The sequence below is a fragment of the Kocuria palustris genome (genome assembly GCF_007666205.1).
Classification (GTDB): Bacteria; Actinomycetota; Actinomycetes; order Actinomycetales; family Micrococcaceae; genus Kocuria; species Kocuria palustris_A.
Genome location: NZ_VDOR01000003.1, coordinates 1 through 57671, shown reverse-complemented (window position 1 = coordinate 57671; position 57671 = coordinate 1). Strand labels below are relative to the sequence as shown.

The 57671-nt window shown below is 72.0% G+C and carries 51 protein-coding genes and 1 tRNA gene (1 of these 52 running past the window's edge); 37 read left to right on the top strand and 15 right to left on the bottom strand.

Annotation, left to right across the window (positions count from 1 at the left end; translation table 11 throughout):
• The 8 genes from FSY66_RS04490 to FSY66_RS04455 form a co-directional block, all read left to right on the top strand.
• A protein-coding gene (locus FSY66_RS04490; RefSeq protein WP_144791686.1) for a glutamate-5-semialdehyde dehydrogenase crosses the window boundary here: on the top strand, positions 1-437 show its end. It extends 934 nt beyond the left edge of the window; 437 of the gene's 1371 nt are visible here — the last part of the coding sequence; its start codon lies beyond the left edge, outside the window; it ends in the stop codon at positions 435-437.
• Positions 438-522: 85 nt separating this feature from the next.
• A complete protein-coding gene (locus FSY66_RS04485; RefSeq protein WP_144791684.1) occupies positions 523-771 on the top strand; it encodes a hypothetical protein in 249 nt (82 codons plus the stop codon).
• 108 nt (positions 772-879) lie between these two features.
• Positions 880-1527: a nicotinate-nucleotide adenylyltransferase gene (gene nadD, locus FSY66_RS04480; protein ID WP_260853501.1), complete on the top strand. Its 648-nt coding sequence runs from the start codon at positions 880-882 to the stop codon at positions 1525-1527.
• A 54-nt stretch (positions 1528-1581) separates the two neighbouring features.
• On the top strand, positions 1582-2319 hold the full coding sequence (locus FSY66_RS04475) for a prolipoprotein diacylglyceryl transferase (protein WP_144791680.1): 738 nt from the start codon (positions 1582-1584) through the stop codon (positions 2317-2319).
• Positions 2320-2410: 91 nt separating this feature from the next.
• Complete coding sequence (rsfS, locus tag FSY66_RS04470; RefSeq protein ID WP_144791677.1) at positions 2411-2806, top strand: ribosome silencing factor; 396 nt, start codon at positions 2411-2413, stop codon at positions 2804-2806.
• Positions 2807-2965: 159 nt separating this feature from the next.
• Positions 2966-3038: transfer RNA gene (locus FSY66_RS04465), tRNA-Ala, on the top strand.
• 228 nt (positions 3039-3266) lie between these two features.
• Positions 3267-3647 carry an SDR family oxidoreductase gene (locus FSY66_RS04460; RefSeq protein WP_186304408.1) on the top strand — a complete coding sequence of 127 codons (381 nt, stop codon included), beginning with the start codon at positions 3267-3269 and terminating at the stop codon, positions 3645-3647.
• Positions 3648-3651: 4 nt separating this feature from the next.
• A complete protein-coding gene (locus FSY66_RS04455) occupies positions 3652-3846 on the top strand; it encodes a hypothetical protein (protein ID WP_144791673.1) in 195 nt (64 codons plus the stop codon).
• A 53-nt stretch (positions 3847-3899) separates the two neighbouring features.
• Here FSY66_RS04455 and FSY66_RS04450 read toward each other — a convergent pair whose 3' ends face one another.
• Together FSY66_RS04450 and FSY66_RS12810 are read right to left on the bottom strand one after the other, a co-directional pair.
• The gene (locus FSY66_RS04450; RefSeq protein WP_144791671.1) at positions 3900-4943 is read right to left on the bottom strand and encodes a zinc-binding dehydrogenase; all 1044 of its coding nucleotides are present in this window, start codon (positions 4941-4943) and stop codon (positions 3900-3902) included.
• Positions 4944-4971: 28 nt separating this feature from the next.
• Positions 4972-6213 (bottom strand): MFS transporter, encoded by a 1242-nt coding sequence (locus tag FSY66_RS12810; RefSeq protein ID WP_260853455.1) that lies wholly within the window; start codon positions 6211-6213, stop codon positions 4972-4974.
• 133 nt (positions 6214-6346) lie between these two features.
• On the opposite strand from FSY66_RS12810, the gene FSY66_RS04440 reads away from it, so the two are divergent.
• Positions 6347-7249: a helix-turn-helix domain-containing protein gene (locus FSY66_RS04440; protein ID WP_144791669.1), complete on the top strand. Its 903-nt coding sequence runs from the start codon at positions 6347-6349 to the stop codon at positions 7247-7249.
• Between the two features lie 57 nt (positions 7250-7306).
• Positions 7307-8107 carry an alpha/beta fold hydrolase gene (locus FSY66_RS04435; protein ID WP_144791667.1) on the top strand — a complete coding sequence of 267 codons (801 nt, stop codon included), beginning with the start codon at positions 7307-7309 and terminating at the stop codon, positions 8105-8107.
• A gap of 26 nt (positions 8108-8133) precedes the next feature.
• Here the strand turns inward: FSY66_RS04435 and FSY66_RS04430 are convergent, their stop codons facing one another.
• Positions 8134-8724, bottom strand: a complete 591-nt coding sequence (locus FSY66_RS04430) for an ABATE domain-containing protein (protein WP_144791665.1) — start codon at positions 8722-8724, stop codon at positions 8134-8136.
• Between the two features lie 95 nt (positions 8725-8819).
• Between FSY66_RS04430 and FSY66_RS04425 the strand changes: the two genes are divergently transcribed.
• Complete coding sequence (locus tag FSY66_RS04425; protein WP_144791663.1) at positions 8820-9887, top strand: LLM class flavin-dependent oxidoreductase; 1068 nt, start codon at positions 8820-8822, stop codon at positions 9885-9887.
• Here the strand turns inward: FSY66_RS04425 and FSY66_RS04420 are convergent.
• Positions 9866-10471, bottom strand: coding sequence for a sugar O-acetyltransferase (locus tag FSY66_RS04420; protein ID WP_144791661.1), 606 nt, complete (start codon positions 10469-10471; stop codon positions 9866-9868). The genes FSY66_RS04425 and FSY66_RS04420 overlap by 22 nt on opposite strands.
• A 141-nt stretch (positions 10472-10612) precedes the next feature.
• The gene (locus FSY66_RS04415) at positions 10613-11506 is read right to left on the bottom strand and encodes an EamA family transporter (RefSeq protein ID WP_222115509.1); all 894 of its coding nucleotides are present in this window, start codon (positions 11504-11506) and stop codon (positions 10613-10615) included.
• Between the two features lie 186 nt (positions 11507-11692).
• Between FSY66_RS04415 and FSY66_RS04410 the strand changes: the two genes are divergently transcribed.
• Positions 11693-12820 (top strand): glycerate kinase, encoded by a 1128-nt coding sequence (locus FSY66_RS04410; RefSeq protein ID WP_144791659.1) that lies wholly within the window; start codon positions 11693-11695, stop codon positions 12818-12820.
• Positions 12821-12894: 74 nt separating this feature from the next.
• Positions 12895-13956 carry an NADP-dependent oxidoreductase gene (locus tag FSY66_RS04405; RefSeq protein WP_144791657.1) on the top strand — a complete coding sequence of 354 codons (1062 nt, stop codon included), beginning with the start codon at positions 12895-12897 and terminating at the stop codon, positions 13954-13956.
• Positions 13957-14182: 226 nt separating this feature from the next.
• On the opposite strand, the gene ppk2 is transcribed toward FSY66_RS04405, so the two are convergent.
• Together ppk2 and FSY66_RS04395 are read right to left on the bottom strand one after the other, a co-directional pair.
• Positions 14183-15037, bottom strand: a complete 855-nt coding sequence (gene ppk2 / locus FSY66_RS04400) for a polyphosphate kinase 2 (RefSeq protein ID WP_144791655.1) — start codon at positions 15035-15037, stop codon at positions 14183-14185.
• 82 nt (positions 15038-15119) lie between these two features.
• Positions 15120-15653, bottom strand: coding sequence for a DUF3817 domain-containing protein (locus tag FSY66_RS04395; protein WP_144791653.1), 534 nt, complete (start codon positions 15651-15653; stop codon positions 15120-15122).
• 113 nt (positions 15654-15766) lie between these two features.
• Between FSY66_RS04395 and FSY66_RS04390 the strand changes: the two genes are divergently transcribed.
• The 6 genes from FSY66_RS04390 to nrdF all read left to right on the top strand — a co-directional run bounded on the left by FSY66_RS04390 (position 15767) and on the right by nrdF (position 23099).
• Positions 15767-16861 (top strand): App1 family protein, encoded by a 1095-nt coding sequence (locus FSY66_RS04390; protein WP_144791652.1) that lies wholly within the window; start codon positions 15767-15769, stop codon positions 16859-16861.
• A 124-nt stretch (positions 16862-16985) separates the two neighbouring features.
• On the top strand, positions 16986-18443 hold the full coding sequence (locus tag FSY66_RS04385; RefSeq protein ID WP_260853453.1) for an aldehyde dehydrogenase family protein: 1458 nt from the start codon (positions 16986-16988) through the stop codon (positions 18441-18443).
• A 550-nt stretch (positions 18444-18993) separates the two neighbouring features.
• Positions 18994-19230: a glutaredoxin-like protein NrdH gene (gene nrdH, locus FSY66_RS04380; protein WP_144791649.1), complete on the top strand. Its 237-nt coding sequence runs from the start codon at positions 18994-18996 to the stop codon at positions 19228-19230.
• 147 nt (positions 19231-19377) lie between these two features.
• Positions 19378-19878 (top strand): class Ib ribonucleoside-diphosphate reductase assembly flavoprotein NrdI, encoded by a 501-nt coding sequence (nrdI, locus tag FSY66_RS04375; protein ID WP_144791646.1) that lies wholly within the window; start codon positions 19378-19380, stop codon positions 19876-19878.
• A gap of 74 nt (positions 19879-19952) precedes the next feature.
• Complete coding sequence (gene nrdE, locus FSY66_RS04370) at positions 19953-22058, top strand: class 1b ribonucleoside-diphosphate reductase subunit alpha (RefSeq protein WP_222115512.1); 2106 nt, start codon at positions 19953-19955, stop codon at positions 22056-22058.
• Positions 22059-22121: 63 nt separating this feature from the next.
• The gene (nrdF, locus tag FSY66_RS04365) at positions 22122-23099 is read left to right on the top strand and encodes a class 1b ribonucleoside-diphosphate reductase subunit beta (RefSeq protein ID WP_144792147.1); all 978 of its coding nucleotides are present in this window, start codon (positions 22122-22124) and stop codon (positions 23097-23099) included.
• A gap of 86 nt (positions 23100-23185) precedes the next feature.
• Here nrdF and FSY66_RS04360 read toward each other — a convergent pair whose 3' ends face one another.
• The 5 genes from FSY66_RS04360 to FSY66_RS04340 all read right to left on the bottom strand — a co-directional run bounded on the left by FSY66_RS04360 (position 23186) and on the right by FSY66_RS04340 (position 30414).
• Positions 23186-24406, bottom strand: a complete 1221-nt coding sequence (locus FSY66_RS04360; protein ID WP_260853451.1) for a flavin-containing monooxygenase — start codon at positions 24404-24406, stop codon at positions 23186-23188.
• 61 nt (positions 24407-24467) lie between these two features.
• Positions 24468-26825 (bottom strand): AAA family ATPase, encoded by a 2358-nt coding sequence (locus tag FSY66_RS04355; RefSeq protein ID WP_144791642.1) that lies wholly within the window; start codon positions 26823-26825, stop codon positions 24468-24470.
• A gap of 12 nt (positions 26826-26837) precedes the next feature.
• Positions 26838-27149: a hypothetical protein gene (locus FSY66_RS04350; RefSeq protein ID WP_144791640.1), complete on the bottom strand. Its 312-nt coding sequence runs from the start codon at positions 27147-27149 to the stop codon at positions 26838-26840.
• A 276-nt stretch (positions 27150-27425) separates the two neighbouring features.
• A complete protein-coding gene (locus FSY66_RS04345) occupies positions 27426-28967 on the bottom strand; it encodes a hypothetical protein (RefSeq protein WP_260853449.1) in 1542 nt (513 codons plus the stop codon).
• A gap of 208 nt (positions 28968-29175) precedes the next feature.
• Positions 29176-30414: an MFS transporter gene (locus FSY66_RS04340; protein WP_144791638.1), complete on the bottom strand. Its 1239-nt coding sequence runs from the start codon at positions 30412-30414 to the stop codon at positions 29176-29178.
• Positions 30415-30744: 330 nt separating this feature from the next.
• On the opposite strand from FSY66_RS04340, the gene thrS reads away from it, so the two are divergent.
• The 14 genes from thrS to FSY66_RS04270 all read left to right on the top strand — a co-directional run bounded on the left by thrS (position 30745) and on the right by FSY66_RS04270 (position 48457).
• Positions 30745-32946 (top strand): threonine--tRNA ligase, encoded by a 2202-nt coding sequence (gene thrS / locus FSY66_RS04335; protein ID WP_260853448.1) that lies wholly within the window; start codon positions 30745-30747, stop codon positions 32944-32946.
• Entirely contained in the window at positions 32943-33575 is a 633-nt protein-coding gene (locus tag FSY66_RS04330) for an HIT family protein (protein ID WP_144791636.1), read from the top strand. The genes thrS and FSY66_RS04330 overlap by 4 nt, the downstream gene beginning before the upstream one ends.
• Positions 33576-33581: 6 nt before the next feature.
• Positions 33582-34796: a multidrug effflux MFS transporter gene (locus FSY66_RS04325; protein WP_222115511.1), complete on the top strand. Its 1215-nt coding sequence runs from the start codon at positions 33582-33584 to the stop codon at positions 34794-34796.
• A complete protein-coding gene (locus FSY66_RS04320; RefSeq protein ID WP_144791632.1) occupies positions 34793-36223 on the top strand; it encodes an FAD-binding oxidoreductase in 1431 nt (476 codons plus the stop codon). The genes FSY66_RS04325 and FSY66_RS04320 overlap by 4 nt, the downstream gene beginning before the upstream one ends.
• A gap of 1 nt (position 36224) precedes the next feature.
• On the top strand, positions 36225-37535 hold the full coding sequence (locus tag FSY66_RS04315) for a Mur ligase family protein (protein WP_144791630.1): 1311 nt from the start codon (positions 36225-36227) through the stop codon (positions 37533-37535).
• 12 nt (positions 37536-37547) lie between these two features.
• Positions 37548-38321, top strand: coding sequence for a type 1 glutamine amidotransferase (locus FSY66_RS04310; protein WP_144791628.1), 774 nt, complete (start codon positions 37548-37550; stop codon positions 38319-38321).
• Positions 38322-38498: 177 nt separating this feature from the next.
• Positions 38499-39260, top strand: a complete 762-nt coding sequence (locus FSY66_RS04305; RefSeq protein WP_144791626.1) for a YebC/PmpR family DNA-binding transcriptional regulator — start codon at positions 38499-38501, stop codon at positions 39258-39260.
• 56 nt (positions 39261-39316) lie between these two features.
• A complete protein-coding gene (gene ruvC / locus FSY66_RS04300) occupies positions 39317-39937 on the top strand; it encodes a crossover junction endodeoxyribonuclease RuvC (RefSeq protein WP_144792139.1) in 621 nt (206 codons plus the stop codon).
• 115 nt (positions 39938-40052) lie between these two features.
• Entirely contained in the window at positions 40053-40724 is a 672-nt protein-coding gene (gene ruvA / locus FSY66_RS04295; RefSeq protein ID WP_144791624.1) for a Holliday junction branch migration protein RuvA, read from the top strand.
• A gap of 2 nt (positions 40725-40726) precedes the next feature.
• Positions 40727-41827, top strand: a complete 1101-nt coding sequence (gene ruvB, locus FSY66_RS04290; protein WP_144791622.1) for a Holliday junction branch migration DNA helicase RuvB — start codon at positions 40727-40729, stop codon at positions 41825-41827.
• Positions 41828-41996: 169 nt separating this feature from the next.
• Complete coding sequence (locus tag FSY66_RS04285) at positions 41997-42443, top strand: preprotein translocase subunit YajC (protein ID WP_144791620.1); 447 nt, start codon at positions 41997-41999, stop codon at positions 42441-42443.
• Between the two features lie 135 nt (positions 42444-42578).
• Positions 42579-44732, top strand: coding sequence for a protein translocase subunit SecD (gene secD / locus FSY66_RS04280; protein ID WP_144791618.1), 2154 nt, complete (start codon positions 42579-42581; stop codon positions 44730-44732).
• Positions 44732-45814: a protein translocase subunit SecF gene (secF, locus tag FSY66_RS04275; RefSeq protein ID WP_144791616.1), complete on the top strand. Its 1083-nt coding sequence runs from the start codon at positions 44732-44734 to the stop codon at positions 45812-45814. The genes secD and secF overlap by 1 nt, the downstream gene beginning before the upstream one ends.
• A gap of 102 nt (positions 45815-45916) precedes the next feature.
• Positions 45917-48457, top strand: coding sequence for a RelA/SpoT family protein (locus tag FSY66_RS04270; protein WP_144791614.1), 2541 nt, complete (start codon positions 45917-45919; stop codon positions 48455-48457).
• A gap of 18 nt (positions 48458-48475) precedes the next feature.
• Here the strand turns inward: FSY66_RS04270 and FSY66_RS04265 are convergent, their stop codons facing one another.
• Both FSY66_RS04265 and FSY66_RS04260 read right to left on the bottom strand, forming a co-directional pair.
• On the bottom strand, positions 48476-49144 hold the full coding sequence (locus FSY66_RS04265) for a hypothetical protein (RefSeq protein ID WP_144791612.1): 669 nt from the start codon (positions 49142-49144) through the stop codon (positions 48476-48478).
• Positions 49145-49280: 136 nt separating this feature from the next.
• Positions 49281-51092 carry a DUF349 domain-containing protein gene (locus tag FSY66_RS04260; RefSeq protein ID WP_144791611.1) on the bottom strand — a complete coding sequence of 604 codons (1812 nt, stop codon included), beginning with the start codon at positions 51090-51092 and terminating at the stop codon, positions 49281-49283.
• A 333-nt stretch (positions 51093-51425) separates the two neighbouring features.
• Between FSY66_RS04260 and hisS the strand changes: the two genes are divergently transcribed.
• Positions 51426-52784, top strand: coding sequence for a histidine--tRNA ligase (gene hisS / locus FSY66_RS04255; protein ID WP_144791609.1), 1359 nt, complete (start codon positions 51426-51428; stop codon positions 52782-52784).
• On the opposite strand, the gene FSY66_RS04250 is transcribed toward hisS, so the two are convergent.
• Complete coding sequence (locus tag FSY66_RS04250; protein ID WP_144791607.1) at positions 52768-54123, bottom strand: APC family permease; 1356 nt, start codon at positions 54121-54123, stop codon at positions 52768-52770. The two genes, hisS and FSY66_RS04250, sit on opposite strands and share 17 nt — an antisense overlap.
• A 189-nt stretch (positions 54124-54312) precedes the next feature.
• On the opposite strand from FSY66_RS04250, the gene aspS reads away from it, so the two are divergent.
• From aspS to dtd, 3 genes are all read left to right on the top strand, one after another.
• Positions 54313-56148, top strand: coding sequence for an aspartate--tRNA ligase (gene aspS / locus FSY66_RS04245; protein ID WP_144792137.1), 1836 nt, complete (start codon positions 54313-54315; stop codon positions 56146-56148).
• 69 nt (positions 56149-56217) lie between these two features.
• The gene (locus FSY66_RS04240; protein ID WP_144791605.1) at positions 56218-57024 is read left to right on the top strand and encodes an alpha/beta hydrolase; all 807 of its coding nucleotides are present in this window, start codon (positions 56218-56220) and stop codon (positions 57022-57024) included.
• Between the two features lie 36 nt (positions 57025-57060).
• A complete protein-coding gene (gene dtd / locus FSY66_RS04235) occupies positions 57061-57537 on the top strand; it encodes a D-aminoacyl-tRNA deacylase (protein ID WP_144791603.1) in 477 nt (158 codons plus the stop codon).
• Positions 57538-57671 lie beyond the last annotated feature (134 nt).

Genomic DNA, 57671 nt, shown 5'->3' with positions numbered 1-57671 from the left:
CCGTGCTCGAGGCGCTGATCCGGGCAGGGGTGACCCTGCACGTCGACGACCGCGCCGCCGAGATGCTGCCCTCGGGCGCCGACCAGCCCCAGGCCACCGAGGAGGACTGGGGCACCGAGTACCTCGACATGCACATGGCCGTGAAGGTCGTCGACTCGCTCGACGAGGCGCTCGAGCACATCGAGCGCTACACGACCCGCCACACCGAGGCGATCGTGACGAACGACCTGGCGGCCTCGGAGAGGTTCATCGCCTCGATCGACGCCGCGGCGGTCATGGTCAACGCCTCCACGCGCTTCACCGACGGCGGCGAGCTGGGCCTCGGGGCGGAGATCGGCATCTCCACGCAGAAGATGCATGCCCGCGGCCCCATGGGCCTCGAGGAGCTCACGACCACCAAGTGGATCGTCCAGGGCGACGGGCACATCCGGCCCTGAGCCGCAGGACCGCCGGAGGCTCCCGGGCGGTTACCATGGGGGACGACCGGGAGCCCCGCCGCGCGGGGAGACAGAAGGGAAGACCATGCTGGAGACGTCCGTGCTCATCCAGGCCGCCGAGGGCGGCCACCACGTCGTGAACGAGCTGCCCGTGCCGGGCCCGCTGTTCGGCGTCGTGGCCTTCATCCTGTTCCTGCTGATGCTGCTCACGGCCCTGTCCTTCAGCCCGCGCAGCCAGTCCCCGGACACGACCGATCGCCACGTCGACCCCGCTGCTCTGCCGGCCGACGAGGCCCGCATGCTGGCCAACTACTCGGCCAAGCGCGATCACTGAGCCGGCAGCGGATCCCCGGCGCATCCGTTGACGGAGAACTCGCAGCTCGCCATCGTCGCCCGGCGGGAGTCCCCTGAGACAGCGGCTCCCCGCGCGGAGGAGCACGGGATCCCGGTGCCGCCGCGGCAGCCCGGTCGCACTCGGCTGGGCGTCATGGGCGGGACCTTCGATCCCATCCACAACGGCCACCTCGTCGCCGCCTCCGAGGTGGCCTCGGTCTTCGACCTGGACGAGGTCGTGTTCGTCCCCACCGGGCAGCCGTGGCAGAAGTCGGGCTCCGAGGTCTCCGACGCCGAGCACCGCTATCTGATGACGGTCGTGGCCACGGCGGCGAATCCGCGCTTCAGCGTCTCGCGCGTGGACATCGACCGGCACGGCCCCACGTACACCGTGGACACGCTGCGGGACCTGCACGAGCTGCGCCCGGACTCCGACCTCTTCTTCATCACCGGGGCCGACGTCCTCAGCGAGATCCTCTCCTGGCATGGCGCCGAGGACATCTGGGACCTGGCCCACTTCGTCGGCGTGACCCGTCCCGGGCACGAGCTCAGCGTCCCCGACGGGGCCGGCGACGTCGTCCTGCTCGAGGTCCCCGCCATGGCGATCTCCTCGACCGACTGCCGCACGCGGGTGCGCAGCGGCAAGCCCGTCTGGTACCTCGTGCCGGACGGCGTCGTGCAGTACATCGGCAAGTACGGGCTCTACCGCCCCGGCGACGAGCAGCGCTGGCCCGCCGACACGACCACGCACAGCTGACCCCTTCCCATCACCCCGCTCCTGCACCCGCAGGCGAGCAGATTCGAGGCACCGATGAGCGACGACCGGTTCGCGCAGTCGAGCGACGCTGCGCCGGACGATGTCAGCATCCCGGATCCGGACGACCCGCAGTCCGCCGGCCTGGCGCCGCCCGCCCCGGTCATCGACCTCGGCGGCGCCCCGTCCACCGGTGCGAGCAGGCCGCTCGGGCCCCGGCGCCTCGCACTGCTGCAGGAGCAGATGGCCGAGCACCAGAAGGAGATCGCCGAGAAGTCCTCGGACGATCCCAGTCGCGTCGACCCGGAGCTGGCCCAGAAGCAGCGCCGCATGGCCGAGCTCGCCTCCCGGGCGGCGATCGCCTCGGACGAGGACCGTCAGCTCGCCGAGGACGCGATCGCACAGACCCAGTCGATCCCGCCGATCACCGACGAGCACCTGGCCGCCCGCGACGCCGAGCCGTCGACGGACGAGCCGGCCTCCGAGGAGCCGGTGCGGGAGGACGACGTGGCGTCCGGCGAGCCGGAGCAGCGCGATGCCACTCCCGTCGTCGAGCACCCCGTCGAGCAGGCCGACGACGCCGACGAGCGCTCGCCCGAGGAGATCGCCCCGGTCGAGTCGACCGAGGACGAGCAGGAGCCGTCGTCGCCGGTCCGCGCGGTCAACGCCCAGGGCCTGCAGCTCATGGAGCCCAAGGACTACCGCAGCTCCCCGGACTGGCGGACGCCGGCGCTGAGCATCGCCGCGATCCTGATCCTGGCGCTGGCCGTCGTCCTGCTCCTCGTCCTGCTGTGAACCCACGCATCTCATGATCCGCGCGCCACGCGGCGGATCCGCCCCACGACCCCGAATCGCATCGCCGCGGGCGATGGAGAGGAAGCACCGCATGAGCATTCCCGAGACCTCCCTCGAGTACCTCCGCACGGCGGCCCGGGCCGCCGATGACAAGAAGGCCGAGAACATCGTGGCGATCGACGTCAGCGAGGCCCTGGCCATCGTCGATTCGTTCCTGATCGCCTCGGCGCCCAATGAGCGCCAGGTGGCCTCGATCGTCGACGCGATCGAGGAGGAGCTGCAGCAGCAGCACGACCTCAAGCCCATCCGCCGCGAGGGTCGTGCCGAGGGCCGCTGGGTGCTGCTCGACTTCGGCGACGTCGTCGTGCACATCCAGCACGACGAGGAGCGCGCCTTCTACGCCCTGGACCGCCTGTGGGGCGATGCTCCAGCGATCGATCTGGGCCTGGTCCCAGCAGAGACCACGTCGGAGGCGCCGACGAGCTGACCGGGCGGGGGAGCGACGGCCGATTTGCGCCGCCGCCGAGCGTCCCCTACTATTTAACGCGTTGCCGAACGGGAGACGAACTCCTCGGGAACGGGCAGAGCGCCTCGGTGAGAGACGCGGCTCGCGAACGTGGTAGGGTTTCCAGGTCGGAAACGGCAAGGGGCTGTGGCGCAGCTGGTAGCGCATCTGCATGGCATGCAGAGGGTCAGGGGTTCGAGTCCCCTCAGCTCCACCGAAGAGGATCGAGAAGGGCCGCACCGAGAGGTGCGGCCCTTCGTCGTATGCCGCGGCGGTGGCTGCTCGCGCATCGCCTGCCATGGCGGGGGACGGCCATGCACCCGGTCGTGGGGCCGGGAGGCATCGGTGCGCGGAGGGGACGCACCGGCCGGCTTTCCGGGGCTGAAGCGTGGCGGATGAGTCCCCTCAGCTGCAGTGCGGCCCGAAGCCGGCTCCGGGGTTCATGAAGGCCGAGCTGGAGACCACCGTCGAGGATCTCGTCGGTCCCATCGAGCAGTCGGTCTGCGGACCCGTCGCCGCGCTGCAGCAGGTGCTGCCAGGGATGCGTGAGCTCGGACGGGGCACGGTCGTGCTCATCAACGGCGCCAGCGCGGTCACGCCGAGCGGAGGCGTGGCCGGCACCTCGATGGTCTTCGCCGCCGAGAGCGCCTACGGGCAGATGCTCCACGAGGCCCTGGTCGATGAGGGGATCCACGTCGGCCAGCTGATCATCCCGCTCGGGATCGGCGGGGGCGATCCGGATCACGAACCGGCCGCAGTGGCTGAGCGGATCTGGGAGATCCATCAGGACCGCAGCGGCTTCCGCGTGGTGGTCCGCGAGTGATTCCATGCGACCCGTCCGCACTCTCCGTATCAGCGTCGGAGACGTTCAGCTCGACGCGGTGCTGTGGGAGAGCCCGGCGGCGCTGGATCTGCTGAAGCAGGTTCCCCTGACCCTCGAATTCTCCGGCTGCGGAGACCCCTCGCCGCTGAGCGATTGGGAGGCGGGCCGCCCCGTGACCATCGCCGGCGTCACGGAATGAGGCCGGGGGCGGCCAGTGCGGCGTCGCCCCCGGCTTCGTTCGAGCAGCTGGCCTCAGGGGCGGACGAGGACCTTGAGGCTGCGGCGCTCGTCCATGTCCCGGTAGCCGTCAGGCACCCCATCGAGGTCCGTGCCGGCGTCGAAGACGCGGCCGGGACAGATGAGGCCGTCGAGGATATCCGGCAGAAGCTCCTCGATGTACGCCCGCACCGGGGCGGGGCCTCCTGCCAGGCGGATGTTCCGGCCGAAGAGGCTGGTGAATCCGACCGGGGCGTCCTCGTACTGAGGCACTCCCACGCGGCTGATGACCCCGCCAGGACGGACGACGCCGATGGCCTGCTCATAGGCGGGCATGTGCCCGACCGCTTCCAGGACGGCGTGAGTGCCGTGCCCGCCGGTGAGCTCACGGACCTTCGCGATGCCCTCCTCGCCGCGCTCGGCGACGACGTCGGTCGCGCCGAGTTCCATGCCGAGGTCGGTGCGCTGCTCGTGACGGCCCATGAGGATGACCTGCTCCGCGCCGAGACGCCGAGCGGACAGCACCGCCATGAGACCGACCGCGCCGTCGCCGATCACGGTGACGCTGTGACCCGGCTGCACGGCGGCCATGCGTGCTGCGTGGTACCCGGTGCCCAGGACATCGGCCAGAGTGAGCAGCGACGGCATCAGCTCGGAATCGGCGGCCACGGGCAGCTTGACCAGGGTGCCGTCGGCAAGCGGCACGCGGATGGCCTCGGCCTGGGCGCCTTCGTCGGCCATCCCGTCCCAGAATCCGGCGTGCGCGTGCGTGCAGGAGGTCTGGAGACCCTCCCGGCAGAACACGCAGGTGTTGTCGGAGACTGCGAAGGGCGAGACCACGAGATCGCCGACGGCCAGGGTGGCCACCTCGGAGCCGACCTCCTCGACGATGCCGATGAACTCGTGGCCCATCCGGGCCGGTCCGTCCTCCGCGGTCATCTGGTGGTAGGGATGCAGATCCGAGCCGCAGATGCAGGATGCAGTGATCCGCACCAGCGCATCGGCGGGATGCTGGATCGTCGAATCGGGCACGTCCTCGATCCGAACATCTCCTGCCTGATGCATGAGGGCTGCGCGCATGGTGTTCTCCTTCGTGGTGATTGAGGATTCAGTGGGAGGAAGAGTGCGTGCCTCGGCTGCGCCTTCGCGCGATCAGCGCCAGGGCGATCGTCGGGATCAGGGTCAGGACCACGATGATCGTGCCGACCGTGGCCGGACCGGACAGCCCCAGCGCGGTGCCCAGGGAGGCTCCTGCGATCGGGGTGCCGATCGCAGTCCCGCTGTTGAAGGCCGCGACAGCCAGTCCCGAGCCGAGGGTCTCCGCGCGGCCGGCGTGGGTGACGGCCAGGTGGATCAGCACGGCGTTGGCGCTGAGTCCGAAGGCTCCCAGCAGGATCACCAGGAGCACGGTCAGCCAGGTGATGCCCGTCAGCGTGGCCATCGCCAGCAGGACGAGAGTCGACAGCGCCGGGACGGCGATCACGACCGCATGCGCGTGCTCGTCGCCCAGGCGACCGCCGAGCAGCGTTCCCAGGAACGAGCAGATGCCGTAACCGGCGAGCACAGCAGGAACGAGACCGGGTGCGAGTCCGGCCTGATCGGTGAGGATCGGAGCCACATAGGAGTACGCGGCGAGGACGCCGCCGGACGTCGTCAGGCATGCCGCAAGGACGAGCCACAGCCGCGGCGAGCGCAGATCGGCCAGTCCGTCGAGCATCGAGGGCGCATCCTCCGGCGGGGCATCCGCGGGGACCAGGCTGAGCAGGAGCACCACCGCGAGAGCCGCAGCCGCGGCCAGCGCCCAGAACGTTCCGCGCCAGCCGACCATCTGAGCCACGAACGCCCCGATCGGCACTCCGAGCACGGTGGCCAGCGAGCCTCCCGCTGCGACCACGCCGACGGCCGAGGACTTCAGCGAGACGCTGACCAGATTCGAGGCGGCGACCGCGGCCACGGCCCAGAACGCGCCCGTGGCCAGGGCGGTGATGAAGCGGGCACCCATGAGGACGGTGAGGTCCGAGCTCAGCGCGACGACCACGTGCCCCAGCGCGAAGACGACCAGCGCCGCCAGGAGAGTGCGCTTCTTGGACAGGCGCATGGTCAGCAGTGCCAGCACGGGGGCGCCGATGACCATGCCGATGGCGAAGACCGTGATGAGCGAGCCGGCCTGGGCGAGGGTGATGCCCAGATCGGCGGTGATCTGGGGCATGATGCCCGCGATCAGGAACTCGGTCGTGAGCATCAGGAACGTGCCCATGGCCAGGACGTAGACCACGAGCGGCAGATGCTCTCGGCCCGTCCTGCTGGTCGGCGTGGTCGTGTCGATAGCTGCGGGAGCGTCGTCGCGCATGGGCACCTCGGAGTCGTCGGGATCGCTCGGACGGCATCCAGCACAGACCATGTGCAGGCGGGGGACCAGGGCGAGCCGACGGGGGTGCTGAGCAGGCCCCCCTCCGCTCGGCGGCTCCTCCTATCGTGAGGGCATGGAGAATCGCGACGACATCCGGGACTTCCTCGCCACACGGCGGGCCAAGCTGACGCCTGCAGACGTCGGCCTGCCCACCAGCGCCCGACGCCGGGTCCCCGGCCTGCGTCGGGAGGAGGTCGCGGTCCTCGCGGGAGTCAGCACCGAGTGGTACACGAAGCTGGAGAAGGGCCACATCGCAGGGGTCTCGGAGGAGGTCCTGGCCGCCGTCGCAGAGGCTCTGCGCCTGGAGGACGATGAGCGCACCTACCTGCTCGACCTCGCCCGGGCCGCCAGACCGACTCGCCGGCAGCCGACCCGGCGCCGGGAGGTGCCCGTGCCGGCGCAGGTCCAGTGGATGCTCGACTCGATCACCATGTCGGCAGCCTTCCTCCGCAACGGGCGCTTGGACGTGATCGGCGTGAATGCGCTGGGCAGGGCCCTGCACGCGCCCATGTTCGACAGCCCGACCGCACGGGGCGGGAGGGCGAACTTCGCGCGCTACCACTTCCTGGACCCCGGTTCTCGGGACTTCTTCGTCGACTGGGAGGGCGGTGCCGCCGCGACGGTCGCGCTGCTGCGGGCCGAGGCAGGGCGAGCCCCGTATGACATGGCGCTGCGGGAGCTGATCGGAGAGCTCTCCACGGTCAGCGAGCAGTTCAGCGCGTACTGGGGCTCGCACGACATCCTGATCCGCCATGAGGGGCGGAAGGGACTGCACCACCCCGCCGTCGGGGACCTCGAGCTGACCTACCAGTCCACGGAGATCCCCCTCGCCAAGCGGGCCTGGCACGACCTGACCTTCTACACCGCGGAGCCGGGGACGACGCACGAGGAGAGGCTCAGGCTGCTGGCCAGTTGGCACGCCACGGGCCCCGCTCAGGTGTCCGGCAGCGCCGCATCGCTGCCTCGGGGCAGCTGAGCCGCGTCCTCAGTGATGGCCGCAGCTCCTGGCTGCGCCGGAGTACGGTGATCTGCCATGAGCGAGGAGCCGCAGCAGGATGAGCCGCACCGGGGAGCCGTCCAGACCCCCGACGGAGCGCGACTGGACTGGGAGTCCTACGGCGACGGCCCCGGCCTGCTCCTGATCGCGGGGCAGGCCACCACCCGCCTCAGCTGGCTGCATGTGCTGCCGCAACTGGCGCGCGGGCGTCGGGTCGTGGTCTTCGATCATCGCGGGGTGGGGCGCAGCACGCTGGGGGAGCCGGGAGGACTCAGCGTGCGGACCCTGGCTCAGGACGCGCTCGCCGTGATGACGGATGCCGGTCTGGAGCACGCGGATGTCTACGGCCATTCGATGGGCGGGCGCATCGGCCAGCGGCTGGCGATCGACGCGCCCGAGCGCGTGCGTCGGCTGATCCTGGCCAGCACCACCGGGGGCGATCGTCGGGACGGTCCGCGCGGACCGGGCATCGACGCCGCCCTGGCCTCCGGAGACCGTGCGACGCTGACCCCGCTGTTCTTCACCGACGGCTTCGCCGCTCAGCATCCGGACGTGGTCGAGGACTTCTTCGCCCGCGACGCCTCTCTCACCGCTCGCCGCCTGCACTTCCAGGCCAGCCGCAGCCACGACGCCTGGGCCGACCTGCCCCGGATCACGGCGCCCGCACTGGTGCTGCACGGCGACGACGACCGGGTGACGCGCCCTGACAGTGCCCGCCGCCTCGCCGAGCTCATTTCGGGCTCCCGATTGCGGATCCTGGAGGGCCAGCGGCACTGCCCACACCTGGAGTCGACGGAGGCGATGGACGCTGTGGGGGAGTTCCTGACGGCTGACTGATCGCCGGTGCCGTCCGATGCGCCGGCTCAGGCGCCGACGGCGCGGCCGTGCTTGCGGGCATAGGCGCGGGCGGCCCTGACCCGATCGCCGCAGCGAGTGGAGCACCAGTGCCTACGGGCGTGCGTGCGCAGGTAGAGGCGATCGCACGGCGTCGCATCGCACCGGTCGATCTGCTCACGGGCCTCCCCCGTCAGCAGGGCGACGGCGTCCTCCGCGATGCGCGCCATGGCGAACTCGACCTGCCGGGTGACCGGGTGCTCGAGGGCCCGGTGGTAGCCCCGGCCCGGATCGTGGCCCAGCGTCGCCGCGGCGGGGGCCGCCGTGAGCGCGGAGTTCACTGCGCGCAGTGCCCGGGCCGATGGCGCGCGTCCCTCCGCCTGGGCGACGAGCAGCTCCCGCAGCTCGGCCCGCAGGCCCGTCAGCTGGTGCTGGCAGTAGGAGAGCAGGGCGGTGTCGGCCGGGACCAGCTCCCGCTGCCGCAGCCACGCGGTGGCCGCCTCGGGGGAGTCGAGCTCGTCGGCCACCTGGTCGCCGGGCAGGGTCACCCGGCTGTCGGCGAGGGCGAGAGCGATGTGGTCCGCCGCGCCGGGGGCGGGGGGCAGGGGGATCGGCGACATGGATATCACGGTATCAGGAGAAATTTTCCGTGAGCCGAATGCTACGGTGTCATCACGCTGAAGCACCTCGTATGCCGTGAGAAAGCAGGAGACCCATGGAGATCCCCGCCCCGTCCGGAGCCGCGCCGTTCACGCTGTCGGTGCATGACAACGCCTACACCGGGGTCGGGCTCTCGGCTCGGGAGTCCTTCGCCGAGATCGTGGCGCTGGCGGAGCTGGCCGACCGGAAGGGCTTCGAGCGCTTCTGGATGTCGGAGCACCACGGGATGCCGGGGGCGGCGGCCGGCTCGCCGCAGCTGATGCTGGCCCGACTCACGGCCGTGACCTCGCGCATCCGGCTGGGAGCCGGCGGCGTCATGCTGCCCAACCACGCCCCGCTGGTCATCGCGGAGCAGTTCGGGATGCTCGAGTCCCTGGCTCCCGGCCGGATCGACCTCGGCCTCGGTCGGGCCCCGGGGACCGACCACGCCACGGCTGCGGCGCTGCGACGCCATCATGAGGCGAACGACGGCTTCCCGCAGCAGGTCGCCGAGCTCGTGGGGTTCCTGGAGGACGACTTCCCGCAGGGCCACCCGTATCGGCAGGTGCATGCCGTCCCCGGCCCGTGGCAGGCCGAGCAGAACCGGGTCCCCGGCACGTCTGCGGCACCGCAGGTGTGGATCCTGGGGTCGTCGCCCTACTCGGCCCGGCTGGCCGCGCAGCTGGGCCGCCCGTACGCGTTCGCCCTCCAGTTCGGTAAGGCCGATGTGGACGCCGCCTTCGAGCTGTACCGGAAGAGCTTCCAGCCCTCGGAGCACCTCGGCGCCCCCCGCACCATGGTCAGCGTGGGCGTCCTGGCGCACGAGGACGCCGACGAGGCGCGGCGGCAGTCCGCGACGTCGGCGATGGCCATGCTGCGCATGTTCAAGAGGGAGCCGTTCGCGCTGCTGCCCCCGGATGAGGTGGCGGCCTATCCCGCCACGCTCGAGGAGCAGATGATCCTGGAGACCTACACCGACAACAGCCTGCACGGGACCGTCGAGACCGTGGCGGACGGCCTCGAGCGACTGCACGAGCGCACGCAGGCCGACGAGATCATGATGGTCGTCGGCGCGCACTCCCGGGAGATCTCACGGCGCACCGTCGAGCTGCTGGCGGATCACTACGGCCTCTCGTCGTCCTGAGCCGGCAGCTCCCGGACGGCCTTGGCGGGGCTGCCCACGGCGATGACGTTCGCGGGCAGGTCCTTGGTCACCACGGAGCCGGCGCCCACGACGGTGTTGTCGCCGATCGTCACGCCGGGGCAGACGATGACGCCTCCTCCCAGCCAGACGTTGTCGCCCAGGGTGATCGGCTCCGCGGCCTCGACCTTGTCCCGGCGGGGACCGGGCTCCACCGGATGCGTGGGCGTGAGCAGCTGCACGTTGGGCCCCAGCTGGCAGTCCTCGCCGATCGTGATGGGCGCGACGTCCAGGGCCGTCAGGCCGATGTTCACGAAGCTGCGGGCGCCGATGCTGATCCGCCAGCCGTAGTCGACGAACAGCGGGGGGCGCACATCCGCGCCGTCGCCGAGCCCGCCGAGCAGCTCCTCGAGCACGCCCCGGGCGCCCGGGTCATCTGCCACGACAGCGCGGTGGTACTGATCGGCCAGGCGCGCGGCCCGCTTCGAGTGCTCGGCGAACTCGGGGCCCTCGGCGATGTAGGGATCCCCGTCGAGCATGCGCTGCCAGTGGGTGCGGTCGTCTCCGGCGAAGTGATCCTGGGTCATCCTCCGAGGCTACGCGCTCACCGGGCGGATCACACGGTGTTCCCGTGCTCCTGCCGTGCCGTCATGACGGCGGGGAGGCCCGCCTCGATCGTGGCCGAGACGGGCCGCGGCATCGCCGACGCCTCCCTGGGAGCCGAGGCCTCAGGCCGATGACGGCTCCGGATCGGCGCGCGGCCGGCCCTGGCCCAGGGTGGTGCCCATGCTGGCCATCACCACGAGGGCGACCGCGGTGATGCTCATGAGCCCGGCGCCCTGACCCAGCAGGATCCAGCCCACGACCGCCGCGATCGCCGGCTCGAGGCTCAGCAGGACGGAGAAGACGCTGCTGGGCAGGCGCCGCAGGGCTGCGATCTCCAGGGAGTAGGGGATGACCGAGGACAGCAGGGCCGCGATGACCGCGAAGACCAGCAGCATCGGGTCCGCCGGCGCCTGCACTGCTCCTGGGGCGCCGAAGGGCAGGACGACGATCGCCGCGATGACCATGGCACCGGACAGCCCGCCGAGGCCCGGGACCCGCTTCCCGGTCTCGGCGCTGGCCAGGACGTAGCAGGCCCAGAAGGCGCCGGCGATCAGCGCGAAGAGCGCCCCGAGCGGATCCAGGGAAGCGGCCGTCGTCGCGGATTCGACGCCCAGCAGGGTCATGCCGACCAGGGCGAGCCCGACCCACAGCAGATCGCGCGCTCGCCGGGAGAGGCAGGCCGCCAGGACGAGCGGCCCCAGGAACTCGATGGCCACGGCCGTGCCCAGGGGGATGCGCTGGATCGCCGCGTAGATGAATCCGTTCATCCCGGCCAGCGCCAGGCCCAGGGCCACGACCGAGCGCCATTGCGCTCGATCCCACGAGAGCATGCGCGGTCGCACCGCCAGCACCATGACGATCGCCGCGATCACGAGACGCGCAGCGGCGGCTCCCCACGACCCGAGGTCGTCGAAGAGCTGGGCGGCGGCGGCAGCGCCCACCTGCACGGACAGGCAGGCCACGAGCACCATGGCCACGCCCGCTCCGGAGGTGCGCGTGGTGTCGGCGGGGGTCACAGGGCAGCGCCCGGCAGGCGCAGCTGGTGGAAGACAGACATGGCTCCACCATGTCCCACACGGGGGGCGCCGGGCCATCAGGGCACGGGTGAGGGATGCCACGGTGCCTCGAGGCCGCCCGAGAGCATGAGGCGCACAATGGGGGCACCCCGGCAGCCCCCCCGCCCCCCCCGATCGGAGACCGCCATGACCCCGCCGACCGTCCTGATCGCCCCCGACAAGTTCAAGGGCAGCCTCACCGCCGCCGAGGTCGCGGATGCGCTCGCGGACGGGATCCTGGGAGCCCGGCCGGAGGCGGAGGTCCGGCGCCTGCCGCTGGCCGACGGGGGAGACGGCAGCGTCCATGCGGCGCTGGCCGCCGGGTTCCGGGCCGAGGAGGTCGGGGTCCCGGGGCCGCTCGGGGATCCGGCCGTCACCGCGATCGCGTGGGAGGCCGGGACAGCCGTGGTCGAGGCGGCCACGACGAGCGGCCTGCAGATGATCCCCGAGGCGCGCCGCGACGCCCTGTCGGCGAGCAGCCTCGGCTTCGGGCAGGCCGTCCGCGCGGCAGCCGACCAGGGGGCGCGCCGGATCGTGCTGGCCCTGGGCGGCAGTGCGAGCACCGACGGCGGCATGGGCCTGCTCACCGGTCTCGGATGGCGCTTCCTCGACGACGCCGGCGCCCAGGTGCCGCCCACAGGGGCCGGCCTGGCCCGGGTCTCCGCCGTGGACACCGCGGACGCGGCGGACCTGGCAGGGGTCGAGCTGATCGCGGCCGGCGACGTGCTCAATCCCCTGCTGGGGCAGCGCGGGGCCGCCGCGGTCTATGCACCGCAGAAGGGCGCTTCCGCGCAGGAGGTCAGGGAGCTCGAGGCCGGTCTCGCGCGGCTGGTCCGCGTCCTCGACGGGGTGCGTCCTGGGGCGGGCCAGCTGGCCGGGCAGCCCTCGGCCGGTGCGGCCGGCGGACTCGGGTTCGCCGCGATGCTGCTGGGGGCCCGGGTGGTCTCCGGTGCCGAGTTCTTCCTGGAGCTGCTGGACTTCGCATCGGCGTGCCGCCATGCCGATCTCGTGATCACGGGCGAGGGGCGGATCGACGAGCAGACCCTGCAGGGCAAGCTGCCGGCCGTCGTCGCCCGGCGTGCGGCCCCGGTCCGTGTCGAGGCCGTCGTGGGCCGCAGCGATCTGGCGTCGTCGGCGGCGCCGGACGCGGGCATCGCCCGGATCCGCAGCCTGAGCGAGCGCACGCCGAAGGACACCGCCGCCGACCCGCTGCTCACGGCCAGGCTGCTGCGGGAGGTGGGCCGCGAGGTCGCCGCCGAGCTGCCGATCCGCTGATGCAGCTCGCGATCAGCTGAGGGCGGAACGCTCCGAGTGGACGAGCGGGCGGCGGGAGGCGGACAGTAGGGCGCATGAGCATTCCCACTGTGAAAGAACTGGCCGATTCCGCACGCAGCACCCGCTGGGAGCTGTTGAATCGACCCAGCGGCTGGCCCACCCAGGACGACGTCCGCAAGGTGACCGTCGATCTGCCGGAGCTCTCCGACGGCGAGGTCCGCGTGGTCAACGAGGCGATCTCCGTGGACCCCTACATGCGCGGGCGCATGGACGAGGGGCCGTCCTACGTCCCGGCGTTCGAGCTCGGCGAGCCCATGGACGGAGCAGCCGTGGGCATCGTCGTCGCCTCCCGCTCGGATGACGTCCCGGAGGGCACTCGCGTGCTGCACGGGCAGGGCTGGCGCGACGTCGCGCAGCTGCCCGCCGAGCAGGTCCAGGCGCTTCCCGATCTGCGCGACCCCGACGGTCCGCTGGCCCCGTCGCGCTTCCTGGGCATCGCCGGGATGCCCGGCTTCACCGCGTGGCTGGGTCTGACCCGGATCGCGGCCATGCAGGAGGGCGACGTGGTCTTCGTCTCGGGCGCGGCGGGCACCGTCGGCTCGGCCGTCGGGCAGATCGCCCGGCTCAAGGGCGCCCCCCGAGTCATCGGGTCGGCCGGCGGCCAGGAGAAGAACCGGATCGTCACCGAGCGCTACGGCTTCGACGCATGCCTGGACTACAAGCAGGGCGATGTCATGGGCCAGCTCGGCGAGGCCGCCCCGGACGGCATCGATGTCTACTTCGACAATGTGGGCGGCGATCACCTGGAGGCGGCGATCCAGCACTTCAACGACGACGGCCGCGCCGCCCTGTGCGGAGCCATCAGCCAGTACAACGACGAGGAGCCGGCCCCGGGTCCCCGCAACATGGGGATGATGGTGACCAAGCGGCTCATGCTCCAGGGGTTCGTCCAGGGGTTCCACAGTGACGCCATGCCGGAGTTCCTGGAGGAGATGGGCGGCTGGCTGGCCGAGGGCCGGATCGTGGCGGACGAGACCGTCGAGGACGGCATCGATCAGGCCTTCGACTCGTTCCTGGGCATGATGCAGGGCCGCAACGTGGGCAAGATGGTGGTCCGCACGGCCGTCGCCGACTGAGGCGCGGCACCCGGCGGGGCCCGCCTCCCGCCGCCCCGCCCTCCGCGCCGACCGGCCGCTTCCCCACCCCATAGCCCGTGACCGGCCGCTTCCTCACCGTTTCCGCGTCGAAGCGGTGAGGAAGCGGCCGGTCGTGGAAGGAGAGGTGAATAAGCGGCCGGTCGCGGTGGGAGAGTGGTGGGAGGGGTGAGGAAGCGGCCGGTGACGGGCGAAGACGGCCGACGGCTCAGTCCTCCTTGTCCTTCGCCTTCTTCTTGAGCGAGGGCTTCCTCTCCGCCTGGGCCTCGACGTCTGCGGCGTGGTCCGGCACGGCCCGCTGGAGCTCGCGCGGCGGTCGCTGGTAGCCGGTCGACGGGGGTCGCTTGGGCAGCTCCAGCTTGGGGTGCTCGATGTGCTCCCACTGGATGGTGTTCAGCAGGTCGGCGATCATGTTGATCCGCGCCCGACGCTTGTCCTCGGCCTCGACGATGTTCCATCGGGCGTACGGCAGGTCGGTGTGCACGAGCATCTCGTCGCGGGCGCGGGAGTAGTCCTCCCAGCGGGTCAGCGATTCGAGGTCCATGGGGGAGAGCTTCCAGTGCCGCATGGGATCGGACAGCCGCGACTGGAAGCGCTTCTCCTGCTCCTTGCCGGAGACCGAGAACCAGTACTTGCGCAGGATGATCCCGTCCTCCACGAGCATCTGCTCGAAGATCGGGCACTGCCGCAGGAAGCGCTGGTGCTCATCGGGCGTGCAGAAGCCCATGACGCGCTCGACACCGGCCCGGTTGTACCAGGAGCGGTCGAAGATCACGATCTCGCCGGCGGCCGGCAGATGCTCGATGTAGCGCTGGAAGTACCACTGCGTCTTCTGCCGCTCGGTGGGCGCCGGCAGCGCCACGACCCGGGCGATGCGCGGGTTCAGGTACTCGGTGAGCCGCTTGATCGCCCCGCCCTTGCCGGCGGCATCGCGGCCCTCGAAGACCACGACCACGCGGTTGCCCGTGGACTTCACCCACTCCTGCATCTCCACGAGCTCGGCCTGCAGCCGCAGCAGCTCCGCCTCGTACAGGGACTTCTCCATGCGCTTCTTCTTCGCCATGGCATGACGATAGGCGGATGAGGCGCAGATCACCGCACCGGGGCGGGCAAGTTGCCGTGCGGGGGCCGGTCCGGCGGGCGGGTCACTCCGGGGAGACGTCGACGGGCGGGCCCATGGCCAGCAGGGCGACGTAGAGGACCACGACGACGGCGATCACGGCGAGGGCCGACAGCAGCGGGCGACGCAGCAGGGCGGCCAGCAGCTTCTCGAGCGGCCCCCTGGCATCGTCGTCAGCACCGGCCTCCGGGCCGGCGTCGCGCAGGCGCCAGCGGTGGGGGAGCAGGCCCCGGCGCAGGGCGCGTCGCTCCACCGGGATCGTGGCGTAGGGGATCACGGCGCTGAACAGCGCGAGCAGGCCGTCGCGGGCGGACCAGCGGGCGTCGATCCAGACCATGACGGCGGCCGCGCAGTAGCTCAGGAACACGAACCCGTGGATGCCGCCGCCCACGGAGACCGGCCAGTCGCCCAGGTGCAGCGCGTACTTGCCGATCATGCCCAGGATCAGCAGCGTCCACGTCACGGCCTCGGCGAAGGCCAGGGTCCGGAAGAGGCGGTGCGGGGTGATGGGGTCGTCGGTGCGGCCCTCGGGGGCGGCGGGGTGCGGAGCTGTCGTCATGCGGCCCATTCCATCGCACTCGGCATGACGGCACCTCAACGCGGCGATCCGCGGAGGCCGGATCGGCGCCGTCGTCCTGAACCGCCGGGCGAGGCTGTGCCAGACTTGCGCTCATGACCCAGACCCGTCCGGATACGGACCAGCAGCCCATCGACCTGGCCACCGACCTGCTCCAGACGGTGGACCAGGTCACCAAGGAGGCGCAGAACGTCGGCTACCGGATCGAGCAGGGCTTCACGCACTTCCGGCAGCGCAGCGCCCAGCGCCGCGGCGACCTGCCGGTCATGGTGGCCTTCGACTGCTACGGCTCGACCGATCACGTCCGCATCCTGGGCCGGGCCCTGTTCAAGACGCACGGGCCCGAGGCCCCCACCGACGAGGACGCGTCCTCGATCCGGGGCTGGCGCTCCTTCACCTCGATCCCGATCTCCTTCGCCCACGTGGACGTCGAGATCGACGGCGTGGCCTTCCGCCTGGTCGCCGACAAGGGCGGAGTGATCGATGCCGATCTCTCGATCAGCCTGGAGCCGGGAGTGCACACGGCCTACCTGCGCACGGAGGGCTCGGAGTGGGCGAGCTCGCGCATCTGGGTGGTCGATGATGCCCAGGGCATCGGGATCCTCTCCGACGTGGACGACACCGTCATGGTGACCTCCCTGCCGCGGCCCATGCTCGCGGCCTGGAACTCGTTCGTGCTCAACGAGCACGCCCGCGACGCGACCCCCGGCATGCCCGTGCTGATGGAGCGGCTGCGACGACGGCACCGCGGCGCGCCCTTCATCTACCTCTCCACCGGTGCCTGGAACGTCGCTCCCACGCTGCGCCGGTTCCTGGGCCGCAATGCGTACCCGCCCGGAACGCTCCTGCTCACCGACTGGGGTCCCACGACGGATCGCTGGTTCCGCTCGGGACCGCGGCACAAGGTCGAGAACCTCGAGGAGCTCGCCCGCGAGTTCCCGCGGATGAAGTGGATCCTGATCGGCGACGACGGCCAGCACGATCCCGAGATCTACAGCGGCTTCGCGCAGCGCTATCCGCAGAACGTCGCGGCGGTCGTGATCCGCACCCTGTCGCCGACCGAGGCCGTGCTGGCCTCGGGCCGCCTGCTCACGCCGGACGGGCCCGAGCTGCCGGAGGGCATCCCGCTGATCCGCGCCAACGACGGCGCGTCCATCTCCGAGCAGCTCGCGGAGGCCGGCCTGCTCTGAGGCCTGTTCCGGGGTGCGGAGCCCTTGTGCTGTCGTCGCGCGCGTCTAGGTTGGGGACATGAGCAACCGAGCCCCGGCCGCGCCCCTTCCGACTGCCCCGTCGTTCCGACGCAAGGCGGCGTCCTTGTCCGATGTCGAAGGCCTCGACGAGACCGCGGCCCGCGGCATCGACCGTGCGGTCGAGCGCGCGCAGGACGCGTTCCGGGCCCCGGTCGACCTCGACACGCGCCTGGACCGGCTCGATCGGCTGGAGCGAGCGCTGCAGCGCCATCGCGAGCCGCTGCAGGCCGCTCTCGCACAGGACCTCGGCAAGTCGGCCACGGAGGCCGAGGTCACCGAGATCGGCGTGAGCCTCACGGAGCTGCGCCACGTCCGCAGGAACGTGGGCCGGTGGATGGCACCGCGATCGGTCGGCTCGGCCGCGGTCCTGGCCCCTTCGACGGCCTGGGTCGAGCCGCAGCCCCTGGGCACCGCGCTGATCATCGCCCCGTGGAACTACCCGGTGCAGCTGGTCTTCAGCCCTCTGGTGGGTGCTCTGGCCGCCGGGTGCACCGCCGTGGTGAAGCCCTCCGAGGTCACTCCCCATGTGGCCCAGGCGCTGGCCGATGCCCTCCAGGAGCTCTCCGACTGCGTCTCGGTGGTCCTCGGCGCGATCCCGGAGACCACCCGACTGCTCCAGCACCGCTTCGACCACATCTTCTTCACGGGCAACTCGACGGTCGGCCGCGTGGTGATGCGCGCGGCCGCCGAGCACCTGACGCCGGTCACCCTGGAGCTGGGCGGCAAGTCCCCGGTGTGGATCGACGACACCGTCGACCTGCCCGCCGCGGCCCGCCGGCTGGCGTGGGCCAAGCTGGTCAACGCGGGGCAGACCTGCGTGGCTCCCGACTACGTCATGGGCCCCTCCGCCGTGCTGGCGCAGCTCGAGCAGCTGCTGCCGGAGGCCGTGCGCTCCTTCTACGGCACCGATCCTCAGCGCTCGGAGTCCTACGGGCGGATCGTGACGCCGCGCCACCTCTCCCGGCTGACGGAGCTGCTCGAGCGCATCCCTGCGGAGGACATCGTCGCGGGCGGGCGGCACGACGCCGATGACCGCTACCTGGAGCCCACGATCATTCGCAGCGCCTCCGACGGCCCCGCCATGGAGGAGGAGATCTTCGGGCCCATCCTGCCGCTGGTGGCCGTGGAGGATCACCGCGAGGCGGCGCGCTTCGTGGCCGACGGGGAGAAGCCCCTGGCGCTGTACGTGTTCAGCGAGCGGGAGGAGGTCCGGGAGGGCTTCCGCGGGATGACGTCCTCGGGCGGCATGACCTTCGAGGCACCCATGGTCCATCTCATCCACCCGCAGCTGCCCTTCGGAGGTGTGGGCGACTCGGGCACCGGCAGCTACCACGGGCAGGCCAGCTTCGAGACCTTCAGCCATCTGCGCTCGGTGCTGGACAAGCCGCTGAGCCCCGAGACGCTGCAGGTCACGTTCCCGCCGTACACGGGGGTGCGGGCCCGGGCCGCGCAGGCCCTCATGGCGGCTCCCACTCCGGGGGAGCTGGTGCACCGAGCGCGCAGGCGCCTGCGCCGCGACTGAGTGGCCGCGGATCGGAACGGGGCAGGCGCCGCGCCGCTGTCCGGCGCCGATGTCCGCGGTGCTGCCGCAGATCGAGGGCCGCGCTGAGCGACGACGCCGGATGACGTGACGACACGCGGTCCCCGGGACGTCTCGTGATGTTTCTGCGGCGTGCACAGGCGTGGACCCGGAGATCTCCGTCATGTGGATGACCATGCCCCGCAGCGGCCCGGCCCGCATGTTCGCGCGGGGGCCGCGCCTTCGGTGCGGACAGTCGTCTGTGGACATCCTGAGGACAAGCCCGCCTCGACGGGCGCGACGGTGAGACACAGCATCTTGGGCCTCTCGATGGACCCCGGCACAAGATGTAGTATCTGTACCCAGCGCAGGAGAGAGAGCGGCCCGCATCCGGCAGACCGTTCGGAGCCACCGATCAGCGGTCCTGCACCCGGATCCCTGCCAGCGGATGGCACGACCGCACCGTCGTCGTGATCGCGTCCGCGCTCGGCCCGGAAGCAGCTCTTCCAGCACCCTCCGATCCAGCCCCCATGAACAGGAAGGGATCACCGACATGTCAGTGACCGTCTACAGCAAGCCCTCCTGCGTCCAGTGCAACGCGACCTATCGCGCGCTCACCAAGAAGGGCATCGACTACGACGTCGTCGATGTCACCGAGGACCAGGCCGCCTACGACCACGTCGTGAGCCTGGGCTACCAGCAGGTCCCGGTCGTGGAGGCCGGCGATGACCACTGGTCGGGCTACCGCCCCGACATGATCTCCCAGCTCGCGGTGCGCGCCTCCGCCTGAGGCCCGGCCTCGACCACGACGGTCGGGTCCCGCCGGGGATCCCCGAGAGGGCGATCCGGGCGGCGGCCCGGCCGTCGCACTGCACGCACATCCCGCATCCCGGTCCGGCAGGACCACCCGTCGCACGCCTTCTCGGAGGTGACCACCATGTCCGCTCTCGTCGCCGAGCTGCGCCGGACGGCCGCCGCCCGGGCCCAGCACACGGCCGAGGCCGCCGATCGCGGCGAGCAGGCCGCTGCCCCCGGAGCGGACGACCCGCTGGTCGTCTACTTCTCCTCGATCTCCGGCAACACCCACCGGTTCGTGCAGAAGCTGCGTGCCCGCACACTGCGCCTGCCGCTGCGCACCGCGGAGGAGATGCCCGCGGTCCGCGAGCCCTACGTGCTGGCCGTGCCCACCTACGGCCGCCCCGGCGGGGCGGGGGCGGTGCCGCCGCAGGTCGTCAAGTTCCTCAACATCGAGGAGAACCGGCGCGGGCTGCGGGGGGTCCTGGGCGCCGGCAACACCAACTTCGGCGAGAGCTACTGCCTCGCCGCCCAGAAGATCGCCGTCAAGTGCGATGTCCCGCTGCTCCACCGCTTCGAGCTGATGGGCACCGACCAGGACGTCGCCGATGTCAACGAAGGACTGATGAAGCTGTGGCAGTGACCACCCACACCACCCACGCCGGGGTCGCCGGCCTGGGCCACGAGGATCCGAAGACCCCCGAGAAGTTCCGCGGCATGGGCTATCACGAGCTCAACGCCGTGCTGAACCTGTACGACGCCGACGGCCGCATCCAGTTCGACGCCGACCGCCAGGCCGTGCGCCAGTACTTCCTGCAGCACGTCAACGAGAACACCGTCTTCTTCCACGACCTCAAGGAGAAGCTCGACTACCTGGTGGACCACCAGTACTACGAGCCCGAGGTCCTGGAGAAGTACGACTTCGAGTTCGTGAAGAAGCTGTCCAAGATCGCCTACGGGAAGAAGTTCCGCTTCAAGACGTTCCTGGGCGCGTTCAAGTTCTACACGTCGTACACGCTCAAGACGTTCGACGGCCGCCGCTACCTCGAGCGCTTCGAGGACCGCGTGGTCATGGTCTCGCTGTACCTGGCCGACGGCGATCGCGAGCTGGCCGAGCATCTGGTCGAGGAGATCATCTCGGGCCGCTTCCAGCCGGCCACGCCCACGTTCCTCAACGCGGGCAAGAAGCAGCGCGGCGAGATGGTCTCGTGCTTCCTGCTGCGCATCGAGGACAACATGGAGTCGATCGGCCGCTCGATCAACTCCGCCCTGCAGCTGTCCAAGCGCGGCGGCGGCGTGGCGTTCGCTCTGACCAACATCCGCGAGGCGGGCGCGCCGATCAAGAAGATCGAGAACCAGTCCTCGGGCATCATCCCCGTGATGAAGCTGCTGGAGGACTCGTTCTCCTACGCCAACCAGCTCGGCGCTCGCCAGGGCGCCGGCGCGGTGTACCTGCACGCCCACCACCCGGACATCTACCGGTTCCTGGACACCAAGCGCGAGAACGCGGACGAGAAGATCCGCATCAAGACGCTGTCGCTGGGCGTCGTCATCCCGGACATCACGTTCGAGCTGGCCAAGAAGAACCAGGACATGTACCTGTTCTCGCCCTACGACGTCGAGCGCATCTACGGCGTGCCGTTCTCGGACGTGAACGTCTCGGAGAAGTACCACGAGATGGTCGACGACGCCCGGATCACCAAGACCAAGATCAGGGCGCGCGAGTTCTTCCAGACCCTGGCCGAGGTGCAGTTCGAGTCCGGCTACCCGTACGTGATGTTCGAGGACACGGTGAACCGGGCCAACCCCATCGAGGGCAAGGTCATCATGTCCAACCTGTGCTCCGAGATCCTCCAGGTCTCCGAGCCCTCGACGTACCACGACGACCTCACCTACGAGACCGTGGGCAAGGACATCTCGTGCAACCTGGGCTCGCTGAACATCGCGCTGACTATGGACTCCCCGGACTTCGGGCAGACCATCGAGACCGCCATCCGCGGGCTCACGGCGGTCTCCGAGATGTCCGAGATCGACTCGGTGCCCTCGATCCGCCGCGGCAACGACATGTCCCACGCCGTCGGGCTGGGCCAGATGAACCTGCACGGCTACCTGGGCCGCGAGCACATCCACTACGGCTCGGAGGAGGGCGTGGACTTCACGAACATCTACTTCTACACCGTGACCTATCACGCCGTGCGCGCCTCGATGCTGCTGGCGAAGGAGCGCGGCGAGACGTTCGTGAACTTCGAGAACTCGGACTACGCCAGCGGCTCGTACTTCGACAAGTACACGGAGAAGGAGTGGGCGCCGGCCACGCAGCGCGTCCGCGAGCTGTTCGAGGCCTCGGAGATCCACATCCCCACCCAGGACGACTGGCGCGAGCTCAAGTCGCAGGTGGCCGAGCACGGCATGTTCAACCAGAACCTGCAGGCGGTTCCGCCGACGGGCTCGATCTCGTACATCAACGACTCGACGTCGTCGATCCACCCGATCGCCGCGCCGATCGAGATCCGCAAGGAGGGCAAGCTGGGCCGCGTCTACTACCCGGCGCCCCACATGGATCAGGACAACCTGGAGTACTTCCAGGACGCGTACGAGATCGGCTACGAGAAGATCATCGACACCTACGCCGCCGCCTCGCAGCACGTGGACCAGGGGCTGTCGCTGACGCTGTTCTTCAAGGACACCGCCACGACGCGCGACGTCAACAAGGCGCAGATCTACGCCTGGCGCAAGGGCATCAAGACGATGTACTACTCGCGCATCCGCCAGCTCGCGCTCGAGGGCACGGAGATCGAGGGCTGCGTCTCCTGCATGCTGTGATCCGCCGCTCCGGCCCCGCACTGCGCATCGACGAGAACCGAACAGGAGACTGACACCGAGATGATGAGCGAGAAGGTGGAGCTCACCCGCCACCACGCCAAGGCCATCAACTGGAACCGCGTCCAGGACCCCAAGGACGACGAGGTCTGGGACCGGCTCACCGCCAATTTCTGGCTGCCCGAGAAGGTGCCGCTGTCCAACGACGTCCAGTCGTGGAACACGCTCACCGCTGAGGAGCAGGACCTCACCATGAAGGTCTTCACGGGCCTGACGCTGCTGGACACGATCCAGGGCACCGTGGGCGCCGTGTCGCTGCTGCCGGACGCCGTGACGCTGCACGAGGAGGCCGTCTACACGAACATCGCGTTCATGGAGTCGGTGCACGCCAAGTCGTACTCGTCGATCTTCTCGACGCTGGCCTCGACCAGGATGATCGACGACGCCTTCCGGTGGTCGGACGAGAACGAGCACCTCCAGCGCAAGGCCGACATCGTGCTGGACCGCTACGTGGGCGACGACCCGCTGAAGAAGAAGATCGCCTCCACGCTGCTGGAGTCCTTCCTCTTCTACTCGGGCTTCTACCTGCCCATGCACTTCTCCTCGCACGCCAAGCTGACGAACACGGCGGATCTGATCCGCCTGATCATCCGCGACGAGGCCGTGCACGGGTACTACATCGGCTACAAGTACCAGCGCGGCCTGGAGAGCGAGTCCCCGCAGCGGCAGGCCGAGCTCAAGGAGTACACCTACGACCTGCTCGACGAGCTCTACGAGAACGAGGTCGCCTACACCGAGTCGCTCTACGACACGGTGGGGTGGACCGAGGAGGTCAAGAAGTTCCTGCACTACAACGCGAACAAGGCGCTGAACAACCTCGGCTACGAGGCGCTGTTCCCCAAGGAGATGACCGATGTCTCCCCGGCGATCCTGTCCGCGCTGTCGCCGAACGCCGATGAGAACCACGACTTCTTCTCCGGCTCCGGCTCCTCCTACGTGATCGGCAAGGCCGTGAACACGGAGGACGAGGACTGGGACTTCTGAGCCGCTGAGCCGTCCCGGCACTCCGGCCGAGCAGACGAGGGCCCCGACCTGCCGCGCGCAGGTCGGGGCCCTCGACGTCCCGCGATTCAGCCGCCCAGGAGCTTCGCGGCCGCCGCGGCGGCGGCGCGTCCCGCGCGGGTCGCCCCGATCGTCGAGGCGGAGGCGCCGTAGCCCACCAGGAACAGCCCCGGTGCGCGCTCCACGGTGACCCCGTCGGCGCCCATGGTGATCCCGCCGCCGGGCTCGCGCAGCTGCAGGGGCTGCAGATGATCCAGGGCCGCCCGGAATCCCGTGGCCCACAGCACCGCGTCCACGGGCGTCTCCCACGCGGCCTCAGAGGACTCGTGGGGCACGGAGCGGCCGGGCAGCGTCCGCGCGGGCGAGGCGGGCAGCTCCGCCAGGACACGATCGGCGGCCTCGCTCTGGCCGGGCAGCTGCGTGCCGTCGGGCCCCGGGCCGTCGAGCACGGCCCCGTCGGTGGTGAGCCGCAGCAGCCGCCCCCGGGAGAGCAGGGTCCCGGCGGCGATGCCGTTGCGGTACTGCTCGGTGACCGGCAGCCCCGTGGCCGCCACGACGGACAGCGGCGGCAGTCCCGTCGTCGTGCGGGCCGAGACGGAGGTCTCCACATCGGTGCCCCAGGAGGCATCGAAGAAGCGATCGGTCCAGTCCGGGGCCCGACGGGTGCTCCACACGGTCTGCGCGCCGGCGTCCTCGAGCTGCAGGAGGAACTGCAGCGCCGACGTCCCGCCGCCGACCACGAGCACGCGCTGCCCGGCGAAGTCCTCGGCGGCGGCGAAGTCGCGGGTGTGCAGCTGGCGGCCGGCGAAATCGCCCATGCCGGGATAGCTGGGCCAGTGCGGGCGGTTCCACGTCCCGGTGGCGCTGATCACCGCACGGGTGCGGCGCACGGAGCCGTCGGCGGCGGTGACGCGGAACAGGCCGTCGTCGTCCCGCTCGACCGCCGAGACCGGTGCGGGGCGCACGACGGGCAGGCCCAGCTCCTGCTCGTAGGCACCGTAGTAGCGGGCGACCACGCGGCTGGCCGGCTCGGCCGGATCCGGCGTGCCCAGCGGGAAGCCGGGCAGGTCGTGGATGCCGTGGGCGGCGTCGAAGGTCAGCGAGTCCCAGCGATGCCGCCAGGCGCCGCCGGGGCCGTCGTTGCCGTCGAGCACCACGACGTCGCGCCAGGGCTCCAGGCCCTTGCGCAGCAGTCGGCCCGCGGCGCTCAGCCCGGCCTGCCCGGCGCCGATCACCACGACATCCAGCGGTTCGCCCTCGGTCGACCCGGATTCACGTGACGTATCCACAAAAAGGAGAGCGCGGTCGAGCGGCCGGCTATTCCCGACATCGCGCAGGGCCGGGGAGGGGTCAGATCGCCGTGATGCTCACGGCCGGCTCGTCGGCGACGGCGCCGGTCCTCCGGTTCGTGCCTCCCGGGGTGCCATGACAGCAGCCGGAGCCGTCCGTCCAGGCCAGGAAGGCGGCGAACGCGAAGACCGGTGTGCCGTACGCGGCGGCCTTTCGGGCTTTGCCGGACTGTGTTCCGAGCTCGGCGACCACCAGGGCATCGCAGCGGGTCCTGGTCACGGTCGCGACCGGGGCCAGCCCGTGGGAGGCGGCCAGCACCTCGACCTCGTGCCGGGACAGCTGGCGCCCGCCCTCGTCTCGGGTGGTCCCCGTGAAGCAGACCCGGGCTCCCGGGACCAGGACCTCGGGCAGCTCCGGAGCAGCGGGGCCGTCGGGGTCCTCCAGGATGCGTCGGTCGAGCTGCGATTCGACCGCGCGGACCACGGCGCGCGCCCCCGGGCTGAGCCCACCGCGCCGCACGGCCGCACGCAGCGCTTCGGCCAGGGCGTCAGCGCGCTCGGGCCACGGCACGGCCGCCCCCGGGACATGGATCCGGAACGCATGCTCGGAGGAGCCCGTGCGCGGCAGGAGATAGCCGGGGCGGTCGTCGACGGCGGGGAAGGCCTCGAGGCCCGTGATCCCGCGGCGGGCGGCGATATCGCGCGCCGCCAGCGCCCGCTCCAGGGCGCTCGGCGCGCCGAGGCGGAGGCGGTCCGCCGGCGTGAGCGTGCCGTCGTCGAGCTCGCGGCCCAGCGGCATGCGCGCCACGTGGCCGTTGCGCTTGAGCTCGACGTCGATGCGGCTGAGCGTCCGGTCGATGTCCAGGCCCACGGGGGTGCGCCCCTGGAGCAGCGGGGCCAGGGCGGCCCAGGCCTGCTCGAGCAGGGGCGCGAGCTCCACGTCGGCGGCGCCGATCCCGTGGTCGGCGCGCGCCGAGCCCAGGTCCCGCGTGGGATTGATCAGCGACGACGCCTGCCGGCCGTCATCGGCCACCGCAGCGATCTCGATCGGGCGGGGCTTCCAGCGGGTGCCCTCGTCGCCCACCCAGCAGATGCCGAGCCAGACCTGCCCGCCGGTCGTCGAATGACCCGTCCGGGAGCGCAGGAAGCGCCGCACGCGCTGATCGACGCGCAGGTCCTTGGGCAGCACGTCGCGGGTGAGCACCAGTCCGTCGAGCGAGCGGCAGCGGCTCAGGGCCACGTAGAGCTGGCCGTCGGCGAAGGTCCCGCCGCTGAGATCCACGATCACCCGATCCAGGGTCTGGCCCTGGCTCTTGTGGATCGTGATCGCCCACGCGAGCCGGAACGGCAGCTGGGCGAACGTGCCCACGACCTCGTGGGTCAGCCGCCCGCCGGCCGCCGACGGGCGCGTCACCTCCCACACATGCCGCTCGACCGCGGCCCGGGTCCCGTCGGGCAGCTCGACGACCACGCACGGCTCACCGTCCTCGTCGAAGAGCGTGTCCGTGATCCTGGCCAGGGTGCCGTTGGCCCAGCGATCGGCGGGATCATTGGTCAGGAGCATGATCTGCGCTCCCGCCTTGTAGGCCAGGACCTCGTCGGCGGGTCGCTCCATCCCGTCGAGGTCCCCGGTGACCCGAGCCGTCGAGAAGGCGAGCGGCGCCTCCAGCCGCTCGAGCATCCGACGGTTGCGCGCTCCCGCGACGCGGTTGGTCGTGGCCAGCGTCAGCCAGAGCTCCTCCGGCGGCGGGTCGAAGTCCGGATCGGTGCGCCGATTGAGCTCGGAACGGGCGTCCTCGAGCAGGTCGCCGTCGCGCACGGCATCGAGGATCTCGACCATCCGGGTGTCCTCGACCTGGCGGAAGACCGTGGTCAGCTCGACGACGGCGAACGACGAGGGCGCGTACTCGTGCGCGGAGAAGAAGAAGGGGGAGTCGTAGCAGCTCCGGAAGTGCTCGCGCTCGGCGTCGGCGACGACCGGGGGCAGCTGATGCAGGTCGCCCACGAGCACGAGCTGCACCCCGCCGAAGGGCGTCCCGGGCTTCGGCCCGAAGCGCTCGAGTGCCAGGGCCAGGCAGTCGAAGAGATCGGCGCGCACCATCGAGATCTCGTCGATCACCAGGGTGTCCAGGGAGGCGAGGGTCTTCATGAACCGGCCCGGTCGGTAGTCCCCGGAGCGGACCTGCTCCGGCGTGATGCCCGCGGGGAAGGAGAACAGCCGGTGCAGCGTCCACCCGCCCACGTTCAGGGCGGCGATCCCCGTGGGCGCCGCGACGACCGCCTGGCGGCTCGTGGACTCCAGGAAGCTGCGGATCAGCGTCGACTTGCCGGTGCCGGCCCGGCCGGTGAGGAGGACGGGCACACCGGCCTGCAGCTTCTCGAGCGCGTCCGAGAACTCGGCGGTCAGGGTCAGGGCCATGGCGTCGGGACCTCAGCGGGTGCTGTCACGCCACAGGACGCCGCGCACGATGCTCCACGCGATCCAGATCGGGATCAGGAGCACGGCGAGCAGCCACGCCAGCAGCAGCGGCCAGACCCAGGAGTCATCGGCCGGATCGACCGCGACCGACGCGAGGCCGACGACGAAGGGGACGACGAGCAGCAGCAGGATCGCCGTCAGCATGACGACGTGGAGGACCCACCAGCGAGGCCGCCGCTTCGGCCGGACGACCGCCGAGGAGCCGCCCCACGACGGCGCCGCGGCAGAGGCCCCGCCGACGGCGCGGTCCCTCGTCGTCGGCACGGTGTAGTGGCGCGCTCCGGGCAGCTGCTGCGGGGGAGGGGCGGGGCCTGTCGCGGTCGTTCATGGCGCGGCGCACGGCGATCGTCGCCGCTGCCCACGATCTGCTGCGGCGCCGTGTCGATGCGCGCGTCGACCCTCCGGGTCGAGGCGGCTCCCCGGGGTGGTCCGACGCGGGGAGCCGCCTGCGATCCGCTCGTCTCCGACGAGCGCGCTCTGTCATGCGGTGCGGAGGGATCCTCGGACATGGACCGGCAGTCTACTGATGCTTCGCGGGCCTCACTGGTACGAGACGAACCACGGGCGCGGCTCGATGTCGTAGGTCTCCTCGGGGGTCCAGGTGGGGGTGTCCTCGTCGTAGAAGTTCTTCCACGCCATGCCCATGCCCTCCGGCAGATCCTGCTTCAGCGTGTTCCAGGTGCCCATCTTCAGGTCGCGGGTGCCGTGCCCGTCGGCGTGCACGAGCATGGCGAGCTCGGGGCGATCCGCCGTGATGTTCTCGCGGTCGGGGAGCATGTCGGTGGAGAACTGGTGGAGCACGAACACCTTCTGCGGCAGGTCGTTCTCCCGGGTCAGCTGCGCCAGCCAGTCGGCGGTCTCGTTGACCTCGGCCGCGTCCACGGAGCCGACCTGCTCCATGTGCCGCTGATCGCCCTCGAGACGCCACTCGGAGTCCAGGGCCAGACCCACGTGCGGGCGCTTGAGCAGGTCCTCGTAGCGCTGGGCCTGGGTCAGGAAGTCCGTGGTGCCCGGCTGCAGGTCCAGCACGACGTACACGCCGGCCTCCTCGGCCGCATCCACCCATTCCTCGATCATCTCGGGCGGCAGCTCGTTCGAGTAGTTGCCATCGGGGCCGGGCTCGGAGGAGGCCACGGTGGTGATGATCTCGAATGCCGGGACGACCGGGACATCGGAATGCGGGTCGTACTCGGCGGCCAGCTCCTTCGTGCGCTCGATCGCCCCGTCCACGTCCTGCTCGCCCAGGATCCCCAGATCGGAGGTGCCGGGCGAGCCGTAGGCGGCGACCATCCGCCGTCCCGGGAAGGCCACCTGACCGCCTCCGGGCAGCTCCGCGACGGTCGTCGCGGTCTCCATGCGCGACGACAGCTCGTCGATCGAGCCGAACGACGAGCCGACGGCCAGCACGCCCTGGGAGAGATCGCCCTGGTCCTGCACGGCACGGGCGGCCTCGACGCTGTCGCCGTTCGTGCGGGGGTCCCCGTTCGGCATCTCCTGGACGCTCGTGCCGGCGGCCTGCGCATTGGCGCGGGCGGCCGGATCGGCCGGAGAGGGGTTCAGCGGGTCGATCAGCACCGAGACCTCGGCCGAGTCCTCGGGCGCCGAGCCGCTGGGCAGATCGCCGTAGGAGTCCGCGCTCGGATCCACCTCGACGACCTCCCGCTCGCCGGCCGCATCGCCCAGATCGGTGCCGGAGGCGGTCACGATCGTGTCCGGGGACAGCCGGTCGAGCTCCTCGACGACGTCGGGGCCCGTGCCGATCAGCATGGGCAGCCCGGCCTCGCCGGCCTCGTCGACGAGCTCCGGGGCGTCCTCCTCGGAGGCCACGATCACGGCATCGGTCGAGTCGAACAGCGCGGAGGTCATCTCGACCGAGGCGGCAGAGGCGTCGTCGCCGGAGATCACCGCGGAGTCGGGGGCCTCGGGGGCCGACTGGGCGGTGCCGCCGCCCCCTCCGCCTCCTCCGGAGCAGGCCGTCAGCCCCACGAGCAGCAGAGCCCCGGAGCCGGCGGTCACGCAGCGCGCCAGTCCGGGGCGGTCACGGCGGTCGAGCGGGGCAGTGCGGGGGCGGAGACGTGCCACGGAGAAGATCACCTCGGGGGAGTCGGGGGCGCACCTGCGGCTGCGGGGGTGCATTCGCACGTTATTTCATCCTCGGATCATCCGGCGGCGGCTTGCAGGAGGTTTCCGCTGCGGGGCGGACGACGGCCGCCCGGCCCTCGGAGCGAGGACCGGGCGGCGGGCGCATCGGGAAGGCCTGGCGGGCCGCCGGGATCAGACCGGCCGGTCGTCAGACGGAGGCCCGCTGCGTGGATGTCCCGCGCCCGGCGCGGCGCCCGTGCACCAGCAGGTAGTAGCCGAGGCAGACCAGGACGACGATCGCCGCCGCGAAGTACATCCCGCGGTAGCCCAGGGCCGGGGCCAGGGCGCCCAGGGTGACGGGGCCGACCGAGACGCCGACGTCCATGCACAGGAAGAACGTGGAGGTGGTCAGGCCCACGCGCTGCAGGGGAGCGGTCTTCACGGCCGCGGTCTGCGCGGCGGTGAGCACCGCGCCGAAGGAGCAGCCGAGCAGCACGCCGACCAGCAGCAGCATCCAGCCGGTCGTCGTCATCGCCAGCACGGACATGGCCACCGCGAACAGGAGGAACGCGGGCACGAGCACGGCGTTGTCGCCGCGGCGGTCCTGGAGGCGGCCCAGGAAGGGGCGGGTCACGATGATCGTGGCCGCGTAGATCAGGAAGAAGAAGCCGGCGGCGGCCGCCAGGTCCATCTCGAGGGCGAAGGCGTTGAGGAAGGCCAGCACGGTCGAGTACGCGGCGCCGGAGAAGATCATCACGGCCGAGACGGGCAGGGCCCGCGTCTCGATCATGGAGCTGAGCGTCCACTTCTTCGCGGCCGTGCGCTGGGCCTCGTCCATGGGGACCTCGGGGACGTCGAGGACCAGGACGATGAGCAGCGAGATCACGCACAGCGCGGTGAGCATCCAGAACACGGCGTCGTAGCCGACCGACTGGGACATGGCCACGCCCACGGCGGGGCCGATCGCGGTGGCCAGGGTCGTGGCCATGCCGAAGTACCCGGTGGCCTCGCCGCGGCGCTGATGCGGGATGACGGCCTGCACCGCGGCCGGGGCGATCGTCGTGACGACGCCGAACGCGGCGCCGTTGATCAGGCGCAGGAGCAGCAGACCCGACAGGCCGGTGTCCGGAACGTAGGCGGCGGAGACGACGGCCAGCAGCACGGAGCCGGCGACGAGCACGCGCTTGCGCCCGATGATCTCCATGTACTTGCCGGTGATCAGGCGGGCGATGATCGCGCCGACCGTGAAGGCCGTGGTCGTCAGACCGGCCTCGGTCTCGCCGGCGCGGAACTGCTCCATCGCGTAGACCGCGGCGATGGTGGTCAGCAGGTAGAACTGGATCGAGGCCAGGAACTGGATCAGCCACAGCAGCGTGAAGCGCCGGGAGAGGATCCTGGGAGCGGGGCTGGGGGCCGCAGCCGAGGCGGCAGAGGATGAATGGGGCATGGATGCTCACTTCGCGTGGGGCACGAAGCTGCGCGGCGCCCGGGCATGGGTCGGCCGCGGCCTGCGGCCGGGGACAAGGGGATGCAGGCATCATCCCACTGCGGATGGGGTGCAGGGCGCCGTCGGCGGGCATGATCCTTTTCACCCGCGGCGCTGCTCGACTTGACGGCCCGGCCCTGCTCTGAGCCGCCCCGAGTCTGCTCTGGGCCGGCAAGGCCCCGTCGGAGAGTCCCCGGGCCGATGCGCGCCGTCGCAGGCCGCCGGTAGCATGAGCAGGTCGCGCGGCCCCCGTACGGCCGCGTCCCCCGAACCGAAAGGCAGCATCCGCCCATGAGCGAGTCCGTGTCCCAGAACCCCTCCGCGCAGGATCCCTCCGCGCAGCGCAGCGCGGCCTCGGAGACCGCGCGGGCGCAGGCCGGAGGCGGGGTGAGCGTCGTCGTCGACGGCGAGCGGCGCGAGGTCGCGGCGGGGACCACCGCCGCCCAGCTGTACCGGGAGGACCGCGACGTCGTCGTCGCCCGCATCGACGGCGTCCTGCGCGATCTGGCCACCGAGCTGGCCGACGGCCAGAGCGTCGAGCGGGTCCTGATCTCGGATCCCGAGGGCCTGGAGGTCCTGCGGCACTCGACGGCCCACGTCATGGCCCAGGCCGTGCAGGAGCTCAAGCAGGAGGCCAAGCTCGGCATCGGCCCGTACATCGCGGACGGCTTCTACTTCGACTTCGACGTCGACGAGGCTTTCACGCCCGAGGACCTCAAGGCCCTCGAGAAGCGCATGCAGAAGATCGTGAACTCGACGCAGAGCTTCCGCCGCCGCAGCGTCACCCACGACGAGGCCGTGGCCGAGATGGCCGACGAGCCCTACAAGCTCGAGCTGATCGGCCTGGCCCATGGGCCCGGCTCCGGAGGGGAGGGCGTCGCCGGCACCGAGGGCGCCTCCCAGGAGGTCGGCGGCTCCGAGCTGACGATCTACGACAACGTCGACCGAAAGTCCGGCGAGACGGTCTGGAAGGACCTGTGCCGGGGCCCGCACCTGCCCGACACCAAGCTGATCGGCAACGGCTTCGCGCTCATGCGCTCGGCGGCCGCCTACTGGCGGGGCTCGGAGAAGAACAAGCAGCTCCAGCGCATCTACGGCACCGCGTGGCCCACCAAGGACGAGCTCAAGGCCTACAAGGACCGGCTGGCCGAGGCCGAGCGCCGCGACCACCGCCGCCTGGGCTCCGACCTGGACCTGTTCTCCTTCCCGGACGAGATCGGCTCCGGGCTGGCCGTGTTCCACCCCAAGGGCGGCATGATCCGCATGGAGATGGAGAACCTCTCGCGCGAGCAGCACGTGAAGTCCGGCTACTCCTTCGTGAACACGCCGCACATCACCAAGTCCACGCTCTACGAGATCTCCGGGCACCTGGGCTTCTACAAGGACGGCATGTTCCCGCCCATGCACATGGACGAGGAGGTCGACGACGCCGGCAACGTCACCAAGCAGGGTGCCGACTACTACCTCAAGCCCATGAACTGCCCCATGCACAACCTCGTCTACCGCCAGCGCGGGCGCTCCTACCGCGACCTGCCGCTGCGGCTGTTCGAGTTCGGCACCGTGTACCGCAACGAGAAGTCGGGCGTGATCCACGGCCTGACCCGGGCTCGCGGGTTCACCCAGGACGACGCCCACATCTACTGCACCCGCGAGCAGATGAAGGACGAGCTGTCCACCACGCTGGACTTCGTGCTCGATCTGCTCAAGGCCTACGGGCTGGACGACTTCTACCTCGAGCTGTCGACCCGCGATCCGGAGAAGTCCATCGGCGACGACGCCTCGTGGGAGGAGGCCACGGCCACCCTCGAGCAGGTCGCCACGGCCTCCGGGCTCGAGCTGGTCCCGGACCCCGAGGGCGCGGCCTTCTACGGGCCCAAGATCTCGGTGCAGGCCCGCGACGCCATCGGGCGGACGTGGCAGATGTCCACGATCCAGCTGGACTTCTTCATGCCCGAGCGCTTCGACCTGGAGTACGCGGCGGCCGACGGCTCGCGTCAGCGGCCCGTGATGATCCACCGCGCGCTGTTCGGCTCGATCGAGCGGTTCTTCGGCGTGCTGACCGAGCACTACGCCGGGGCGTTCCCGGCCTGGCTGTCGCCCGAGCAGGTGCGCGCCGTGCCGGTGGCCGAGGCCTTCGAGGACTACCTGGGCGATGTCGTCGACCAGCTGCGCACCGCCGGCGTGCGGGCCGAGCTGGACTCCTCGTCCGACCGGTTCCCCAAGAAGATCCGCACGGCCTCCAAGGACAAGGTCCCGTTCGTGCTCATCGCCGGCGGCGAGGACGCCGAGGCCGGGGCCGTCTCCTTCCGCTTCCGCGACGGCTCCCAGGAGAACGGCGTGCCGATCGCGGAGGCGGTCGCGCGGATCACCGCCCACGTGGACAACCGCGTCAACGACGACCCCGTGCCCTCGGCCGCCGCCGGTGACGAGACCGTCGGGGAGGCCCCCGGGGTGGACGTCGACGCCGAGGGCTCCCAGGGCGGGGCGTCATGACCACGGGGGAGCGGGACGCGCGCGTGGGCCAGCACCACTGGGTGCGCCAGGACGACTTCGAGATCCCCGGGGTCCCGGACTCGTTCCAGCGGCTGTGGACGCCGCATCGGCTGGCCTACGTGCGCGGCGAGGACACCTCGGTCGAGACGGTGCCCGGATGCCCGTTCTGCACGGGCCCGCAGCGCCGCGACGACGAGTCCCTGATCGTCTTCCGCGGCGAGCACTGCTTCGTGATCCTCAACCTGTTCCCCTACAACCCGGGGCACCTGCTGGTGTGCCCGTACCGCCACGTGGCCGATCTGACCGAGCTGAGCGACGACGAGATGGCCGAGCTCATGCGCCTGACCCGGGATGCGATCCGCGCGGTGCGCGAGGCCTCCCACCCGAACGCCTTCAACACCGGGCTGAACCTGGGCCAGGCCGCGGGCGGGTCCCTGTCGGATCATCTCCACATGCACGTGGTCCCGCGGTGGATCGGCGACTCCAACTTCCTGCCCGTGACCGCGCACACCAAGGCGATCATGGACACCCTGGCCGGGACCTGGACCGATGTCCGGGAGCACTGGCCGGATCCGGAGCCCGAGGCCCCGCAGGGCACCGAGCCCCCGGAGAGCTCCGAGAGGATCTGATCCGCACTGACCGAGCGCACCGCCCCCCAGCCCCGACCGACCGCGGCCCTGATCGCCACGCTGGCCCTCCTCTCGGCGGTCTCCCCGCTGGCCACCGACGTCTACCTGCCGTCGTTCCCGCAGATCACCGAGGATCTGGCCACGACCGCCTCGTCGGTCCAGCTGACCCTCACGACGTTCATGATCGGGCTGGGCCTGGGGCAGCTGATCCTCGGCCCGGTCTCCGACGCGGTCGGGCGGCGACGGCCCCTGCTGATCGGGACCGTCATCTGCCTGCTGGCCGGGATCGTGTGCGCACTCGCACCGAGCATCGAGGTGCTGATCGCGGCGCGGTTCGTGCAGGGGTTCAGCGGCGCGGCCGGCGTCGTGATCGCCCGCGCGATCATCACCGACGTCACCGAAGGCGCCCAGGGCGTGCGGCTGATGAACGTCATGATGATCATCGGCGGGATCATGCCGGTCATCGCCCCCACGGTCGGCGGGCTGATCCTCCAGGCGGCCGACTGGCGGGGCATCTTCTGGGTGATCAGCGCGATCGTGGCCGTGATGATCGCGGGCATCATCGGCGTGACGCCGGAGTCCCTTCCCCCGACGCGGCGCCAGCAGGGCGGGCTGCGGCGCACGGCCCGGAACGTCGGCCGGGTGCTGCGCCATCCCGTCTACGTCGCCGCTGTCATCGTCTCCGCGATGGCCTTCGCGACCCTGTTCGCCTACGTCTCCGCCTCGCCGTTCGTCATCCAGAGCATCCTGGGCCTGTCCACGCTGGCGTACTCGCTCCTGTTCGGTGTCAACGCCCTGGGCATGACGGCCGGCAGCGTGATCTCGATCCGGCTCGCCGGGCGCGTCGACGTCCGCCGCACGCTGGGGGCCGCCCTCATCGCCCTGACCGCCGCGGCGCTCGGACTGGTCGGCGTCGTGCTGGCCGGCGTCCCGACCGCGCCCACGCTCGTGCTGCTGTTCTGCGTGACCACGGCCATGGGCTTCATCCTGGGCAACGCCTCGGCCGTGGCCATGCAGGCCGTGCCCGAGACCAGCGGCACCGGCTCGGCGCTCATGGGCGCCCTGCAGTTCGGCGTGGGCGCGGCCGTCTCCCCGCTCGTCGGGCTGGCCGGGGAGTCCGACGCCCGGCCCATGGCCTTCACCATGGCCGTGTGCGCGGGCATCGCGCTGGCCGCCTTCGCGGTCATCGGCCGGCGATCCCCGGGAGGGCGGCGGCGATGACGACGGGGCGCGACGCCGTGGGAGCGCTCAAGGCCCTGAAGGCCGAGCTCGGGGACCGGCTCAGCACCGACCCCGATCGGCTCGAGGAGCAGCGCGAGGACCGCTCGGGCCACCGCAGCGCCGGTGCTCCGCTGGCCCTGGTGCGGGCCCGCAGCATCGAGGACGTGCAGACCGTCTGCCGCACGGCCTCGGCGCACGGCATCCCCGTCGTGACCCGCGGCGCGGGCACCGGTCTGGCCGGCGGCGCCTGCGCCGGGCCCGGAGAGATCGTGCTGTCCACGCAGGACATGGCGGAGGTGCTCGAGATCTCCCGGCAGAACCGCCTGGCCGTCGTGCAGCCGGGCATCCTCAACGGAGCGCTCAACGCTCGGCTGGCCGAGCACGGGCTGTGGTGGGCCCCGGACCCGGCCAGCCGGGACATCTCGACGGTGGGCGGCAACATCGCCATGAACGCCGGCGGGCTGCTGTGCGCCAAGTACGGCGTGACCCGCGAATCCGTGCTCGCGCTCAAGGTCGTGCTCGCCGACGGCCGGCTGATCAGCGTGGGCCACCGCACCGTCAAGGGGGTGAGCGGCTACGACCTCTGCGCGCTGATGATCGGCTCGGAGGGCACCCTGGGCGTGATCGTCGAGTGCACGCTGGCCCTGCGCCCTGCCGTGACCGGTCCGCGTCCCACCGTGGGCGCATCCTTCCCCTCCGTCGTGGCCGCGGCCGCCGCCGCATCGGCCGTCGTGGCCGAGGGGCTCACCGCCTCGCTGCTCGAGCTGATGGACGGGCCGACCGTCGAGTGCGTCGAGCAGCTGCGCGGGCAGCGGATCGGGGACCCGGGCTCGTCCTTCCTGCTCGCCCAGACCGACGGCCCCGACGGGGCGGAGGTCGCCGCCCGGATCGCGGCGATCCTCGAGCAGGCCGGCGGGACGGTCCGCCTGGCCGCCGACGAGGCGGAGGGCGACGATCTCGTCGGGCTGCGCCGCAGCGCGTTCCCGGCCCTCGAGGCGCGGGCAGGCCGGATGGCCCGCGCGGGCGGCTTCGAGGGCCCCGGGTCGATCCTGGTCGAGGACATCGCCGTGCCGCGCGACCGGCTGGCCGAGGCCTTCGAGCGGATCCGGGAGATCGAGACCCGCCACGGACTGCTCATCCCCACGACCACCCACGCCGGCGACGGCAACCTCCATCCGATCTTCCTGGTCGGCGACGACGAGGTGCCCGAGCGCATCTGGGCGGCCGCCGGGGACGTGTTCCGCATCGCCCTGGAGCTGGGCGGCACGCTCACGGGCGAGCACGGCATCGGGCTGCTCAAGCGCCGCTGGCTGGGGGAGGAGCTCGGCCCGGAGCAGCTCGAGCTGCAGACCCGGATCCGAGAGGCCTTCGATCCGCAGGGGATCCTCAACCCCGGCAAGGCGCTGCCCGCCCGTCCGACGAACTAGGATGTCCGCCATGTCCAGACCACTTGTGAGGCTCCTCGGCCAGGGCGTGCGCGCCGCCACCAAGATCCGGGGCGGCGGCTCCGCCTTCCCCGGACTGGTGATGGAGAAGCTGCACCCCGACTTCGTCGCCGAGCAGCTCGCGCGCCTGCCGGAGGGCGTCGTGGTCGTCTCCGGGACCAACGGCAAGACGACGACCACCAAGATGGCCGTCCAGCTGCTCGAGTCCCAGGGGCTGCGGGTCTTCACCAACCGCACGGGCTCCAACTTCGTGCGCGGCGTGGCGGCCTCCCTGCTCGAGGAGATCTCCCTGACCGGGCGGCTCGACGCCGATGTCGCCGTTCTGGAGCTCGACGAGGCGCATGCCGTGCACTTCGTCAAGCTGGTCCCGCCGCGCTTCGCGCTGCTGCTCAACGTCATGCGCGATCAGCTCGACCGCTTCGGCGAGATCGACACGACCCGCCGGATGCTCTCGCAGATCGCCGCCGCCACGACCGAGGCCGTGGTCCTCAACCGCGAGGACCCCCGCATCGCCTCCCTGGCCGGGGACGTGCAGCCCGGAACCGCCGTGCACTGGTACGGGCTCTCCGAGAAGCTGCGCCCCATGTTCCCCTCCGACGACGACATGCGCGGGGCCGACGGCCCCGCAGCGCCCCTGCCGCCCGGGGAGTCGAAGCCGAGCGCCCTGGTCCAGCTCGACGACTTCGAGGCCACCGACGTCGAGTTCTCGGTGCGCGGGGAGCCCGCCCGTGCCGAGGTCCACCTCTACGGCGTCTACAACGTCTACAACGCCGCGGCCGCCCTGGCCCTGGCGCTCACGGTCGAGGAGCGCCGCAGCGGGCCGACGGCGGCCCTGCCGTCGCTGCTGAGCGAGCTGTCGCGGGTCACCCCGGCCTTCGGGCGCGGGGAGACCATCGTGGTCGACGGCGCGCCGCTGCAGCTGCTGCTGGTCAAGAACCCCGCCGGCTTCCGGCTCTCCCTGGCCTCGGCCGCGCCGGAGACGTACGCGACCATGATCTCGATCAACGACGAGTACGCCGACGGCCGCGACGTCTCCTGGCTGTGGGATGTCGAGTTCGAGTCGCTGCGCACCGGGGGCGTCGACATGGTCACCGGCACCCGGGCCTGGGACATGGCCCTGCGCCTGGACTACGACCAGGTCCGGGTCGGGGCCGTCGAGCCCGAGATCGCCCGGGCCCTGCGCCGGTTCATCGACTCCGCCGACGGACGCCCCATGCGCGTCTTCTGCACCTACACGTCCATGCTGGCGCTGCGTCGCGAGCTGCGCGCCGTCGCCGTCGTGCCCGAGATCTGAGAGAGGACCGCGATGACCACCGCGACGCCCGATCTGCCCGCCGCCGACTCCGACGCCGAGATCGGCGGGCAGGGCGAGATCCACCTCGTCCAGCTCTACCCGCGCGACATGAACATCTACGGCGACTGGGGCAACACGCTGACCCTCAAGCGCCGCCTCGAGCGCCGCGGCTACGGCGTGCGCCTGACCGACTACAACCCCGGCGACTCCTTCCCGGGCGACGGCGACCTCTTCGTGGGCGGCGGGGGTCAGGACTCCGGGCAGTTCCGCGTCATGGAGGACCTGCAGCGGATCAAGCCGCTGCTGCTCGAGCTCGTGGAGGACGGCGCGCCGATGCTCGCGATCTGCGGGCTCTACCAGCTCTTCGGCCACCGCTTCCGCACGATCGGCGGGCAGACGCTGACCGGCGTGGGGATCTTCGATCTCGAGACCGTCGGCGGCCCGGAGCGGCTGATCGGCAACATCGTCACCGAATCGCCCCGGCACGGCACCGTGATCGGCTACGAGAACCACTCCGGGCTCACCCACCTGGGGGCCGGGCAGGAGCCGTTCGGGCGCGTGGTCTCGGGCGCGGGCAACGACGGCCAGGACGGGACCGAGGGGGCGGTGACCCGCGAGGTCATCGGCAGCTACCTGCATGGATCGCTGCTGCCCAAGAACCCGGCGGTGGCCGATCACCTCATCGCCACGGCGGTGCGCCGCCGGCACGGGCACGAGAGCCTCGAGCCGCTCGAGGACCTGCTGGCCGAGAAGGCCCGCGAGGTGGCCGCGGCCCGCCCGCGCTGATCATCGGGCGCGTCGCCTACAATCGTCCAGCAGACTTCCCGCGCAGCGCCCCGTCGCCAGCTGGGATGCGCGCCCCGGCCCGCAGCGCCGAGCGGCGCAGCACCCCGCCGCCTCACGCTGCCCGCCGCCGCCGGGGCCCCGGTGCGGCGCCGACGATCCCGAACCAGGAGGCACGCCATGTCAGGTCACTCCAAGTGGGCCACCACCAAGCACAAGAAGGCGGCCATCGACGCCAAGCGCGCCAAGGCCTTCGCCAAGTACATCAAGGGCATCGAGGTCGCGGCCCGCCAGGGCGGCGCCGACACCGCGGGCAATCCCGCGCTCGAGCTGGCCGTGTCCAAGGCCAAGAAGAACTCGGTCCCCAACGACAACATCGACCGCGCCGTCAAGCGCGGCGCCGGGCTGACCGGCGAGGTCGTCGAGTACTCCGAGATCTTCTACGAGGCCCGCGGCCCCGAGGGCTCGGCCCTGTACATCGAGTGCCTGACCGACAACAAGAACCGCGCGGCCTCCGAGGTCCGCGTGGCCGTGACGCGCAACGGCGGCTCGATGGCCGACCCGGGCTCCGTGACCTTCATGTTCGAGCGCAAGGGCGTGGCCGAGGTCGCCAAGACCGACGAGCTCACCGAGGACGACGTGCTGATGGCCGTCCTGGACGCCGGCGCCGAGGAGGTCATCGAGGACCACGACGTCTTCGAGGTCATCTCCGAGGCCACGGACCTGCCGCAGATCCGCTCCGCGCTGGACGAGGCCGGACTGGACTACAACAACGACGACCCCCAGTTCCGCCCGAACATGAAGGTCGAGCTGGACGCCGACGCCGCGCGCAAGTTCCTGCGCCTGGCCGATGCCGTGGAGGAGCTCGACGACGTCCAGAACGTCTTCTCCAACGTGAGCATCACCCCCGAGGTCGCCGCCCAGCTCGAGGACGAGGACTGAGTCCCTCGCCCCTGGCTCAGCGAGGCCGGGCCGGGGACCCGGCGGCTCAGCAGGTCATCCTGGGGGTCGACCCCGGGCTGACGCGCTGCGGCTTCGGCGTCGTGCGGATGCGCCCCGACCGCCGCGCCGAGTGGCTGCACCACGAGGTCCAGGGCTCGAGCGCGCAGGAGCCGCTCGAGCAGCGCATCCTGCGCATCGCCCGGGCCGCGGACGAGCTGCTCGATCGCTTCGAGCCCGATGCCCTGGCCATCGAGCGGGTCTTCGCCTCGAGCAACGGCCCGACCGTGATCGGCACGGCCCAGGCCTCCGGGGTCGTGATCGCCGCGGCGGCCGCGCGCGGTGTGCCGGTCGCCTGGCACACCCCCTCGGAGGTCAAGGCCGCGGTCACCGGGGACGGCGGCGCCGACAAGCGAGCCGTGACCAAGATGGTCGCGCGCATCCTGCGCCTCGAGGAGCTGCCCCGCCCCGCCGATGCCGCCGACGCGGTGGCGATCGCGATCTGCCACGGCTGGCGCAGCGGCGTGGGCGCCGGCATCGACGCCCAGGCGGCCACCACGACCACTCACCAGGGCGCGCGGACGCGCCTGCAGCAGGCGGCCGCGGCCCGCGGCGCGCAGCCGACCCCGGCGCAGCGCGCCTGGCAGGCAGCGGAGAAGAGCGCACGCCGGGGCCGCTGAGGGCCGCGCAGTTGGTAGGGTGTCCGAGGATCGTACAGATGTTCGAATCGACGCCCGCCGCCGGCGCGCGTCGATGGCCCCGGACCCACGGGGCCGGAGGGGAGGGACGCCGCAGATGATCGCGTCCGTGCGCGGCGAGGTGCTGCACAAGGGACTGAGCTCCGTCGTCGTCGACGTCATGGGGCTCGGCCTGCAGCTGCAGGTCACGCCGCAGACCGTCGCCCAGCTCCACGAGGGCCTGGAGGCGCAGCTGGCCTGCGCCTTCGTCGTCCGCAAGGACGACGCCCCCCTGCTGTTCGGCTTCGCCGACGCGGAGGAGAAGGAGATCTTCGAGACCATGCTCGGCGTCTCCGGCGTCGGGCCCCGCACCGCCCTGGCCGTGCTGGCGGCCCTGGGCACCGACGAGGTGCGCACGGCGATCGCCCAGGGCGATCCCAAGCCGTTCACCCGGGTCTCCGGCATCGGGCCCAAGGGCGCCAAGCGCATCGTGCTCGAGCTGGCGGACAAGCTCGTGCCCGCCGACCCGGCTCCCGAGCCCGCCGCCCGGGCCCCGCAGATCCCCCTGTGGCGCTCCCAGGTCACGGAGGCCCTCACGGGCCTGGGCTGGAGCGAGAAGGACGCCTCGGCGGCCGTCGACGACGCCCTCGCCGGCCGGGAGGAGCTCGCCGAGTCCGGCGATGTCGCGCTGATCCTGCGCACGGTGCTCTCGTGGCTCGGCTCCCGGTCCTCGACCGCCGCGAGCCAGGCCGCCGGCTCCCGCGCGGCCGGCGCGGCGGGGGAGCGCTGAGCATGGCGGGCGAGGAGATCGGGCCCGGTGCGCGCGGCCGCCTGGTGACCGGCGAGACCGACATGGACGAGAAGGCGGTCGAATCCGCGCTGCGCCCGGAGTCCCTGGCGGACTTCGTGGGCCAGGCGCGGGTGCGTCAGCAGCTGTCCCTGGTCCTGGAGGCCTCCCGGCTGCGGGGCCGCTCGGCCGACCACGTCCTGCTCTCCGGGCCGCCGGGGCTCGGCAAGACCACCCTGGCCATGATCATCGCGGCCGAGATGGGCGCCCCGCTGCGGATCTCCTCGGGCCCGGCGATCCAGCACACGGGCGACCTGGCCGCGATCCTCTCCTCCCTGACCGAGGGGGAGGTGCTCTTCCTGGACGAGATCCACCGCATGTCCCGGCCCGCGGAGGAGATGCTCTACATGGCCATGGAGGACTTCCGGGTCGACATCGTCGTGGGCAAGGGCGCCGGGGCCACCGCGATCCCGCTCGAGCTCCCGCCCTTCACGCTCGTGGGCGCCACGACCCGCGCCGGGCTGCTGCCGGGGCCGCTGCGCGACCGCTTCGGCTTCACGGGCCACCTCGAGTTCTACGCCGAGGACGAGCTCGTCTCGGTCCTGCGCCGCTCGGCCGGGCTGCTGGACATGCGCCTGAGCTCCGAGGGCTTCGCGGAGGTGGCCGCCCGCTCCCGCGGCACCCCGCGCATCGCCAACCGCCTCCTGCGCCGCGTGCGCGACTGGGCCCTGGTCCACGGCATCGAGCAGATCGACGCCCGCGCCTGCGCCGCTGCGCTGGACATGTACGAGGTCGACTCCCGCGGGCTCGACCGCCTGGACCGCTCGGTGCTGGAGGCCCTGACCCGGCAGTTCGGCGGCGGGCCCGTGGGGCTGTCCACCCTGGCGATCGCCGTCGGCGAGGAGTCGGAGACCGTCGAGGAGGTGGCCGAGCCCTACCTCGTGCGCGAGGGGCTGATGGCCCGCACGCCCCGCGGCCGGATCGCCATGCCGGCGGCCTGGGAGCATCTGGGGCTCGCGGTGCCGGAGCACGCCGCCTTCGGCGAGACCGCCGTGCGCCAGGCCCTCGGGGATCGGGACGGGGACCAGGACCCGGACCGGGGCTGAACCGCTGCTCCTGGGAGGCCGCTGACCGGGGGAGCTCGGCCCGCGTCCTCTAGCATGGGTGGGAATCGCCGCCGCCGTCCGCGCCGGGGCGGGCACCCTCGATGCCCGGCGCCGCCCGCGGCACCGACCACCACGCGATGCGCCGTGCATCGCAGAAGCAGGAGACCGCATGACACCCTCCGTCCCCGCCACCCTGTCCGCCGCAGGAGCCGCCGGTGGCGGCGGCTCCCAGTTCCTGCTCTTCGGGTTCATGCTGCTGCTGATCATCGGCATGTTCTGGTTCTCGAGCCGCACCCGCCGCAAGCAGCAGGAGAAGCTGCGCGATCAGCAGCGGGCCATGGAGCCGGGCATGGAGGTCATGACGAGCTACGGCCTCTACGGCCGCCTGGTCGCCAAGGACGAGGAGGCCGTCAAGGCCGTCATCGAGATCGCCCCCGGCACGCAGGTCACCGTGCACCTGCAGACCCTGACCAATGTGGTCGAGCGCAGCGCCCCCGGCGGTGCCGCCGACCAGGCACCGGGCACGGGCGCCGGAGCCGGCTCGACCTCCGCCGACGAGGCGCCGGCCGGCGATCCCACCGATCCTCGCGATCCGGGGACCGACGCACCGCGCTGATCCCTCTTCCCCCGCGCCTCGGCCGCACGGCCGGGGCGCGGGCGCGTGTCGGCGGGCCTCCCTCCGTCCGGATCCGCTCGCCGCCGCACGACCCTCGAACCCCGACCCCCGAATCCCGCTAGGACCCCCGCCCTGATGTCACCCTCGTCAGCAGACCCCTCGTCCGCGGACCCCGCCGGGTCCGCGTCGGAGGGGCGGAAGAAGACCCGCCGCAGCGCGCAGCGCAGTCCCGCCCAGCGCGCCGAGCGGCGGCAGGTCGGCGGCACCGAGCTGCACCGCGCCGTGAGCACCGCCCGCGGCTCGCTCGTGGCCCTGGTCGTGCTCGTCGCCGCGCTGCTCGGCCTGCTGGGCTGGGGAGCGGGGCAGGGGCACACCGGCTGGGGCCCGCGCCTGGCGCTGGACCTCGAGGGCGGCACGCAGATGATCCTGACCCCCGAGCTCACGGGGGAGCAGGAGGGCGACGAGATCTCCCAGGAGCAGCTCGACCAGGCCGTCGAGATCATCCGCCAGCGCGTGGACGGATCCGGCGTCTCCGAGGCCGAGGTCTCCACCCAGGGCGGGCAGAACATCGTCGTGTCCATGCCGGGCACCCCGAGCCAGGAGACGCGCGATCTCATCCAGGCCTCCGCCGAGATGGCCTTCCGGCCCGTGCTGATGGTCGGGCCCGCCGAGGCCACTCCCGAGGAGGAGCGCACCCCCGAGGACGAGCAGATCCAGCCGGACGGCGAGCCCGCGGACTCGTCGGACCCCAACTGGGTCGACGGCGAGCTGATGGCCGAGTTCGAGGCCGCCGACTGCACGCAGCCGCAGACCCCGGAGCAGCGCGCGGCCCAGAGCCCGGACGAGGCCGTCGTGGCCTGCGATCCCGCCGGCGGCGGGAAGTACGTCCTCGGCCCGGTCGAGCTCGAGGGCACCGACATCGCCGACGCGTCCTACGGCATGGCCCAGGGGGCAGGCGGCACGACGACCGGCCAGTACGCCGTGAACATCCAGTTCGACGACGAGGGCACCCAGACGTTCCGCGAGCTCTCCGAGCGCCTCAACGCGATCGGCCAGACGAGCCAGGGCGACCCGCGCAATCAGTTCGCGATCCTGCTCGACGGGGAGGTCATCTCGGCCCCGTCCATGGACGCCGTGATCCCCGACGGCCAGGCCCAGATCACCGGATCCTTCACGGAGGAGGACGCCGAGTTCCTCTCGGAGCAGCTGCGCTACGGCTCGCTGCCGGTCAGCTTCGAGATCTCCTCCGAGCAGCAGATCTCCGCGACCATGGGCGCCGACCAGCTGCGCTGGGGCGTCATCGCCGGGCTGATCGGACTGCTCCTCGTCGCGGCCTACTGCCTGGTGCAGTACCGCCTGCTGGGTCTCGTGACGATCGTCTCGCTCGTCGTGCTGGGCGTGCTGTCGTGGCTGGCGATCACGCTGCTGGGCTGGGGGATGAACTACCGGCTGTCGATGGCTGGGGTGGCCGGTCTGATCGTGTCGATCGGCATGGCCGCGGACTCGTTCATCGTCTACTTCGAGCGCATCCGCGATGAGATCCGCATCGGGCGCACCATCCCGTCGGCCATCGACCACGGCTGGAAGCGCGCGCGGCAGACCGTCATCGCCTCGAAGGCCGTGAACCTCATCGCCTCCGTGGTGCTGTACTTCGTGGCCGTGGGCAACGTGCGCGGCTTCGCGTTCACACTGGGCCTCACGGCCGTGATCGACCTGGTCGTGGTCTTCCTGTTCACCCACCCGGTCATGGTCCTGCTCTCGCGGACTCGCTTCTTCGCACAGGGCCGCAAGGGCTCTGGACTCAACCCCGAGTCCCTCGACGCGGTCCCGTTCTACCGCGGCGCCGGACGCACCCGCACGCCGGAGGAGCTGGATCCCGCCGCCGGCGCGGTCTCGGAGGAGTCCGCCGAGCAGACCGCCCCGGTCGAGGACCGCGAGCTCGTCGGCGCCTCCGCACCGGCGGGGGACGAGGGGCCCGTGGGCGCCGAGGCCCCGGCGGAGCCCGCGGAGCCCGGCAGCGGGACATCGGGCACCTCGGCCTCCGGGACCGCGGGCGCAGGAGCCGCGGGCGCCGGGACCGCTGCGGCGGCTCCGCGCGGCCGTCGTCGTCCCGGGGCGCGCATCCCGGGCGGCGACGACGGCCTCACCGTGGCCGAGCGGCGCCGCCGTGCCCGGCGCAGCGCGCAGGCTGCGGCGGAGGACGCGCCGCCCGGGCAGGGCTCAGGCGGGCCCCAGGCCGCCGGGTCCCGCTCGTCCGACGACCGACGCACGACCGAGGAGGACGCCTGATGTCCCGCTTCTCAGACTTCGGCAACGACCTCTACAGCGGTCGCCGCTCCTTCCCGTTCGTGCCCAGGCGCGGGCTGTGGCTGTGCGTGGCCGCTGTGCTCGTGGTGGCCAGCCTGCTCGTGCCCGTGGTCAAGGGCGGGTTCAACCTCGGCATCGACTTCACGGGCGGCTCGGAGTTCACGATCTCCGACGTGGCCGACGACGACCCCCAGGCGGGCCAGCAGGCCGTGCGCGACACCGGAGCGGCCCAGGAGGCGGAGGTCACGAACATCGCCCCGGGCACCATGCGCGCCCAGACCGAGCAGCTCGACGACGAGCAGACCCTCGAGGTCCGCGACGCCCTCGCGCAGGCCTACGACGTCCCGGCCGAGCGGGTCACCTCGAACTTCGTGGGCCCCACGTGGGGGGCCGGCATCTCGCAGCAGATGCTGCGCGGCCTCGTCATCTTCCTGGCTCTCACGGCGGTGCTCATGGCCGTCTACTTCCGGACCTGGAAGATGTCGCTCGCCTCGATGGCGGGCGTGTTCGTCACCGTCGCGCTCACGATCGGGACGTACTCGCTCGTGGGCTTCGAGGTCACGCCGTCGGCGGTCATCGGCTTCCTCACCGTGCTGTCGTACTCCCTGTACGACACCGTCGTGGTGTTCGACAAGGTCCGGGAGAACACCCGGGGCCTGCTCGACGGCTCGGCCCCGGCATCGCGGCGGCAGCGCGGCTTCCTGGGGCAGATCAACCTGGCGACCAATCAGACGCTCGTGCGCTCGATCAACACGTCCGTCGTGGGGCTGCTGCCCGTCGGGGCCATCCTGTTCATCGGCGCGGCGCTGCTGGGGGCCGGAACGCTCAAGGACCTCGCGCTGTCGCAGTTCGTGGGCATCATCTACGGCACGCTGGCCACGCTGTTCGTGGCCACACCGCTCTACGCGGCGCTGCGGGCGCGCGAGCCGGCCGTGCGCCGGCACGACGCCGCGGCGGCGGCCGAGGGCAGCGCCGCCCCGTCCGGTCCCGGGACCGCCGAGGAGGCCCCGGCGCAGGAGATCGCGGCCGCACCGGGCCGAAGGGGCGACGAGAGAGTGTCCTGAGTCACGCCGGCGGGGTCCTACAATTGGCGGACTGATCGAGCGGGCGGACGGATGAGCCCGGCGCGGGTGATGCCGCGCCGGGGGCCGGAACAGGAGTCGCACATGGACGGGGATCGCAGGGCAGCCATCGACGACGGACGCACGCGCCCGTCGCGCCCGCCCGCCCCGGCCGCCTCGGCGGACCCGGCGGCTCCTGCCCCGCCCGAGCAGGCCCGTGCCGGCACGCGCCCCCGGGACGACTCGGGCGAGGCCATCCGCCGGCGCACCGAGCAGATCCAGTCCGAGGAGCTGCAGCGCGCCGCTCGCCGCCGCGGAGGCTCCTCAGCAGGCGGCACCCACTGGGTGGTCCCGGCATCGCGGCCGGTGTTCGGCCGCGCCGTGTTCCCGGGCCGCTCCGAGCGCACCCGCTCGACCCTGTCCTATCTCTCCGGCGCCTCGATCTCGTCGTCCCCGCTGATCGAGCCGCTGCTGCGCACGGTGCGCGAGAACGCGCCGGACGAGGACCTCTCCGTGCTCCAGCGGGCGTTCGCCGTGGCCGATGAGCGCCACCAGGGCCAGCGGCGCAAGAGCGGCGACCCGTACATCACCCACCCCGTCGCCGTGACCACGATCCTGGCCGAGCTGGGCATGACGGGCCCGGTGCTCGTGGCCGCGCTGCTGCACGACACGGTCGAGGACACCGACTACTCCCTCGAGCAGCTCACGGAGGAGTTCGGGGAGGAGGTCGCGGCGCTCGTCGACGGCGTCACGAAGCTCGACAAGGTCCAGTACGGCGAGAACGCCCAGGCCGAGACGGTCCGCAAGATGATCGTCGCGATGGCCAAGGACATCCGGGTGCTGCTGATCAAGCTCGCCGACCGGCTGCACAACGCCCGCACCTGGCGCTTCGTGTCGCAGGAGTCCTCCGGGCGCAAGGCGCGCGAGACGCTCGAGATCTTCGCCCCGCTGGCGCACCGGCTGGGCCTGAACACGATCAAGTGGGAGCTCGAGGACCTCTCCTTCGCCGCGCTGTACCCCAAGATCTACGAGGAGATCGTGCGGATGGTCGGGGAGCGCCAGCCCCAGCGCGAGCGCAGCCTCGCCCAGATCCGCGCGCTCGTGGCCGAGGACCTCGAGAAGGCGGAGATCGAGGCGACGATCACCGGGCGCCCCAAGCACTACTACTCGATCTACCAGAAGATGATCGTGCGGGGGAAGGACTTCGACGAGATCCAGGACCTGCTGGCCGTGCGGGTGCTCGTGGGCACGGTGCGCGAGTGCTATGCGGCCCTGGGCGCGCTGCACGCGCGCTGGCGGCCGCTGCCGGGGCGGTTCAAGGACTACATCGCCATGCCGAAGTTCAACATGTACCAGTCGCTGCACACCACGGTGCTGGGGCCGAACGGGCGCCCGGTCGAGATCCAGATCCGCACCCACGACATGCACCAGCGCGCGGAGTACGGCGTCGCGGCGCACTGGAAGTACAAGGCCTCCGGCGCCGCCGACGGGCCCGCGGCCAAGGCCAGCTCGGATGACATCGGCTGGCTGAAGTCCCTGGTCTCGTGGCAGGACGAGACGCGCGACTCGACCGAGTTCCTGGACTCGCTGCGCTACCAGATCGACACCAAGGAGGTCTTCGTCTTCACTCCCAAGGGGGACGTGATGGCGCTGCCCGTGGGCTCGACGCCGGTGGACTTCGCCTACGCGGTGCACACGGAGGTCGGGGACAAGACCATCGGAGCGCGCGTCAACGGCAAGCTCGTGGCCCTGTCCTCCGAGCTGCAGCACGGCGACTGGGTCGAGGTGCTGACCTCCAAGTCCGAGGCGGCCGGGCCGTCGCAGGACTGGCTGAAGTTCGTCTCCTCGCCCCGGGCGCGCAGCAAGATCAAGCAGTGGTTCTCCAAGGAGCGGCGCGAGGAGGCGATCGAGCGCGGTCAGGAGTCGCTGACCCGCGCGCTGCGCAAGCACCACCTGCCGCTGCAGCGCACGGTCACGCAGGAGGCCCTCGTGGCCGCCGCGCACTCGCTCAACAAGGGCGACATCGCCGAGCTGTACGAGGCGATCGGGACCGACGCGGTCACGGCCCGCCAGGTCGTGGACCTGCTGGTCGAGTCCGCCGGCGGGGAGGAGGGCTCGGCCGAGGAGATCGACGACGCCGCGACGCCGATCCAGCCGGCCCGCTCGCGCGTGCTCGACGCGGGAGTGGCCGTGGACGGCGCCAGCGACGTCTACGCCAAGCTCGCCCGCTGCTGCACCCCGGTGCCGCCCGATGCCATCGTCGGCTTCGTGACCCGCGGGCAGGGGATCTCGGTGCACCGGGCCGACTGCTCGAACATCGCCGCGCAGAAGGAGCCCGAGCGCGTGGTGAAGGTCCACTGGGCGCCGACGCAGTCCTCGGTGTTCCTGGTCGAGATCCAGGTCGAGGCCCTGGATCGCACCTCGCTGCTCACGGACGTCACCCGGGTGCTGGCGGAGAACCACGTCAACATCCTCTCGGCCAATGTCTCGACCTCCACGCAGCGCCTGGCGATCTCGCGCTTCGCCTTCGAGATGGGCGATGCCCGCTACCTCAACCACGTGCTGAACCAGGTGCGCCGGATCGACGGCGTCTACGACGTCTACCGCACCTCGGGCCAGCGCAGGCTGTCCACCGCCGAGGCCTGAGCCGTCTCGGCCGCCGCCTCAGCCCGGGACGGCCAGGCCGAGCTCGCGAGCGGCCCGCCGCACGGCCATGACGCCGCGCTGCCGGCCCGGCAGGCGGGTGCGCTCGCGCAGCAGGGACACCACCGCGTCGGGCTCGACGTCCAGGTGCGGGGCCCACAGGATCCGGCGCAGCGCCGCGGCCGAGCCCTCCCCGTCCCAGCACGCCAGGTCGGCGGCCGTGCGCACGGGCGTGGTGACCAGGATGCCGTGCAGCCGGTCGACGTCCTGCGGCTCGTGCAGCAGCTGCCGGACCTCCCACGGGACGCCGCCCGCCCGAGGATCGACAGGGCGCATGGTGGTCCGGCGCCGGCGGTGGACCATGAGCTGCAGGCGCTGCGGAGCCGGAGCGCACGAGAGGAACCACGCCGCCGTCGTGCGATGCAGGACGGCGTGGGCCAGCACGGCCTCCGGCAGGACGGCCCGCAGCGCCTCTGCGCGATCCGCCCGCGTCACCGGCAGCAGGCGCGGGGCGCAGACGTCGCCGAGCAGGGGTGCGGCCAGCCGATCCCGGATCAGGGCCGTGCGCTCGAAGGAGGACAGCCCCGCCCAGCCCGCGGCATCCCCCGCGGCGAAGGCCGGCCCGGGGAGCTCGTCGCCGGCCGGCGGGCGCGACGCCGCCGGGGTGCGGCGCAGCAGCGGATGGGTCATGTCCCGCAGTCCACACCAGCCCGCTGCGCCGCGCGGCCTGCGAGCCGCGGCTGTGGACAGGCCGACGGCCCCCGACCGCAGGGTCGGGGGCCGTCGAGGACCCGGGCTCGCCCGGCGGGCGCCCGGGCCGGCCGGCTCAGAGCGAGGCCGCGGAGCGGCGGATCATCTCCAGCATGGACTGCGCGCTCTCGATCTCCTTGTCCAGCTTCTCGGCCCTGGCGGAGTCGCCGGCGGCCTCGGCGGCCTGCTTCTTGGCCTCCAGGTCGGCCAGCTTCTCCTCGGCCTGGGCGGTCATCGCGTTCGAGCGGACCTCGGTCTGCGAGGCGGCCTTGATGCGCCCGCCCGAATCGGCCTCGCGGACCGCGTCCTCGACCTCGCCGAGCTCGTTCTCGATGCGCTTGAAGTCGCCGCGGGGGACCTTGCCGATCTCCTCCCAGCGGGCCTGGATCGAGGACAGCTTCTTCTTGGCGGCCTTGGCATCCGTGACGGGCAGCAGCTCGCGGGCCTCCTCGACCAGGGCCTGCTTCTGCTCGAGGTTGGCCTGGAACTCGCGGTCGACCTGCTTGTCGGCCTCCTTGCGGGCGCTGAAGAACACGTCCTGCGCGGCGCGGAAGCGGGCCCACAGCGCGTCGTCGTCCTTGCGCCCGGCGCGCGGGGCGGCCTTCCAGCGGTCCATGAGGTCGCGGTACTTGCCGGAGGTGGGGCCCCAGTCGGTCGAGTGCTGCAGGGCCTCGGCCTCGGCGATCAGCTTCTGCTTGGCCTTCTTGGCCTCGGCATTGCGCTCGTCCAGCTTGGAGAAGAACGCGCGCCGGTGCCGGTCGAACGTGGTCCGCGCGCCGCGGAACCGCTTCCACAGCGACTCCTCGTCCTTGCGGGACAGGCGGTTGCCGGACTTCTGATGGGCCTGCCACTTCTCGAACAGCTCGTTCATGCGCGCCGTCGAGGACTTCCACTGCGTCTTCTCGGGGTCCTGCGCAGCGACCTGCTCGGCCTCGGCCACGATGGACTCGCGATAGGCCAGGTTCTCGGCGCGGGCGGCATCGGCGGCGCGGCGGTGCTCGGCCTCGAGCTCCTTGATGCGCGGCCGCAGGGCCTCCAGCCGGGACTCGAGCGAGCGGACATCGCCCACGAGCTTGCGCTCGCCCAGCTGGCTCAGGACCCGGTTGAGGCTGCGGGTCAGATCCCCGGCGGGGGCGCCGGCGGCCACGCGCTGCTCGAGCAGCTCGACCTGGGTGCGCGCCTCCACGAACTTCTTGGCGAAGTAGGCCAGGGCCTCGTCCTTCGGGACGTCCGGGACCTGACCGGCCAAGACCTTCTCGCCGTCGATCAGCAGGTGCACGCTGCCGTCGTCGTCGACCTCGCCGAAGGGGCGGGCCTCCTCGAGCTGCTCGGGCGTGACCTCGGCCCCGGCGGGCGTCCCGGCGGCCGGTGCCGACGACGCGGGCGCGGCGCCGGGCGCCTGAGGCGCGGCGGTCGCCGGGCTCGGCGCCGGGGCCGCCTCCGTCGGCGCGGGAGCGGCCGCCTCCGCTGAGTCGTGCTCCGTGGAGGCCTGCTGGGCCGCGGTCTCGGCGGCAACGGGCCGCGGCTGGTGCGCCTCGGCCGGCTCCTCGTTCGGGGACTCGGCCTCCGGGGCGGGGACGGTCGTGGCGGCGGGCTCGCCCTCGTCGGTGTCCTCCGCCTGGACCGCGGCCTCCTCCTGCGCTGCCGCGGCCTCCTCGGCGGCCACGGCGTCGGCGGTCTCTCCGGCCACGTCCTCGCCGCGGGCCTCGGCCTCGGCCATGCGGTTCTGCTCCTCCTCGGCCAGCTCCGCGGCCGTCGTCCCGCCCGCGGCCGACTGCGCCTGGGCGGCCTCGGCGTCGGCGGACGCCTCGGCGACCGCGGAGTCGGGATCGGCGGCCGCTTCGGTCGCCGGAAGGAGGTTGTCGTCGGATTCGAGACGCTCAGTCACCGCTGGAACTCTTTCGCTCGTGCCGACACGCGGTCCCGGTCGGACCGGGGGCGCTCGGCAGCCTGTCGTCGTCCTGCACCGGGGTGCGGGACGCTGTACGGCGCCCATCGTACCGAGACCCCGCCGCAGGGCGTCGAACGCGCACGGCCCCCGGGGGGGGGGCGGCCTGGGCGTCTGCGGCGGAGCCGAGGGCAGGTCGGCGGCCTGCGGGACCGGCACCGCTGCCGCGGACGTCGGCGGCCGCGGCGCGCGCCTAGGATGGAGCCGATCCGCGTGCCCCGACCGGGGCGGCAGACCGGCGGATCCCCGACGACCTCCAGGAGACCGTGCCCCATGGCCAGCAAGACCTCCCTCTCCGGCTTCCCCGAGTGGCTCCCGCAGGAGCGGCTCGTGGAGCTGCACGTGCTCGACACGCTGCGGGAGACCTTCGAGCTGCACGGGTTCTCCTCGATCGAGACCCGCGCCGTGGAGACGGTCGACCAGCTGCTGCGCAAGGGCGAGATCGACAAGGAGGTCTACGGCGTCTCCCGGCTGCAGGAGGACGAGGACGGCGGCTCGCAGGAGGGCCGGCTGGCCCTGCACTTCGACCTGACCGTGCCGTTCGCCCGCTTCGTCGTGGAGAACGCCGGGCACCTGACCTTCCCCTTCCGCCGCTACCAGATCCAGAAGGTGTGGCGCGGGGAGCGCCCGCAGGACGGGCGCGCCCGCGAGTTCACGCAGGCCGACATCGACGTCGTGGGAGACGGGGCCCTGCCGTTCCGCTACGACGTCGAGATGGCCCTGGTGATCATCGACGCCCTGTCGAAGCTGCCGATCCCGGACTTCGTCCTGCGGGTGAACAACCGCAAGCTCGCCGAGGGGTTCTACCGAGGCATCGGCCTGGACGACGCCCCGGCCGTGCTGCGCGAGATCGACAAGCTCGAGAAGATCGGCGCCCAGGCCGTGGCCGCCAACCTCGTGGAGCACGTGGGCGCCACGCAGGAGCAGGCCGATGCCGCCCTGAGGCTGGCGGGCATCCGCACCGAGGACGCCTCGTTCGTCGAGCAGGTCCGCGCGCTGGGGGTCCAGGACGAGCTGCTCGAGGAGGGCCTCGCCGAGCTCGAGGAGGTCGTCTCCGAGGCCGTGCGCCGCGCCCCCGGGAAGCTCGTGGCCGACCTGTCGATCGCCCGCGGGCTGGACTACTACACGGGCACGGTCTACGAGACCGTCCTCGTGGGCCACGAGAAGCTCGGCTCGATCTGCTCGGGCGGGCGCTACGAGTCGCTGGCCTCGACGGGCAAGCGGAGCTACCCGGGCGTCGGCCTCTCGGTCGGGGTGACCCGTCTGGTCTCGCGCATCCTCTCGCAGGGCCTGGCCGAGGCCTCCCGCGCCGTGCCCACCGCCGTGCTGATCTCGCTGGTCGACGAGCACTCCTGGTCCGAGGCCCAGGACGTCGCCGCGCAGCTGCGTGCGCGCGGCATCGCCTGCGAGGTCTCCGCGACGGCCGCGAAGTTCGGCAAGCAGATCCGCTACGCCGATCGCCGCGGCATCCCGTTCGTCTGGTTCTCGACCCGCGACGACTCCGGGGCCGTCGCCCACGAGGTCAAGGACATCCGCTCGGGCGAGCAGGTCGCGGCCGATCCGGCGTCGTGGACCCCGCCGGCCGCCGATCTGCGCCCGACGGTCGGGGCGCCGCTCAGCCCCGCCGGCTGAGCACGGCCGCCCGCCCGGCGAAGCCCACCGCGAAGACCGCGAGCATCACGACCACGGACTGCCACGGCAGCGTGAAGGCCAGCAGCAGGCAGCCGATCAGGCCCACGATGTTCAGCGCCCTGGGCGCCCAGCGCGGGCGCTCGCGCAGAGTCAGCGCCGAGAGGTTCGCCAGTGCGTAGTAGACGAGCACGCCGAAGGACGAGAACCCGATCACCGTGTGCAGGTCGGTGAAGGCGATCAGCCCGATCACGAGCATCGCCGTGGTGAGCTCCGCGGCCCAGGGCACCTTCCGGTCCGAGATCCGCCGCAGGAAGCCCGGCAGATCCCGCTCGCGCGCCATGGCCAGCGAGGTGCGGGAGATCCCCGCGATCAGCGCCAGGAGGGCGCCCAGGGCGCCGGCCGCCGCAGCGACGGCCACCGCCGTCGCCAGCGCGGCGGCCGCGCCGTCGCCCAGCCCGAGCCGGACGGCGATCTCCTCGGAGGCGCTGACGAAGGGCGCGGGCGACACGGCCAGCCCGCCCGCGCCGAGCAGCCCCAGCAGCAGCCCCGCGAGCACCAGGTAGACCACGAGCACGAAGGCCAGTGCGCCCAGGATCGCGCGGGGGATGCTGCGCTGCGGATCGCGGACCTCCTCGCCCATCGTGGCCACGCGGGCGTAGCCGGCGAAGGCGAAGAAGAGCAGACCGGCCGCCGTCAGGACGCCCGGGAGCTCGGCGGCGCCGGCCTCCGGACGGGGCGCGGCGCCGCCGACCGGGCCGATGCTCAGCGCGGCCGCGCCCAATCCGGCCACGACTGCCAGGATCAGCAGCACGACGCCCACGAGCAGCCGCGTCAGGCCCGCCGTGCGGGTGATGCCGCCGAGGTTGACGCAGGTCAGCGCCGCGATCGCGGCCACGGCGACGCCGCGGGCGACGGCGGCGCCGTCGTCGATCCCCAGCGCAGCGGCGACGTAGAGGCCGACGGCCATCGACATGCCTGCCGCGGAAGCGGTCTTGCCGGTCACGAAGCCCCAGCCGGCGGCGAACCCGGCCCACGGCCCCAGCTGCCGGTTCGCGTAGACGTACGCGCCGCCGGAGGCGGGGTGGACCATGGCCAGCTGGGCCGTCGAGGTCGCGTTGCACCATGCCACGACGGCCGCCAGCAGCAGCGCGGCGGGCAGCAGGGCGCCCGCGTGCGCGGCGGCCGGAGCGAACGCGACGAAGACGCCGGCCCCGATCATCGAGCCCACGCCGATGATCGCGGCATCCGCGGTGCCGAGCCTGCGGGCGAGAGAGCCGTCCGCCGAGCCGTCCGGACCGGGGGACGCGGAGGCGGCGGGCGGCGGAGCGGGGGAGGACATGGATCTCCTGGATCGTCGGCGGCGCCGAGGGTCCGGGCCTGCTGCCCGGCTTGTAGACTCGGCCCGGACGAACGTACAGAGCCCCGGTGAACCCCCTGTGAACGGGGGCTGCGGGGCGTGCTCGGGCCCGAGCGGCCGGGAGCCTGTGCGCCCCGGACATCGATGACCCCGACCAGAAGGAAGTCCTACGTGCTGCGCACTCATCGACTCGGCGAGCTGAACGCCGAGCTCATCGGAGAGACCGTGACCCTGACCGGCTGGGTGGACCGCCGGCGCGATCACGGCGGCGTCGCCTTCCTGGACCTGCGCGACGCCTCCGGCGTGGCCCAGGTCGTCGTGCGCGACGAGGAGGACTTCCACCCGCTGCGCAACGAGTTCGTGCTCCAGATCGAGGGCGCGGTCGAGCGCCGCCCCGAGGGCAATGAGAACCCGAACCTGCCCACCGGCGAGATCGAGGTCATCGCCGAGACCGTCACGGTCCTGAACACCGCCTCCCCGCTGCCGTTCCAGATCGACGAGCACGTCGAGGTCGGCGAGGAAGCACGGCTCCGGTACCGCTACCTCGACCTGCGCCGCCCCGAGCCCGCGCGCATCATGCGCCTGCGCTCGGAGGCCTCCCGCGCGGTGCGCGAGCTGCTCCACCAGCGGGACTACCTGGAGGTCGAGACCCCCACGCTGACCCGCTCGACGCCCGAGGGCGCTCGCGACTTCCTGGTCCCGGCCCGCCTGGCGCCGGGGTCCTGGTACGCGCTGCCGCAGTCGCCCCAGCTGTTCAAGCAGCTGCTGCAGGTCGGCGGGCTCGAGCGCTACTTCCAGATCGCGCGCTGCTACCGCGACGAGGACTTCCGCGCCGACCGCCAGCCCGAGTTCACGCAGCTCGACATCGAGGCCTCGTTCGTCGAGCAGGACGACGTGATCGAGCTGGGCGAGGCGATCGTCAAGGCGCTGTGGAGCCTCATCGACGTCGAGGTCCCCACCCCGATCCGCCGCATGACCTACGCCGAGGCCATGGAGAAGTACGGCTCGGACAAGCCGGACCTGCGCTTCGGCCTGGAGCTGGTGGAGCTCACCGAGTACTTCCGCGACACGCCCTTCCGCGTGTTCCAGGCCCCGTACGTCGGGGCCGTGGTCATGCCCGGCGGCGCCGACCAGCCGCGGCGCACCCTCGATGCCTGGCAGGAGTGGGCCAAGCAGCGCGGTGCCAAGGGCCTGGCCTACATCCTGATCAAGGAGGACGGCGAGCTGGCCGGCCCCGTGGCCAAGAACATCACCGACGAGGAGAAGGCCGGCCTGGCCGCCGCGACCGGCGCCGAGCCCGGCGACTGCATCTTCTTCGCCGCCGGCGAGGCCAAGGCCTCCCGTGCCCTGCTGGGCGCGGCCCGCGTGGAGATCGGCCACCGCACCGGGCTGATCGACCCGGACGACTGGGCCTTCGTGTGGGTCGTGGACGCTCCCATGTTCGAGCCGGCCTCCGACGCCGTGGCCTCGGGGGACGTCGCGGTGGGCTCCGGCGCCTGGACGGCCGTCCACCACGCCTTCACCTCCCCGCGCCCGGAGTACCTGGAGACCTTCGACCAGAACCCGGGCGAGGCGCTGGCCTATGCCTACGACATCGTGCTCAACGGCACCGAGCTCGGCGGCGGCTCGATCCGCATCCACCGCCGCGACGTCCAGGACCGGGTGTTCCGCGTCATGGGGCTGTCGGAGGAGGAGGCCCAGGAGAAGTTCGGGTTCCTGCTGGACGCGTTCTCCTACGGCGCGCCGCCGCACGGCGGCATCGCCCTGGGCTGGGACCGCGTGATCGCCCTGCTCGCCGGGGCGGAGTCCATCCGCGAGGTCATCGCCTTCCCCAAGACCGGCAACGGCTACGACCCCCTGACCGCCGCCCCGGCGCCCATCACCGCGCAGCAGCGCAAGGAGGCCGGCGTCGATGCCGAGCCGGAGCCCAGGGCCGAGAGGGCCGCCAGGGCGGAGGACGTCCGGGAGGATCAGGGCGAGCAGCCCAGCGCGCCCACCGAGGGCTGACCCCTGGGCGTCTCGGCGGGACGCACGCATCCGCCGCAGAGACCGGCCGGAGAGAACGGGAGAGATCGCATGGCTGAGCAGGACATCATCCTCATCCACGGGACCTGGGGCAGCGGCGAGGGCTGGGGCGAGTTCCCCGACGAGCTGCGCCGCCTGGGCCTGCGCGTGCACACCCCCACGCTGCGCCACCACGGGACCCCGCAGGACGACGACGTCTGGGAGCTGGCCGACCGCGTGCGCACCGTGGGGCTCAGCGACTACGTCGACGACCTGCAGCGCGAGGTCGAGGCCATGGAGACCGCCCCGATCATCCTGGGCCACTCCCTGGGAGGCCTGATCGCCCAGCTGCTGGCCGCCCGGGTGCCGAACGCGGGCGTGGTCCTTCTCTCGACGGCGCCGAGCCGCGGAATGTTCGCGCTGTACCCGTCGATGCTGCGCCTGTGGGGCCCGCACGCCCTGACGTGGCTGCTCAGCCGCCCCATGTTCCCGGTGCCGCTCGAGACGTTCCGGCGGCGGATCGCCAACGTCCACTCGGACGAGGACACCGCGCGGCGCCATCGCACGCAGTGCGCCGAATCGGGCCGGGCCTACCGCGAGATGTGCCTCTGGTTCCTGGATCCGGCGAGGTCCGCCGAGGTGGACGCCCAGGCCATCGACGCGCCCGTGCTCGTGGTCGGCGGCACCGAGGACCGCTGCGTGGATCCCCGGGTCGCGCGGGCCACCGCGCGGAAGCTGGGGGACCGGGCGCAGCTGCGGATGATGCCCGGGGCGGATCACGAGATGGCCTCCGGCGAGCACCTGCCCGACACCGTCCGCCTGATCGCCGAGTGGGCCGCGGCCCAGGGGCTGCTGCCCGGCCGGGCCGAGGGTCGCTGAGCCCCGCGCGGCCGCGCCCGTGATGGACTGACGAGCATGCGCATCATCCTGCAGAGAGCACGCGGCGCCGCCGTCACGATCCCCGGTCCCCGCGGGACCGAGACGGTCGGGTCCTTCGACGGCCCGGGTCTGGTCGCGCTGGTGGGGGTCACCCACGGCGACGACGCCGAGACCGCGGCCGCCCTGGCGGAGAAGACGGCCGGGCTGCGGATCATGGCCGACGCCGAGCGCAGCGAGGTCTCGTGCCTCGATCTGGGGGCGCCCGTTCTCGTGGTCAGCCAGTTCACGCTCTACGCCGACGTCCGCAAGGGCCGGCGGCCGTCGTGGTCGCAGGCGGCCCCGGGCGATGTCTCCGAGCCGATCGTCGCGGCCTATGCCGAGCGGCTGCGGGAGCTGGGCCTCGAGGTGCCCACGGGTCGGTTCGGAGCGGACATGCAGGTCAGCCTGGTCAACGACGGCCCCGTGACGATCGTCGTGGACTCCGAGGAGCTGAACCGGCCGCGCCGCGGCTGAGCAGCCGGACGCAGCCGCCGATGGCTGTGCGCGGCCTGCGCGCGGCTGCGGTGTCGGAGGCCGTCCCTAGTTGTAAGAGGGCATGACGTTATTGGCAGGGGCCGGGACGCGTGAGGCCGGGGGATGATCGCCAC

Coding starts and splice junctions, on each gene's coding strand:
- FSY66_RS04485 (WP_144791684.1), top strand. CDS start 523: ATGCTGGAGACGTCCGTGCTCATCCAGGCCGCCGAGGGCGGCCACCAC.
- FSY66_RS04475 (WP_144791680.1), top strand. CDS start 1,582: ATGAGCGACGACCGGTTCGCGCAGTCGAGCGACGCTGCGCCGGACGAT.
- rsfS (WP_144791677.1), top strand. CDS start 2,411: ATGAGCATTCCCGAGACCTCCCTCGAGTACCTCCGCACGGCGGCCCGG.
- FSY66_RS04460 (WP_186304408.1), top strand. CDS start 3,267: ATGAAGGCCGAGCTGGAGACCACCGTCGAGGATCTCGTCGGTCCCATC.
- FSY66_RS04455 (WP_144791673.1), top strand. CDS start 3,652: ATGCGACCCGTCCGCACTCTCCGTATCAGCGTCGGAGACGTTCAGCTC.
- FSY66_RS04450 (WP_144791671.1), bottom strand. CDS start 4,943: ATGCGCGCAGCCCTCATGCATCAGGCAGGAGATGTTCGGATCGAGGAC.
- FSY66_RS12810 (WP_260853455.1), bottom strand. CDS start 6,213: ATGCGCGACGACGCTCCCGCAGCTATCGACACGACCACGCCGACCAGC.
- FSY66_RS04440 (WP_144791669.1), top strand. CDS start 6,347: ATGGAGAATCGCGACGACATCCGGGACTTCCTCGCCACACGGCGGGCC.
- FSY66_RS04435 (WP_144791667.1), top strand. CDS start 7,307: ATGAGCGAGGAGCCGCAGCAGGATGAGCCGCACCGGGGAGCCGTCCAG.
- FSY66_RS04430 (WP_144791665.1), bottom strand. CDS start 8,724: ATGTCGCCGATCCCCCTGCCCCCCGCCCCCGGCGCGGCGGACCACATC.
- FSY66_RS04425 (WP_144791663.1), top strand. CDS start 8,820: ATGGAGATCCCCGCCCCGTCCGGAGCCGCGCCGTTCACGCTGTCGGTG.
- FSY66_RS04420 (WP_144791661.1), bottom strand. CDS start 10,471: ATGACCCAGGATCACTTCGCCGGAGACGACCGCACCCACTGGCAGCGC.
- FSY66_RS04410 (WP_144791659.1), top strand. CDS start 11,693: ATGACCCCGCCGACCGTCCTGATCGCCCCCGACAAGTTCAAGGGCAGC.
- FSY66_RS04405 (WP_144791657.1), top strand. CDS start 12,895: ATGAGCATTCCCACTGTGAAAGAACTGGCCGATTCCGCACGCAGCACC.
- ppk2 (WP_144791655.1), bottom strand. CDS start 15,037: ATGGCGAAGAAGAAGCGCATGGAGAAGTCCCTGTACGAGGCGGAGCTG.
- FSY66_RS04395 (WP_144791653.1), bottom strand. CDS start 15,653: ATGACGACAGCTCCGCACCCCGCCGCCCCCGAGGGCCGCACCGACGAC.
- FSY66_RS04390 (WP_144791652.1), top strand. CDS start 15,767: ATGACCCAGACCCGTCCGGATACGGACCAGCAGCCCATCGACCTGGCC.
- nrdH (WP_144791649.1), top strand. CDS start 18,994: ATGTCAGTGACCGTCTACAGCAAGCCCTCCTGCGTCCAGTGCAACGCG.
- nrdI (WP_144791646.1), top strand. CDS start 19,378: ATGTCCGCTCTCGTCGCCGAGCTGCGCCGGACGGCCGCCGCCCGGGCC.
- nrdE (WP_222115512.1), top strand. CDS start 19,953: ATGGGCTATCACGAGCTCAACGCCGTGCTGAACCTGTACGACGCCGAC.
- nrdF (WP_144792147.1), top strand. CDS start 22,122: ATGAGCGAGAAGGTGGAGCTCACCCGCCACCACGCCAAGGCCATCAAC.
- FSY66_RS04355 (WP_144791642.1), bottom strand. CDS start 26,825: ATGGCCCTGACCCTGACCGCCGAGTTCTCGGACGCGCTCGAGAAGCTG.
- FSY66_RS04340 (WP_144791638.1), bottom strand. CDS start 30,414: ATGCCCCATTCATCCTCTGCCGCCTCGGCTGCGGCCCCCAGCCCCGCT.
- thrS (WP_260853448.1), top strand. CDS start 30,745: ATGAGCGAGTCCGTGTCCCAGAACCCCTCCGCGCAGGATCCCTCCGCG.
- FSY66_RS04330 (WP_144791636.1), top strand. CDS start 32,943: ATGACCACGGGGGAGCGGGACGCGCGCGTGGGCCAGCACCACTGGGTG.
- FSY66_RS04320 (WP_144791632.1), top strand. CDS start 34,793: ATGACGACGGGGCGCGACGCCGTGGGAGCGCTCAAGGCCCTGAAGGCC.
- FSY66_RS04315 (WP_144791630.1), top strand. CDS start 36,225: ATGTCCGCCATGTCCAGACCACTTGTGAGGCTCCTCGGCCAGGGCGTG.
- FSY66_RS04310 (WP_144791628.1), top strand. CDS start 37,548: ATGACCACCGCGACGCCCGATCTGCCCGCCGCCGACTCCGACGCCGAG.
- FSY66_RS04305 (WP_144791626.1), top strand. CDS start 38,499: ATGTCAGGTCACTCCAAGTGGGCCACCACCAAGCACAAGAAGGCGGCC.
- ruvA (WP_144791624.1), top strand. CDS start 40,053: ATGATCGCGTCCGTGCGCGGCGAGGTGCTGCACAAGGGACTGAGCTCC.
- ruvB (WP_144791622.1), top strand. CDS start 40,727: ATGGCGGGCGAGGAGATCGGGCCCGGTGCGCGCGGCCGCCTGGTGACC.
- FSY66_RS04285 (WP_144791620.1), top strand. CDS start 41,997: ATGACACCCTCCGTCCCCGCCACCCTGTCCGCCGCAGGAGCCGCCGGT.
- secD (WP_144791618.1), top strand. CDS start 42,579: ATGTCACCCTCGTCAGCAGACCCCTCGTCCGCGGACCCCGCCGGGTCC.
- secF (WP_144791616.1), top strand. CDS start 44,732: ATGTCCCGCTTCTCAGACTTCGGCAACGACCTCTACAGCGGTCGCCGC.
- FSY66_RS04270 (WP_144791614.1), top strand. CDS start 45,917: ATGGACGGGGATCGCAGGGCAGCCATCGACGACGGACGCACGCGCCCG.
- FSY66_RS04265 (WP_144791612.1), bottom strand. CDS start 49,144: ATGACCCATCCGCTGCTGCGCCGCACCCCGGCGGCGTCGCGCCCGCCG.
- hisS (WP_144791609.1), top strand. CDS start 51,426: ATGGCCAGCAAGACCTCCCTCTCCGGCTTCCCCGAGTGGCTCCCGCAG.
- FSY66_RS04250 (WP_144791607.1), bottom strand. CDS start 54,123: ATGTCCTCCCCCGCTCCGCCGCCCGCCGCCTCCGCGTCCCCCGGTCCG.
- FSY66_RS04240 (WP_144791605.1), top strand. CDS start 56,218: ATGGCTGAGCAGGACATCATCCTCATCCACGGGACCTGGGGCAGCGGC.
- dtd (WP_144791603.1), top strand. CDS start 57,061: ATGCGCATCATCCTGCAGAGAGCACGCGGCGCCGCCGTCACGATCCCC.